Origin of the sequence: Dictyobacter kobayashii (assembly GCF_003967555.1) — a bacterium.
GTDB lineage: Bacteria > Chloroflexota > Ktedonobacteria > Ktedonobacterales > Ktedonobacteraceae > Dictyobacter > Dictyobacter kobayashii.
The window spans coordinates 3,459,512-3,517,182 of the sequence record NZ_BIFS01000001.1 but is presented as its reverse complement, the minus strand read 5'-3'; the positions used below and the strand labels follow the sequence as shown (position 1 = coordinate 3,517,182).

52 protein-coding genes, 1 tRNA gene and 3 pseudogenes (2 of these 56 running past the window's edge) are annotated in these 57,671 nt (G+C 49.8%); 36 read left to right on the top strand and 20 right to left on the bottom strand.

Features of this window, described 5'->3' with window-relative positions; all coding sequences use genetic code 11:
* Nucleotides 1-54, top strand: partial view of a 50S ribosomal protein L11 methyltransferase gene (gene prmA / locus EL645_RS15425; RefSeq protein ID WP_126551348.1) — the final stretch only. The gene continues 867 nt to the left of window position 1, outside the view; only the last 54 of its 921 coding nucleotides appear in the window; the start codon falls outside the window, past its left edge; the stop codon is at nt 52-54.
* A 4-nt stretch (nt 55-58) separates the two neighbouring features.
* On the top strand, nt 59-835 hold the full coding sequence (locus EL645_RS15420) for a 16S rRNA (uracil(1498)-N(3))-methyltransferase (protein ID WP_126551347.1): 777 nt from the start codon (nt 59-61) through the stop codon (nt 833-835).
* Nucleotides 836-898: 63 nt separating this feature from the next.
* Here EL645_RS15420 and EL645_RS15415 read toward each other — a convergent pair whose 3' ends face one another.
* The 6 genes from EL645_RS15415 to EL645_RS15390 form a co-directional block, all read right to left on the bottom strand.
* On the bottom strand, nt 899-1,147 hold the full coding sequence (locus EL645_RS15415) for a hypothetical protein (RefSeq protein WP_126551346.1): 249 nt from the start codon (nt 1,145-1,147) through the stop codon (nt 899-901).
* A 135-nt stretch (nt 1,148-1,282) separates the two neighbouring features.
* Entirely contained in the window at nt 1,283-2,179 is an 897-nt protein-coding gene (locus tag EL645_RS15410) for a GNAT family N-acetyltransferase (protein ID WP_161977383.1), read from the bottom strand.
* A 107-nt stretch (nt 2,180-2,286) separates the two neighbouring features.
* The gene (locus EL645_RS15405; RefSeq protein ID WP_126551344.1) at nt 2,287-4,020 is read right to left on the bottom strand and encodes an acyl-CoA mutase large subunit family protein; all 1,734 of its coding nucleotides are present in this window, start codon (nt 4,018-4,020) and stop codon (nt 2,287-2,289) included.
* A gap of 34 nt (nt 4,021-4,054) precedes the next feature.
* A complete protein-coding gene (locus EL645_RS15400; RefSeq protein WP_126551343.1) occupies nt 4,055-5,239 on the bottom strand; it encodes an acetyl-CoA C-acetyltransferase in 1,185 nt (394 codons plus the stop codon).
* Between the two features lie 126 nt (nt 5,240-5,365).
* Nucleotides 5,366-6,400 carry an anti-sigma factor gene (locus tag EL645_RS15395; RefSeq protein WP_136625218.1) on the bottom strand — a complete coding sequence of 345 codons (1,035 nt, stop codon included), beginning with the start codon at nt 6,398-6,400 and terminating at the stop codon, nt 5,366-5,368.
* 1 nt (nt 6,401) lies between these two features.
* Nucleotides 6,402-7,109, bottom strand: a complete 708-nt coding sequence (locus EL645_RS15390; protein WP_126551341.1) for an RNA polymerase sigma factor — start codon at nt 7,107-7,109, stop codon at nt 6,402-6,404.
* Between the two features lie 280 nt (nt 7,110-7,389).
* On the opposite strand from EL645_RS15390, the gene EL645_RS15385 reads away from it, so the two are divergent.
* Nucleotides 7,390-9,264 (top strand): S53 family peptidase, encoded by a 1,875-nt coding sequence (locus tag EL645_RS15385; RefSeq protein ID WP_126551340.1) that lies wholly within the window; start codon nt 7,390-7,392, stop codon nt 9,262-9,264.
* Nucleotides 9,265-9,383: 119 nt separating this feature from the next.
* Here EL645_RS15385 and EL645_RS15380 read toward each other — a convergent pair whose 3' ends face one another.
* The gene (locus EL645_RS15380) at nt 9,384-10,358 is read right to left on the bottom strand and encodes a general stress protein (protein WP_161977382.1); all 975 of its coding nucleotides are present in this window, start codon (nt 10,356-10,358) and stop codon (nt 9,384-9,386) included.
* A 625-nt stretch (nt 10,359-10,983) separates the two neighbouring features.
* Between EL645_RS15380 and EL645_RS39310 the strand changes: the two genes are divergently transcribed.
* The 14 genes and pseudogenes from EL645_RS39310 to EL645_RS15330 all read left to right on the top strand — a co-directional run bounded on the left by EL645_RS39310 (nt 10,984) and on the right by EL645_RS15330 (nt 21,443).
* A complete protein-coding gene (locus EL645_RS39310; protein WP_161977381.1) occupies nt 10,984-11,157 on the top strand; it encodes a hypothetical protein in 174 nt (57 codons plus the stop codon).
* Entirely contained in the window at nt 11,154-11,549 is a 396-nt protein-coding gene (locus EL645_RS15375; RefSeq protein WP_126551338.1) for a HEPN domain-containing protein, read from the top strand. The genes EL645_RS39310 and EL645_RS15375 overlap by 4 nt, the downstream gene beginning before the upstream one ends.
* Before the next feature lie 83 nt (nt 11,550-11,632).
* Nucleotides 11,633-14,411, top strand: a pseudogene (gene ppdK, locus EL645_RS45455) (pyruvate, phosphate dikinase).
* Nucleotides 14,412-14,700: 289 nt separating this feature from the next.
* Nucleotides 14,701-15,117 (top strand): DUF308 domain-containing protein, encoded by a 417-nt coding sequence (locus EL645_RS15365; protein WP_126551337.1) that lies wholly within the window; start codon nt 14,701-14,703, stop codon nt 15,115-15,117.
* 44 nt (nt 15,118-15,161) lie between these two features.
* Nucleotides 15,162-15,293: a hypothetical protein gene (locus tag EL645_RS45450; protein WP_371865679.1), complete on the top strand. Its 132-nt coding sequence runs from the start codon at nt 15,162-15,164 to the stop codon at nt 15,291-15,293.
* A 246-nt stretch (nt 15,294-15,539) separates the two neighbouring features.
* Nucleotides 15,540-16,727, top strand: a complete 1,188-nt coding sequence (locus EL645_RS15355; protein ID WP_126551335.1) for an MFS transporter — start codon at nt 15,540-15,542, stop codon at nt 16,725-16,727.
* 27 nt (nt 16,728-16,754) lie between these two features.
* Nucleotides 16,755-17,552, top strand: coding sequence for a molybdopterin oxidoreductase family protein (locus EL645_RS44185; RefSeq protein WP_218031858.1), 798 nt, complete (start codon nt 16,755-16,757; stop codon nt 17,550-17,552).
* Nucleotides 17,504-18,697: a molybdopterin oxidoreductase family protein gene (locus tag EL645_RS40975; protein ID WP_218031857.1), complete on the top strand. Its 1,194-nt coding sequence runs from the start codon at nt 17,504-17,506 to the stop codon at nt 18,695-18,697. The genes EL645_RS44185 and EL645_RS40975 overlap by 49 nt, the downstream gene beginning before the upstream one ends.
* Entirely contained in the window at nt 18,591-19,043 is a 453-nt protein-coding gene (locus EL645_RS40970; protein ID WP_218031856.1) for a molybdopterin dinucleotide binding domain-containing protein, read from the top strand. Before EL645_RS40975 ends, EL645_RS40970 begins: the two co-directional genes overlap by 107 nt.
* A gap of 15 nt (nt 19,044-19,058) precedes the next feature.
* A pseudogene (locus tag EL645_RS45445) lies at nt 19,059-19,133 on the top strand (4Fe-4S binding protein); the annotation flags it as partial.
* Nucleotides 19,134-19,163: 30 nt separating this feature from the next.
* Complete coding sequence (locus tag EL645_RS15345; protein WP_218032073.1) at nt 19,164-19,823, top strand: 4Fe-4S dicluster domain-containing protein; 660 nt, start codon at nt 19,164-19,166, stop codon at nt 19,821-19,823.
* 28 nt (nt 19,824-19,851) lie between these two features.
* Nucleotides 19,852-20,394, top strand: a complete 543-nt coding sequence (locus tag EL645_RS15340) for a QcrA and Rieske domain-containing protein (RefSeq protein WP_126551334.1) — start codon at nt 19,852-19,854, stop codon at nt 20,392-20,394.
* A complete protein-coding gene (locus EL645_RS15335) occupies nt 20,391-20,714 on the top strand; it encodes a hypothetical protein (RefSeq protein WP_126551333.1) in 324 nt (107 codons plus the stop codon). The genes EL645_RS15340 and EL645_RS15335 overlap by 4 nt, the downstream gene beginning before the upstream one ends.
* A gap of 141 nt (nt 20,715-20,855) precedes the next feature.
* Nucleotides 20,856-21,443, top strand: a complete 588-nt coding sequence (locus tag EL645_RS15330) for an HPP family protein (RefSeq protein ID WP_126551332.1) — start codon at nt 20,856-20,858, stop codon at nt 21,441-21,443.
* Nucleotides 21,444-21,454: 11 nt separating this feature from the next.
* On the opposite strand, the gene EL645_RS15325 is transcribed toward EL645_RS15330, so the two are convergent.
* Nucleotides 21,455-22,420 carry a DUF4097 family beta strand repeat-containing protein gene (locus EL645_RS15325; protein WP_126551331.1) on the bottom strand — a complete coding sequence of 322 codons (966 nt, stop codon included), beginning with the start codon at nt 22,418-22,420 and terminating at the stop codon, nt 21,455-21,457.
* Nucleotides 22,421-22,658: 238 nt separating this feature from the next.
* Between EL645_RS15325 and EL645_RS15320 the strand changes: the two genes are divergently transcribed.
* Nucleotides 22,659-23,420 (top strand): class I SAM-dependent methyltransferase, encoded by a 762-nt coding sequence (locus tag EL645_RS15320; RefSeq protein WP_126551330.1) that lies wholly within the window; start codon nt 22,659-22,661, stop codon nt 23,418-23,420.
* A 38-nt stretch (nt 23,421-23,458) separates the two neighbouring features.
* The gene (gene nfi / locus EL645_RS15315) at nt 23,459-24,178 is read left to right on the top strand and encodes a deoxyribonuclease V (protein WP_126551329.1); all 720 of its coding nucleotides are present in this window, start codon (nt 23,459-23,461) and stop codon (nt 24,176-24,178) included.
* Between the two features lie 32 nt (nt 24,179-24,210).
* Here the strand turns inward: nfi and EL645_RS15310 are convergent, their stop codons facing one another.
* From EL645_RS15310 to mnmG, 3 genes are all read right to left on the bottom strand, one after another.
* Nucleotides 24,211-25,416 (bottom strand): sensor histidine kinase, encoded by a 1,206-nt coding sequence (locus EL645_RS15310; RefSeq protein ID WP_126551328.1) that lies wholly within the window; start codon nt 25,414-25,416, stop codon nt 24,211-24,213.
* Nucleotides 25,417-25,436: 20 nt separating this feature from the next.
* Complete coding sequence (locus EL645_RS15305) at nt 25,437-26,120, bottom strand: response regulator transcription factor (RefSeq protein WP_161977380.1); 684 nt, start codon at nt 26,118-26,120, stop codon at nt 25,437-25,439.
* Nucleotides 26,121-26,400: 280 nt separating this feature from the next.
* The gene (gene mnmG, locus EL645_RS15300) at nt 26,401-28,422 is read right to left on the bottom strand and encodes a tRNA uridine-5-carboxymethylaminomethyl(34) synthesis enzyme MnmG (protein ID WP_174845320.1); all 2,022 of its coding nucleotides are present in this window, start codon (nt 28,420-28,422) and stop codon (nt 26,401-26,403) included.
* A gap of 348 nt (nt 28,423-28,770) precedes the next feature.
* Between mnmG and EL645_RS15295 the strand changes: the two genes are divergently transcribed.
* From EL645_RS15295 to EL645_RS15265, 6 genes are all read left to right on the top strand, one after another.
* Nucleotides 28,771-28,853: transfer RNA gene (locus EL645_RS15295), tRNA-Leu, on the top strand.
* A 732-nt stretch (nt 28,854-29,585) separates the two neighbouring features.
* A complete protein-coding gene (gene cutA / locus EL645_RS15285; RefSeq protein WP_126551325.1) occupies nt 29,586-30,386 on the top strand; it encodes a divalent-cation tolerance protein CutA in 801 nt (266 codons plus the stop codon).
* A 39-nt stretch (nt 30,387-30,425) separates the two neighbouring features.
* Nucleotides 30,426-30,749, top strand: coding sequence for a hypothetical protein (locus tag EL645_RS15280; RefSeq protein ID WP_126551324.1), 324 nt, complete (start codon nt 30,426-30,428; stop codon nt 30,747-30,749).
* Between the two features lie 12 nt (nt 30,750-30,761).
* Nucleotides 30,762-31,667: a pentapeptide repeat-containing protein gene (locus tag EL645_RS15275; protein WP_126551323.1), complete on the top strand. Its 906-nt coding sequence runs from the start codon at nt 30,762-30,764 to the stop codon at nt 31,665-31,667.
* 96 nt (nt 31,668-31,763) lie between these two features.
* Nucleotides 31,764-31,964, top strand: coding sequence for a type II toxin-antitoxin system HicA family toxin (locus EL645_RS45440; protein WP_126551322.1), 201 nt, complete (start codon nt 31,764-31,766; stop codon nt 31,962-31,964).
* A 1-nt stretch (nt 31,965) separates the two neighbouring features.
* A complete protein-coding gene (locus tag EL645_RS15265; protein WP_218031855.1) occupies nt 31,966-32,181 on the top strand; it encodes a type II toxin-antitoxin system HicB family antitoxin in 216 nt (71 codons plus the stop codon).
* Nucleotides 32,182-32,341: 160 nt separating this feature from the next.
* Here the strand turns inward: EL645_RS15265 and EL645_RS15260 are convergent, their stop codons facing one another.
* Entirely contained in the window at nt 32,342-32,824 is a 483-nt protein-coding gene (locus EL645_RS15260; RefSeq protein WP_126551320.1) for a GNAT family N-acetyltransferase, read from the bottom strand.
* 108 nt (nt 32,825-32,932) lie between these two features.
* On the opposite strand from EL645_RS15260, the gene EL645_RS15255 reads away from it, so the two are divergent.
* The 6 genes from EL645_RS15255 to rlmD all read left to right on the top strand — a co-directional run bounded on the left by EL645_RS15255 (nt 32,933) and on the right by rlmD (nt 38,747).
* Nucleotides 32,933-34,198, top strand: coding sequence for an NHL repeat-containing protein (locus tag EL645_RS15255; protein WP_126551319.1), 1,266 nt, complete (start codon nt 32,933-32,935; stop codon nt 34,196-34,198).
* Nucleotides 34,199-34,801: 603 nt separating this feature from the next.
* Entirely contained in the window at nt 34,802-35,572 is a 771-nt protein-coding gene (locus EL645_RS15250) for an RNA polymerase sigma factor (protein WP_218031854.1), read from the top strand.
* Nucleotides 35,553-36,140 carry an anti-sigma factor family protein gene (locus tag EL645_RS15245; protein ID WP_161977379.1) on the top strand — a complete coding sequence of 196 codons (588 nt, stop codon included), beginning with the start codon at nt 35,553-35,555 and terminating at the stop codon, nt 36,138-36,140. The genes EL645_RS15250 and EL645_RS15245 overlap by 20 nt, the downstream gene beginning before the upstream one ends.
* A gap of 47 nt (nt 36,141-36,187) precedes the next feature.
* A complete protein-coding gene (locus EL645_RS15240) occupies nt 36,188-37,186 on the top strand; it encodes a bactofilin family protein (protein WP_126551317.1) in 999 nt (332 codons plus the stop codon).
* Between the two features lie 119 nt (nt 37,187-37,305).
* Nucleotides 37,306-37,806: a TRAM domain-containing protein gene (locus EL645_RS15235; protein WP_126551316.1), complete on the top strand. Its 501-nt coding sequence runs from the start codon at nt 37,306-37,308 to the stop codon at nt 37,804-37,806.
* A complete protein-coding gene (rlmD, locus tag EL645_RS15230; protein WP_161977378.1) occupies nt 37,773-38,747 on the top strand; it encodes a 23S rRNA (uracil(1939)-C(5))-methyltransferase RlmD in 975 nt (324 codons plus the stop codon). The genes EL645_RS15235 and rlmD overlap by 34 nt, the downstream gene beginning before the upstream one ends.
* 90 nt (nt 38,748-38,837) lie before the next feature.
* Here the strand turns inward: rlmD and EL645_RS15225 are convergent, their stop codons facing one another.
* Nucleotides 38,838-40,388: a PH domain-containing protein gene (locus tag EL645_RS15225; protein WP_126551314.1), complete on the bottom strand. Its 1,551-nt coding sequence runs from the start codon at nt 40,386-40,388 to the stop codon at nt 38,838-38,840.
* Nucleotides 40,389-40,487: 99 nt separating this feature from the next.
* Complete coding sequence (locus EL645_RS15220) at nt 40,488-41,042, bottom strand: hypothetical protein (protein WP_126551313.1); 555 nt, start codon at nt 41,040-41,042, stop codon at nt 40,488-40,490.
* Nucleotides 41,043-41,418: 376 nt separating this feature from the next.
* Between EL645_RS15220 and gyrA the strand changes: the two are divergent.
* Nucleotides 41,419-44,018 (top strand): annotated as a pseudogene (gene gyrA, locus EL645_RS15215) (DNA gyrase subunit A).
* A 73-nt stretch (nt 44,019-44,091) separates the two neighbouring features.
* Here gyrA and EL645_RS15210 read toward each other — a convergent pair.
* The 3 genes from EL645_RS15210 to EL645_RS15200 form a co-directional block, all read right to left on the bottom strand.
* Nucleotides 44,092-45,576, bottom strand: coding sequence for an MptA/MptB family glycosyltransferase (locus EL645_RS15210; RefSeq protein ID WP_503827027.1), 1,485 nt, complete (start codon nt 45,574-45,576; stop codon nt 44,092-44,094).
* A gap of 314 nt (nt 45,577-45,890) precedes the next feature.
* Complete coding sequence (locus EL645_RS15205; RefSeq protein WP_126551311.1) at nt 45,891-46,265, bottom strand: hypothetical protein; 375 nt, start codon at nt 46,263-46,265, stop codon at nt 45,891-45,893.
* A gap of 203 nt (nt 46,266-46,468) precedes the next feature.
* Complete coding sequence (locus tag EL645_RS15200) at nt 46,469-48,157, bottom strand: glycosyltransferase family 39 protein (RefSeq protein ID WP_126551310.1); 1,689 nt, start codon at nt 48,155-48,157, stop codon at nt 46,469-46,471.
* A gap of 828 nt (nt 48,158-48,985) precedes the next feature.
* Between EL645_RS15200 and hisS the strand changes: the two genes are divergently transcribed.
* Nucleotides 48,986-50,023, top strand: coding sequence for a histidine--tRNA ligase (gene hisS / locus EL645_RS15195; protein WP_126551309.1), 1,038 nt, complete (start codon nt 48,986-48,988; stop codon nt 50,021-50,023).
* A complete protein-coding gene (locus tag EL645_RS15190; RefSeq protein WP_126551308.1) occupies nt 50,020-50,286 on the top strand; it encodes a His/Gly/Thr/Pro-type tRNA ligase C-terminal domain-containing protein in 267 nt (88 codons plus the stop codon). The genes hisS and EL645_RS15190 overlap by 4 nt, the downstream gene beginning before the upstream one ends.
* A gap of 105 nt (nt 50,287-50,391) precedes the next feature.
* On the opposite strand, the gene EL645_RS15185 is transcribed toward EL645_RS15190, so the two are convergent.
* Entirely contained in the window at nt 50,392-51,915 is a 1,524-nt protein-coding gene (locus tag EL645_RS15185; protein WP_126551307.1) for a DnaJ-like cysteine-rich domain-containing protein, read from the bottom strand.
* Nucleotides 51,916-52,141: 226 nt separating this feature from the next.
* On the bottom strand, nt 52,142-53,329 hold the full coding sequence (locus EL645_RS15180; protein WP_126551306.1) for a M24 family metallopeptidase: 1,188 nt from the start codon (nt 53,327-53,329) through the stop codon (nt 52,142-52,144).
* Between the two features lie 303 nt (nt 53,330-53,632).
* Between EL645_RS15180 and EL645_RS15175 the strand changes: the two genes are divergently transcribed.
* A complete protein-coding gene (locus EL645_RS15175) occupies nt 53,633-55,027 on the top strand; it encodes an LCP family protein (RefSeq protein ID WP_161977377.1) in 1,395 nt (464 codons plus the stop codon).
* A 74-nt stretch (nt 55,028-55,101) separates the two neighbouring features.
* A complete protein-coding gene (gene pgeF, locus EL645_RS15170; protein ID WP_126551304.1) occupies nt 55,102-56,010 on the top strand; it encodes a peptidoglycan editing factor PgeF in 909 nt (302 codons plus the stop codon).
* Between the two features lie 216 nt (nt 56,011-56,226).
* Here the strand turns inward: pgeF and EL645_RS15165 are convergent, their stop codons facing one another.
* On the bottom strand, nt 56,227-57,671 hold the 3' portion of the coding sequence (locus tag EL645_RS15165) for an acyl-CoA carboxylase subunit beta (RefSeq protein ID WP_126554204.1). It continues 148 nt past the right edge of the window; only the last 1,445 of its 1,593 coding nucleotides appear in the window; its start codon lies beyond the right edge, outside the window; it ends in the stop codon at nt 56,227-56,229.

The following is a 57,671-nucleotide window of genomic DNA, read 5'->3' as shown; positions in this document are numbered from 1 at the left end:
GAAGAGACAAGGATTGATGACTGGCTAGCCATCACCTATCGAAAGCGAGCATAAACCGATGCATCGCTTTTTCGTGGACGAAGCCGACTTACATGCCATTCAGCCAGGGGAGAGCGTGGCCCTGCCTGATAAGCTGGCCCACCAGGTGCGTGATGTGCTGCATATCAATATAGGTGAGCAAATCATTCTCTTCGATAATAGCGGAGAAGAATTCCTATGCAGTATTACCCATAGTAATCGCGCGGGTATCGAAGTCAACATCGAAGAAAGACGCAGCGGAAAAAAAGAGCCAGCAGTGCGGATCATCCTATGCCAGGGACTGCTTAAGTCCGCCCGCTTCGAATTTATCCTCGAAAAAGGAACTGAACTGGGCGTAACCAGCTTTGTACCGACCCTCTGCCGCCGCTCAATGGCAGGTTTAGAAGAGGCTGGTCCTAAAAAATTACAGCGCTGGGAACGTATCATTCAAGAGGCAACCGAACAATGCGGCCGCTCTCGCATCCCCGATCTCCAGGCTATACGCCCTTTGATGCATACCCTCAACGATATCCCGGCAGGTGCCCTGGCCATTATGCCCTGGGAAGAGGAACACGCCCAGAGCCTCTATGAAACCCTGCACAATGCGCGCCAAGACTGGTCGCAGTCACCACACCAGGAACCGATGACCGTCGTGATCTTTATTGGTCCAGAAGGGGGATTAACGGCGGATGAGGTTGACCTGGCCAAACGCCATGGCGTCAGGATTGTTACGCTGGGGAGCCGCATCCTGCGCGCCGAAACCGCGGCCTTGATGACCGTCGCCAATGTGATATATGAGCTCGATGCGCAGGCATAACACAACAATTCTGCAAGACAAGAAGCCAGAGCTGGTCAGAATGGTCAGCCCTGGCTTCTTGTCTTAACGGTTTTCCGGGTCCATACCATAACCATTGAGGACGGCATGAACATAATCTGCCACATAATGACGCTCATCGACGCCATCGATGATCATACACTCGGCCACAGATACAATCTGGGGTGACACTTCATGGAGAAAGTTAATAATCGAGCGTTCATTGCGATGATCTGCATTGGGATCAGTTATAAACGCAAACAATTCATCAGTAAATTCTTCTTCGTCGTTGCGCAGGCGAAAAATGTTAAACATAGTCACAATACCTTTCAAGTGGACTTCTCTATCTAAAACTTTCTGCGCTACATTTCTACAAAGACGATTGATTGCTATCTATCTACCATTAGTGTACGGAAATGAGAAATTATATGTCAAGGTCGAGCATAGAGCTCATAAATCCAATACATAGTAATCATAAGTAGTACGAACTTCAAAGCCACACGCCCGGTAGAGGTGAAGGGCGCGGCTATTCTCAACATCTACATCCAACATGATACTTCTGGCCGCATTCTGACTATGTAAAATGAAAATGGCCTCTTCTAAAATCTGGCGTCCATAGCCTCGGCCCTGATAGTCGGGCCGCACACCAAAAGCATAGATACCCACAACCTCCTGGGCCGTTTCCAGGCGGAAACTACCCACTGGCTCATGGCATCCAACCTCTTCATCGCCAAAGACGGCCAGGTAGTAGGGACGTGTGGGATTTTGCAGACAGTGGAGAACCCGTCGCCTGGTCGCATCCACAGGATCGCCAAAGCTTTCAGATTGCACTTTGATCAGGGCTTCGGCCTCGTGGATATCGGCTTTATGGATCGTCAGGCGCTCATCAAAAGCGGTGCGTTGCGGAATGTGGGTTAGCAGCATCTCATGCTCAGATTCGCTCAGCGTGGCACCCTGAGCACGCAAAAAAGCATGTCCGGCACGCGAGTTGCGCTCACAGACCAGGATGAGCTGCTGCATACCACGGAGCTGGCATTCACTGGCAGCCGCCGCGAGTAATTGACGGAAGATGCCTCGCCGTCGATACTCTGGATGGACCATGCCAACCACTTCATTTTGCTGGGACCCCTGATCATCCAATGTTAAATAGCCAACCAGGGCGCCATCTTCATAATATAAGAAATCCTTCACTACAAAACCTGCGCGCTGCTGGAGCTGTCGCCATTCAATACGCATATGCAAATGCTCATAGCGCTCACACTCATCAGCCAATTGTCGAAGTGATTGTATCTCTACAGCAGACAATGTATGCTTTTTAACCAGACCCTGTAACGGCTCGTATGGCATCCATGACTCCCTTCTACCTATGCTAAAGCAGACAGTGGAAAAACAAGAGAGCGAAGCATCCCTTCTTAGAGATGACTTCGCTCTCATTATGTCACATATGCTGTGTTTTAAAAGATGGCAGGCTCCAGGTATTCACCGAAGGCTGCGCGGAACACATCCATCATCTCACCCAGAGTCGCATAAGCTCTGGCGGCGTCCAACAGGGCCGGCATAGTATTTTTATGCTCATCACAGGCACGGCGCAAGGCAGACAAAGCATGTCTGACCTCAGTTTGATTACGCTCACGGCGGACACGATTCAGCCGTTCGAGGTGCCGTTGCTGACCTTCGTAATCCACATACAAGGTTGGAACCTTCGCATGCTCATCCAACGTATAGGCATTCACCCCCACAATCTTGCGCTGCTGCTGATCGACCTCTTGCTGGTAACGATATGCAGACTCGGCAATCTCATGCTGGAAAAAGCCATTCTGGATACAGGCCAGTACGCCACCCAGTTGCTCAATACGATCCAGATAATTCTGGGCCGCCTGCTCGGTCTGATCGGTCAAAGCCTCTATGGCATAAGAGCCTGCCAGCGGATCAATCGTATTGGTCACGCCACTTTCACTGGCAATGATCTGCTGGGTACGCAGTGCGATCAAGGCCGCCTTTTCGGTCGGCAGCGCCAGGGCCTCATCCAGGGAGTTGGTATGCAATGAGTTCGTGCCACCCAGCACAGCTGCCAGGGCCTGGATGGTAGTACGCACCACATTATTTTCTGGCTGTTGGGCCGAGAGGGAGACACCCGCAGTCTGGGCATGGCAGCGCATCATCCATGAGCGGGGATCTTTGGCGCCATATTTCTCGCGCATCAATCTAGCCCAGAGGCGTCGGCCAGCACGAAACTTGGCAATCTCCTCCAGAAAATCATTATGCACATCAAAGAAAAATGAGAGTCGTGGCGCAAACTCATCAACCGACAGGCCACGCTCGATAGCTGCATCCACATAGGCCAGACCATCGGCAATGGTAAAGGCAAGTTCCTGTACCGCCGTTGCCCCCGCCTCGCGGATATGATAGCCACTGATACTGATAGTATTCCAGCGCGGCATCGAGCGGGCCCCAAACTCAATCGTGTCGATCACCAGTCCTAGAGAAGGCTCGGGTGGAAAGAGATATTCCTTCTGAGCGATATACTCTTTCAGAATATCATTCTGTAACGTACCGCCCAGTTTCGCCATCGGGAAACCGCGTTTTTCGGCATTAACGATATACATAGCCCAGATAGCAGCCGCGGGACTATTGATCGTCATCGAGGTGGTAATCTTGTCGAGGGGTAGATCAGCGAACAAGACTTCCATATCGGCCAGTGAAGACACGGCAACGCCGCATTTACCAAACTCCCCAGACGCCAGTGGATGGTCGGTGTCGTATCCATACAACGTCGCCATATCAAAGGCCGTCGAGAGTCCGGTCTGTCCCTGTTGCAGTAAATACTTGAAGCGAGCATTTGTGTCCTCAGCCGTCCCAAAGCCCGCGAACATACGCATCGTCCAGGGTTTGGCCCGATACATGGTTGGCTGCACACCACGGGTAAAGGGATACTCGCCGGGCATTCCAAGATCGCGCATATAATCCTGTCCGGCCAGGTCTTGCGGCATATATAAGCGCTCAATCGGCACACCCGACGTGGTTTCAAACTGCTTGGCCTCAGGTATACGCTGCACCGATTGCTTGACGGTGGTCCCTTCCCATTGCTGGCGAGCGGTCTCAAGGCGAGCAAGCTCTGCCGCATCAAAGAGGCTTCCCTGCTTCAGGCCGGGCTGTATGGTTAGCTCTGAAAATTCTGGATCAGGCATAGGTATTGTGGTTCTCCTCTATGAGTTCCAAAGACTAAACTTCGACAGACATGGCAACGGCACCACCACCACCCAGGCATAATGTGGCCAGGCCACGACCACCACCACGGCGGCGCAATTCATAAATTAGTGTAGTCAACACACGAGAACCACTGGAACCAATAGGATGACCAAGGGCGATCGCACCACCATTCACATTCACGCGCCCCCAATCCCAATCCAATTCTTTACCATTGGCCAGGGCCTGGGCGGCAAAAGCTTCATTGACTTCAATTAAATCAAAGTCAGACATGCGTAGACCGGTACGCTCAAGCAGGCGATGAACCGCGCGCGGAGGGGCTGCGAAAATGTAGCGAGGGGTAATGGCGGCCGCGGCATAGCCGGTGATGCGCGCCAGTACCTGCAGGCCACGCTCTTGCGCGAAGGCCTGGTCAACCACAACGGTAGCGGAGGCCCCATCGCTCAAACCAGGAGCATTGCCAGCCGTAACCGTTCCACCTTCCTGGAAGGCGGGCATCAATTTTGCCAATGCATCCATCGAAGAATCACCACGGATCGGCTCATCTGTCTCAACCAGGATAGTGCCTTTTTTCTGCTTTATCTCAACCGGCACAATCTCATCTTTAAAACGGCCTGCCGCCGTCGCGGCCGCGGCATGCTGGTGGCTCTGTAAAGAGAACTGATCCTGCTCTTCACGTGTAACACCAAATTTCTCAGCGATAATCTCGGCTTCTTTTCCCATATGAATATTTTCAAAGGCACACCAGAGACCATCGTGCACAACGCTATCAACGAGCTTGCCGTCGCCCATGCGATAACCGGTACGCGCATTGGGCAAGAGATAGGGGGCGTTACTCATACTCTCCATGCCACCGGCCACGAACGCCTGCGCGTCACCAGCTCGGATGGCCTGGGCTGCGAGCATCACCGCTTTTAAACCAGAACCACAAACCTTATTGATAGTAAAAGCAGGTATATCTTCAGGAAGGCCAGCATGCAGAGCGGCCTGGCGCGCTGGAGCCTGTCCAACACCCGCCGAAACTACATTGCCCATGATTACTTCGTCAATAGCTGTTGGATCAATACCAGCACGGCGCACCGCCTCTTTGATGGCGATGGCGCCCAATTGCGGCGCGGTGAGACTGGCAAGGGAGCTGAGGAATTTTCCGGTCGGCGTCCTCGCCGCCCCGACAATTACAGGATTATGATCAGGCATCATTCTTCTCCTCTTTATACTTTCACGTCACTGTGAATGAAAAACTGGGGAAAACCATAAGTGTGAAAAATAATAGTGCATACGCACCGTTCACTTTATATATTGTACCCCCAGAATGAGGAAGATGCATCATGGATGACCGGGTAATTGGCCCATGCGGAAATTTCCGGGCACCTGCATATCCCACATCGAGGCTGAAACCTGGGTGGGCAATAACCATTGCACAGTGTCATACATGGGCGTATGAGCTTCCTCGGATGGTGGCAGAATATTGACCGGCATATAGTGCATGTCTAGCAACAACACATGGCCATCCGGATAACGAATGCGATAGACCTCTTTCCCCTGGAAAGTCCCTTTACCCAGGTAGACCGCGCTACCATCATTCAACTCATTGCGCAATTGATTTAAATCAAAAAATGTCTGGCTATGCACCCACTCCTGGGCATCCCACTGCGCAACATGGTGCATCATATCCATGCCCAGGGCCTTCTGCTGGTCAGCCACAACCACCACATCAATTTTCCCGGGCATGACCGTCTCCACATTGACCATGTTCACACTCATATTGTGATAGGCCATTACCTCATACTGTTGGCCCTGGGCATTGGCCATAGTCTGTTTTGAAAACAATATATAATTGTTCCAGGATAAATTAGCGGGCAGCGCAAAAGCCTGCAAATGTGGAGCAGTCAAGAGCGAGATTGAGAGTCCTACGGCCAGAATGAGTAGAGCGGCGGCGGCCAATATACCAGCCAGGCGCCATGGGGAGCGTTGCTGGCGACTTCTAGGAGCAAAGGGAAGCACGACGTCAGATGGAGCCAGGGTATGTGATCGATTATTCCGACGGGCAGCAATCGCCCTCATAACGGCATCATCAACATGTGGAGCAGGCTCGGTGATCGGCAGTTGCTGCAACATTTGTGTGGTGCGGCTCAAGATGCGCTGCTCTTTTTTACACTCGGCGCATGACTGCACATGATAATACACAAGCTCCTTCTGAGAAACTGTGAGATCATCCCATACAGCTAGATATAGGCGCATGACCGAGCAGACGTCGGGGCCGCTACTATTAACCGCGGGAAGCGGTGGCAGGCTCTGGTAGTGAGCTAGATTTGACATGTCTTTTTGCTGTGCTTTATTGTTATTGTTGGTGTTGCTCATATTATTTATCGCTCCGCTTGCCAACACCATCTTTACTGACACGCTGATACTGTTTTGCGAACATCTTTTTAGCACGAGAAATACGTGTAGCCGCAGCATTGGGCGAGATGCCAACAATCTCAGCAATTTCGTGATAGGGTACTCCCTGGGCGGCACTCAAAATCAATACCACTGCATACTCTTCCGGGATCGCTGCCATGGTCTGACGAATCAACTCACGCTCAGCGACTTCGGGAATTCCTCCGCTATCGGCCAGAAAAGCCACAAAATCTTCCTGAAAGGAGTTCTCGCTATCCCCTTCAATCTGGCGAGAACGCAGGCCAAATGACCACCAGGAAATACGTTTGCGTTTTCTGAGGATATCCACACAGAGATTGGTGGCAATCCGATACAGCCACGCAGAGAGATTGTCGCGCTCGTACAACCCATTCCAGGAGGTAAAGACGCGCACAAATACCTCTTGCGTAATATCATCAGCATCTTCCTGGCTTCCAAGCAAGCGATAAATATACGAGTGGATAGGACGGCGAAATTGCTCGTACAGCTGTACAAGGGCACTTTCGTCGTTTGAAGTACCAGTCGGCGGCTGGTTGGCCGATTTATCCACTGTCATACTGGGATGTACTTTCTCTCGTTCGCCAATATTAGGTAAGCCCATATCTACATTAGGTATGAGTAGTATACCAGTAATGACCAGGAAATTGAACATACCAGCCACTCCGTCTTATAATGATCTGCTCCTGACAGCAGCTAACAACAATCTTTTTTGTTGTTCTTAAATACTCACGTAAATACGACCCTATATTTTCAACTGAGTGAAATGTTTTTTGATTTGCTAGTACCATCATCTAAATTTCTTCTTATCAAAGTATTCTGAACAATATTGTGATACAATATGGGACAAAACAAAAGACAAGAAGTATTATTGATGCAGTATATTACATGCAGAGATAGGTGCACGAGGTCGGGTTGTAAGGGAGGATTTTCGCATGTTCCGCTATTCTCACAGGAGTGAGTTCTATCCATTTGAGACAACACAATCTTATGGGCGCATTATTACTATTATCACCCCACTACTTACATTATTATGCGTTATGAGCATTGTTTCATCCCAATTGCTTCATCTCACGCCAGTACAAGCTGACAATGCTAATCAGTCAGCCACGATACCAGGTACGCTCACTCCATTGCTTAAGAGCAGTCAATTTATCGCACACGCTGAGACCCGGCAACAGATCTGGCTCTCTATCGGATTGCGTCCTTACAATAGCGCTGAGCTCCAGCGGACACTGCAAACGCTGCTGCAGACTGCGCCACGTCAACCACGTGTGCCTCTAAACCCGGCCGCGCTGATGCAACGCTTTAGTCCCGCTGAAACTACCTATACAGAGCTAATACGCAGGCTTCAAAATGCTGGCTTTCACGACATCCATACCTATAAACATCGCCTGCTGCTGGACTTCGGCGGCACGATAGGACAGGCAGAACGCTATTTCCATCTACAAATCAACACGTATAAAGCTCCTGATGGTTCTTTATACTATGCCAATAATAAAGCGCCTCAGCTACCTCGGGAGCTGGCCAGCCAGATTGTGAGTATTAACGGCTTGAATAATGCTGCCACCTGGAGACATACAGCGCTAGAAGAACTGGGACAAGCCAGGCCCACCAACAATCATCCTTGCATAGCAAACACAGAGAGACTAGCACCTGAGGCCGGGCTGGCACCCACATACAGCCTTGCAGATCTCTATCGGGCCCACTATACAGGATCCGCCCAGAGCATCGCCCTTTTTGAGCTAGGTTCATCGGCGATAGGTGACCTGCATACTTACGCAAACTGTAATGGTCAACAAAAAACCATGCTTAAGGAGATCGATACCGCTGCCACAGCATCTACTTATGAACCAGCCACGCAAGCCGCAACAATTGATGCGGAAGCCATACTGGGCAATGTGCCACAACTGGATGAGCTTAATATTTATACCACGCATAATGACGAGAAGAGCTACCTCGATCAATGGGCACAGATTGTACAGGATGCGCCAGCAGTGGTTTCTACCAGCTGGGGACTCTGCGAGCAACTGGCACCAGCTCAACTTATCCAACAGGAAGCGATATTTTTTCAGTTCACAGCCATGCAAGGCCAGAGTATCCTGGCGGCCTCTTCTTTTAACTGCCCCCAGACTGGTCTATCCCCATCCAATCAACAAGTTATGGTAAGTGATCCTGCTTCCCAGCCGTTTGTAACTGCAGTCGGTGCTACGGCGCTTACTTTTGAAACTGCCCCTAACACACCCGACACATTACAGACAGCGGGAAAGGCAGATCCCGCCGTAACAATCCCCACCACATCTGGAGGCGTGAGCCAATGGTGGGCAATGCCAGCCTGGCAACGCATTCAAGGTATCCCCAATCAAACGACGGTCCAGCTAGCACAAAAATGTTCACGTACCCAACATGAAAGCTATTGTCGAGAGGTACCTGATGTCGCGATCAATGCCGATACTCATCACGGCTTCTGGGCCTACTGTAGCCCCGGCATATGCGCTATCGGCCATCCCTGGCTCAACATCAACAGAACGGCCGTGGCCGCTCCTCTCTGGGCCTCATTTGTAGCCCTCAGCAATCAATTAGCGCACCAGCACGGTAGCAATAACCTTGGTTTCCTTAATCCGTTCCTCTATCAACTGGCCAACAATCCAACCAACTATGCCAATAGTTTTTATGACATCATTGCCATTGATAACAACAGGTCCAACTCTCCAGGTGTAGGCTATGATCTGGCTTCGGGGCTGGGAGAATATCGAGCCAAAAATCTGGCACAGCAACTACTGGCCCTGACACAACCAGCAGCTAAATGACATCAGATGTCAAGCCATATCGACGCTCAAGCTTCTCATTCATAAACATAACCCGACCGCCTCTCCGGATACATATATAGGAGAGGCGGTCGGGTTATTAAAGTGACAAGAAATGTCAGTTAGCGGGACTCATAAGTGTCAGGGGTAGTTGTATCCGTGCCTGCATAGTCTGAACGTGCAGGTGCAGGTACCGGACCGTTGAACTCTGGAGTCGTGGTATCTGTGCCATAAGCGGCCGAAGTAGCTGTTCTCGGTTTAACGGCTCCTGCATAAACAGTATCATCATCCTGGTAAGTAGACTGCTCATTCTCCAGGCGGCGCTCCTGCTCACGCAGTTCCTCAGGACTCTTTTTAGTGCTGAATGTATCCACAGAACCATAGGCACTCCCTGCCGTTTCATCCTGACCAACCAAAGGATCAGTTGTTCCAGGAGTAGGAGCAGGAAATGCTGCCGCAGCAGGTAAGCCAGGATTGACGGTACCCGCAGGTCCGTTTACACCAGCCAATCCAGCAGGATACACCACGGGTGGTACAGTATCAGCCGCAGGATTGACAATGTTATTTCCGGCATAACTATTCTCTACAGCCGGAGCATCAGCGCGCACATCGGCATCATAGGCACCAGCCTGCCGCAAGATACGCACAGCTTCATCATAACGTCCAGGTGCATTCACCGTCACAAGCGTACGACCCGTATTTAACTGCTCCTCATAATAGCGGGCCTCATGCTCTGGAACGCCCAGGTGCATCAAAGAACCAACAAAGCCACCGGCCAGAGCTCCCAAAGCCGCGCCACCCAGCGTCACAGCAAGGATACCGCCGGCAATAGCGGGCCCAAATCCAGGGATAAGTAACGAGGTAACGGCGCCAATCACCCCACCGATTACACCACCGCTAACAGCACCGGTCGCCGTCGCTGGAACATTACTGGCATCTTCAGTATCGCCAAATGGTGCGGCGGTATTATGATCCCGGCTAATAAAACCAATCTGCTCATCGGTAAAACCAGCACTATGGAGTTGGGATATGGCCTGTTCTGCTAAGGTTTGCTCGGAAAAAACACCTACCGCAGTTGTGCGTTCTGTCGTTGACATACGATTCTCCTCCTCGAGTGACTGAAAAATCCAACCATTACTCATCAATACTAACGTTATTCAAATTTTTTAAATTTACTACGTATATCTCGATTAAAGTGTCTTATCAATATTTTCTACATTAATACCAGTTCAATGCTATCCGGTTTTTACACGGATTATCCCTACTAATGGATGCACCACTCCTGGAGAGAGCTTGCTTGTATGCAGGGAGGTGCAGGAGGGGCGGCGAGCCCTTTCTGCCGGAGTGCGGTGGCAGGCATGCTGGGGGCATGCCAGTCCCCTCTAAATTCTTTGTCCCACACCCGCTGCAGCGGGTGTGGGACAAACACCACTTGCATATTCATAGGTATGCTATGATATAGTATATCTTCTTGCTTTTTTTAAATATATGCATTTTATTTGATTGATTTCATATTAGAAAACAGCTATAACGAGCTGATAAACAACCCTAAAAGGCGCAAAAATGCAGGGACAAGCGAAAAAAATAGACAATCTACACACTTCAAAAGCATTGACACAACACTACACTTAGGAATACTATGTGCAGGATAGCTGATTAGTGCTATGCAATATGCAACGCATTGGACCCATTTTACAAAGTACGTAAAAGGATCACATTATCATGTCACAGATGCAGGATAGTAACCATGGATTGCCCGGTGAATACGATGAAGATGATATAGAGCAGCAGCTCTTAGATGGTCTTTCATTGAGTTCACCGCCTTCGAACCACTCAGGCACCCATGACACAGTATCCCCGGTAAAATTAGACCACGAAGATCCCCCGTGCACTTGAGTAGTGATACCCAGGGAGCACTAGGGCTCTTTGCAGAGGCAGCTCAGGATATGGCCACGGCTTCAGTCGAGCTCAGTCTTGGACGACATTTTGCCTGTGTGGATTTCTGTAATCAGGCAGCAGAGAAGGCAGCACAAGCTGTGAGCTTGCTTCGCTTCGGTCGTCGAACAACCTACGATCATGATTTGCGTGCCCTTGGATCTCAGGTTGGTGCCCCGAACGACATTTTACCCGAGATGGAGCGGCTGACCCCCTTTCATCCCGAAGCATTTTATGCTGACACTCCTCCTGAAGAAGCCGACGAGGTCATCAATGCGGAACAGGCAGGCAGCTATGTACAAAGCGCTCGCAAGATACTACGTTGGGCACGTTCAATTGTACTCAGCGTATAATTGTTATTTTTTCGGGTAAAGGCTATAAAAAAAGCTTTTATCAATACGTTAAGCCCACAACATTTAAGTTGGAGGAAGTTTTCATGACACAACAGATTACCCATTCCGAATTGGACGAGGCAGTTAAACGCTCTCCTCGTAAATGGGTCTACCTCTTTAGCGAGGGCAATGCTAGCATGCGCGAATTGCTGGGCGGCAAAGGCGCAGGTGTGGCAGAAATGACCAACGCCGGGCTCCCCGTACCTCCAGGATTTACTATAACAACAGAAGCATGTAACGGTTACTACGACAATAATCAGCAATTTCCAGATGGTGTCTGGGAACAGGCAAAGGCAGCCCTGGCCGTTGTCGAAAAACAAACAGGCAAGGGTTTCGGCTCAAAAGAAAATCCACTCCTGGTATCGGTTCGCTCAGGCGCCAAATTCTCGATGCCTGGTATGATGGACACAGTTTTGAACCTCGGTATCAACGACGAGACTGTTCAGGGTCTGGTAGCGTTAACAGGTGACGAGCGCTTTGCTTATGACGCCTACCGCCGCTTCATACAGATGTTTAGCAAAATCGTGCTCGATACCAATCCTCAAGACTTTGAGGCAGTGCTGGAACGCTACAAACACGAAGCTGGCGTCCAGACTGATGCAGAAATTCCTGCTGCTGATCTAAAGAAGCTGGTCGCTGAATTTAAGCAGATCGCAGAGCGCGCTTCGGGTCAACCTTTCCCCACCGATGTGTACCAACAGTTGCACAAAGCTATCGAGGCAGTGTTCTCTTCCTGGAACAACAAACGTGCCATCGATTATCGTAACTTCAACAAGATTCCTCACACCCTTGGTACAGGTGTCAACGTCCAGAGCATGGTATTTGGCAATATGGGCAACAATAGCGGTACCGGTGTTGCTTTCACTCGTAACCCTGCCAATGGCGATAAAAAGCTGTATGGCGAGTATTTACTGAACGCCCAGGGTGAAGACGTGGTCGCTGGTATCCGTACGCCATCACCAATCAGCCGCCTGGAGCAGGATCTGCCTGAGGTTTATCAGCAGTTCCAGGAAATTGCTCAGCGCCTGGAGAAACACTATCGCGATATGCAGGACCTGGAGTTCACCGTTGAAAAGGGCAAGCTGTACATGCTGCAGACCCGCTCCGGTAAACGTAACGCTGGTGCTGCGGTCAAGATCGCGGTCGACATGGTTGAAGAGGGTCTGATTACCCTGAAGAAGCGGTCAAACGCGTTGAGCCTTCGCAGGTTTATCAGCTGCTTCTGCCCCGCTTCGACGAAGCCGAGAAGAAACGTGCCGAGCAAGAAGGTCGCCTGCTGGCCAAAGGTCTGAATGCATCCCCAGGTGCCGCCTACGGTAAAGCCATCTTCGACGCTAATCGCGCTGAGGAGCTTGGTAAAGCTGGTACCCCGGTTGTGCTGGTACGTCCAGAGACGAGTCCGGATGACGTGCATGGAATGCTGGTCGCCAAAGGTATCCTGACCGCTCGTGGTGGTGCCACCAGCCATGCCGCCGTAGTTGCCCGTGGATTGGGCCTCCCCTGCGTCGCCGGTTGTGAAGGGATCCGTGTAAGCGAAGAGCAGCATCTCTTCCGCGTCGTCGGTTCCGACACAGTCATCAAAGAGGGTGATGATATCTCGATCGATGGTGCTACTGGTGAAGTGTATGCCGGTATTATCAAGACCGTAGATGCCGATTTCGACAAAGAGACCGATCTGAAGAAATTGTTGGGCTGGGCGGATGGGTTCCGCAAACTAGGTGTCTGGGCGAACGCTGACTACCCACGTGATGCCAGGCGCGCAATCACCTTTGGTGCTCAGGGTATTGGCCTCTGCCGTACCGAGCACATGTTCATGGAGCAGGAGCGTCTGCCAATCGTACAGAAGATGATCCTGGCCAAGAGCAAAGAGGAGCGCCAGGCTGCCCTCGATCAGCTGCTGCCATTCCAGCAGAGCGACTTCAAGGGTATCTTCTCAGCCATGGTTGATCCCAATACCAACGAGGGCTATCCAGTCGTTATCCGTTTGATCGACCCACCACTGCATGAGTTCCTGCCTTCTTACGAGGAGCTGCTCGTCGAGGTAACCCGCCTGGAGACACAGGGTGGCCATGAGGCAGAACTGGAAGAGAAACGTCAACTGTTAGAAGCAGTTGGCTCTATGCGTGAGATGAACCCCATGCTGGGTCTGCGCGGTTGCCGCCTGGGCCTGCTCTTCCCTGAGATCAACGTTATGCAGACCCGTGCCATTCTGGGTGCGGCCGCCGAGCTGGAAAAAGAAGGCAAGATCCTGCATCCGAAGATCATGATCCCTCTGGTTGGCCATGTCAACGAATTGAAAGAGGTCCGCCGTCAGTTAGAGGCTGTGGCAGCGGAGATCACGACAGATGCCGGTAAGCCGATCGACTACAAATTTGGTACGATGATTGAGCTGCCACGCGCAGCCCTGACCGCCGATCAAATTGCTCCAGTTGCCGACTTCTTCAGCTTCGGTACCAACGATCTGACACAGACCACCTTCGGCTATAGCCGCGACGATGCAGAGGGCAAGTTCTTGCTCAAGTACGTCGAGGGTCTGGAAGAGCCCGGCTTGAAAGACAAAGTAAAAATTCTGCCCTCAATCCGTTCCAGACACTGGATCGCGATGGTGTTGGTCAGTTAGTAGCTATGGCGGTAGAAAAAGGTCGCAAGGCCAATCCAGGTATCGAGTTGGGTATCTGCGGTGAACATGGTGGCGATCCTGATAGCATTGAGTTCTGTAACCAGATTGGACTTGATTATGTCAGCTGCTCACCATTCCGCGTTCCTGTTGCTCGCCTGGCAGCCGCACAGGCCGCCCTGTCCCGCACAGAGAAAGATCGCTAAAAGCGCTTTCTCTCACCGGATATAGCAGCAACAAAGCCCGTAAGTACACTTCAAAAAGCGTACTTACGGGCTTCTTCTGTAAATAATCCCTCTCATCTAACCTGAGATCAAAAAATCCTCCTCCATCTTCCGTCTTTTGGATGATCCTTGCCTGGGATTATATCTACTATGCTCTATTAGGAGAGTCCCGAGAGGCTTTTTCGGCTGTGACTCTTATTTCTTACCGGCATCACCACAGGTAAAGCATGCATTCCAGCTTTAATTGTTTCAACAGTGAGGAGAAATAATTATGGATACACCGCGGTTCGCAAACATGCCGAACACGAACATATCGCAGGGTTATACAGCCTCCCCATGGTGGATGGTGATGATGGAAGGTGTAGCGCTGGTCATCGTAGGCTTGTTACTGTTAGTGTCCCCCTCTACGACTACCCTGGTTCTGGTGCGTATTCTGGGTTGGTTCTGGCTGATTGGAGGTATATTAAGCATTGTCAGCATCTTTATCGATAACACACAATGGGGCTGGAAACTGGCCATTGGTGTGCTTGGTTTATTGGCCGGCCTGGTGGTCATCCAACATCCATTGTGGAGCGCAATCATGATCCCAACCTTGATCGTGATCTGTCTGGCCGTACAAGCTTTGATCGTTGGAGCGATAGAACTGATTCAAGGATTTAGCGGTGGAGGCGTGGGGCCGTTCTGTTAGGTATCATCAATATTCTCCTGGGCATCGTCCTTTTATTATCACCATTGTCAGCCGCGATCGTTCTTCCAACAGTTGTGGGCATTTTCGCATTGATCGGTGGCGTCATTGCCCTCTTTGGCGCGTTCCGCTTGCGTAACGAAGCTCAACTCACAACCACACGACCATCGGTCATCTAGTTTTAACATCCTGGCATTTCCCACTAAACTCCTTATAATTTTGAGAGAGTTTAGTGGGAAATTATTATATATTTCAGTAAAAAAAATACGATAGAGTTAACAATAGGGTAATTATACTTATAAAATTCATGAAGAGAAAATGCTGCGCTGGCAGAAAACATTTAAGAGCTTGCTGATCCATGAGTGTCGTGTTACGATATTTATAGGCGTTTTTGTTGTTGTCTTTTGTTGAGAGGATAAAGAAACGTGGAACATTCTCTTTCTCACGCAAAGGAACAGGAGCCCATAGCGCACGCACAACTGCCTCCAAGAAAACATATTCGACGGCTGCGCGTGCTCTCCATTGGGGCGGGAGCTGTTGCGGCCCTTATACTGGTATTGTTAATCGCCCTGGGATCTCGTGGCTTTCACTGGTTCGACGCCGCGCTGATCGGTTATGCGGTGGCGACGATCTTCGCGACTGCCGCCGTGACTTACAAGTATACATTCTGGCTGGCGCGCCCACCCACGGGCCGCTACTGGCGTAGAAGCTGGCAACTCTTCTTATCCTATGCGAATTTCCGCCACTACACGGTGCTGATACCCGCGGCTATCGGCGATCTCTTCGCGCAAACCTTTATCCGCAGACGTGGCCTCTATCGTTGGATCACACACCAATGCATCTTCTGGGGCGTGCTACTCTCATGCATGATTACCTTTCCGCTAACCTTCGGCTGGCTACGCTTTACACAGACCGCGACCGGCCTCTATCGTATCTGGTTCTTTGGGTTCGGCTTATTTGACTTTCCATCACATTCGCTCTTTGGCTTCGCGGTTATCCATGGGCTGGACTTCACGGCTGCCTTACTGTTTATTGGACTGGTGCTGGCCTTTCACCGGCGCTTCCATGACCTGGCGGTGGTAACGGTACAGCGTTTTCGTTTTGATATGGTACCGCTAGCTTTGTTAATGGCTATTGTCGTCACTGGATTGGCGCTGACCGCCGATAGTACCTGGCTAGGTGGTGCCTACTACTGGTATATTTCACTTACCCACGAGACAGTTGTTGTACTCTGGCTCATCTCATTACCATTCGGTAAGTTTTTCCACCTGATCGAGCGACCTGCGACCGTGGGCATCGAGCTCTACTGGCGTACCGGCGAGAGCACAACCCAACAACGTTGTGCGCGCTGCGGCGAGGAATTCGCACCAGCACGTTTCATCCAGGATCTAAAACGCACTCTGTATGAGGTTGGAGAGAATTATAGTCTGGGTGAGAAGCCGTTACCAGCTGTTGATATTGTTAGCCATGAGCCCGCCGTCAAGAGTACACCCGCAATGGAACAGGAGATCAATAAGCTCTGGTGGCAAGACATGTGCCCTTCATGCAAACGTGTTATGCGAGCCCAGGCCAATCTGGCCGCGCTTGGACGCGATGGCAACCAATTTTTATAACCTCGGCCAGTAAGAAGGGAAACAATTATGAGTGTTGATAAAGGAATCTTTCGCCGTCGGCAGCGCCAGCTTGAAGTGTTTGATTATCACACGGGTGAGCCATCGGTGACGCCCTGGAAATCAGATGAGCAGATTGACCGCTATGTGCCAACCCATTGCTGTTACTGCGGCGTGCAGTGCGGTATGTATCTCAAAGTGGCTCGCGGCAAAGTAGTCGGGGTTGAACCGCGCGAGGATTTTCCGCTCAACCACGGTATGTTGTGTCCAAAGGGGTCAACCGCTTATCAGACAGTCAACCATCCCGATCGCCTGACCTATCCACTTATGCGCCGCCATGGAAAAGGCAGTCCACTGGAGCGCGCCAGCTGGGATGAGGTGTTGGATACAATCGCGACGCGTTTTCGTGCCTTGCAGGCTGAATACGGTAAAGATACAGTGGCAATCTATAGTGGCTCTTCAATGACAAACGAAAAATGTTATTTGATGGGTAAATTTGCCCGTGTAGCTGTAGGAACGCGCCACACCGATTACAATGGGCGACTCTGTATGTCCTCAGCCACCGGGGCCAACGAGCGATCCCTGGGCATCGATCGTGCAGCCAATCCCATCAGCGATATGCTGCATGCCGATTGTATCTTTGTAATCGGGGCCAATGTTGGCGAGTGCTTTCCAATTGTGACCAGCTATCTGTGGCAGGCTCGCGACAAAGGCTGCAAACTCATTGTGGCTGATCCCGCCAGACACCGATCGCACGTACAGCGGATGTTTTTCTTCCTTTGCGCTCTGGCACAGATTCCGCGCTGCTCAATGGTATGCTGCATGTAATTATTAAAGAGGGCTTGATTGACGAGAATTTCATTCGTGAGCGCACAGTGGGCTGGGAAGAAACTAAAGCCCTGGTCGAGCAATATCCACCCGAGCGTGTAGCCAGGGTATGTGGCCTGAAACCAGAAGTTATTGTCGAGGCCGCACGCATGTATGGACGCGCCAGAGCAGCATTGATCTATACCGCACGTGGCTTAGAGCACCAGAGCAAGGGGGTCGATAACGGGGTCACAGCGGCAAATCTGGCCCTGGCAACGGGCAACTTTGGCCGCCCCGGTGCGGGCTACGGTACATTGACAGGACAGGGCAATGGACAGGGTGGGCGCGAAATGGGGCAAAAAGCTTCGCAGCTGCCTGGCTGCCGTGAGGTCGACAATCCAGAGGATCGTGCCTATATCAGCTCTGTCTGGGGTATTGAAGAGGCGGATCTGCCACATTCTGGCTATCCCGCGACCTTGATGATCCCCGCGATGCTGCGCAAAGAGTTACGCGCCTGCTTTATGATCTGTTCCAATCCAATGGTTTCACTGCCCGATCAACATACGGTTGAGCGAGCACTGCGCGGCCTCGATCTCTTCGTCGTGACCGATTTCTTCCTCTCTGAAACGGCGGAACTGGCGGATATTGTACTACCCGGAAGTAGCTGGGCTGAAGATGAAGGGACAACCACCAGCCTCGAAGGACGCGTCATTAAATATAACAAAGCAGTCGAGCCTCCAGGAGAAGCCCGGCGTGACTGGGAGATTGTCTGTGACCTGGCACGTCGCCTGGGCAAGGGCCAGTACTTCGACTTTCATTCCACGCGCGATATCTTTAATGAATTGCGCCTCTGTACACGGGGAGCTAAATCGGACTACTGGGGCATCACCTATGAAAAGATCGATGAACAAAACGGGGTGTTCTGGCCCTGTCCGAGTGCCGAACATCCAGGAACCCACGCCTCTATGAGCAGCGCTTTGGCTTCCGGATGGAAAAGCACGCTTTCATCCCATCACCTATGTACCGCCAGCAGAGGAGCCAGACGAAGAATATCCATTGGTGCTTACTACCGGGCGCGTGATTTATCACTATCTGTCCGGCAATCAAACACGGCGCGTGCCATTCCTCAAGGAACAGGCTCCTTATCCCTGGGTGGAGATGCATGAACAGGCTGCGGCTCGCCTGGGCATAGTAGATGGAGATTGGGTAACAGTACGCACAAGACGTGGTGAACTGACCGCACCAGCACTGGTTGTGCGCTCGATCCGACCAGATACATTGTTTATTCCTTACCACTATGGGCGCACGCAGGCGGCCAACCAGCTTACCAATCCTGTCCTGGAACCAATGATGAAAATACCAGAATACAAAGCTTGCGCGGCCTCGGTGATGCGTGCAACACACAAACCTGAATGGGCCAATCAAGAAGATACGCAGGCATTGTTGGAGGCGGGACGGCGGCGGCATGAGCTACCCGCAGCCCAGGCAAAAGCTAATCCAACGTTACGCTAGAGAAAGGGTGATAGTATGGCTCAGCCGATAAAGAGAATTTTTCTAGATCCTTCACGCTGCATTGGCTGCCGTTCGTGTGTAGCGGCGTGTCGCGAGTGCGATACCCACAAAGGCGAAAGCATGATCTATATTGATTATATAGAGCGACAAAATACGGTAGCCTCTTCACCAACGCTGTGCATGCACAGTGAGAATCCATTAGCCCCTGCGCCAGGTCTGTCCCGCCCAGGCTATTCTGGTCAGTCCGATGGAGTGGTACAGTCAGCGGACGAAACGCGTTGTATCTACTGTGAAAATTGTGGCTATGCCTGCCCTTTCGGCATACCCAAGTTTCATCGAGATGGTCACTATATGCAAAAATGCAACCTTTGCTATGACCGCACAAGCCAGGGCAAAGGCCCTATGTGCGCGACGGTCTGTCCGACACAGGCTATTTTCTATGGGACTTATGAGGAGTGGATGGCAGCTGGTCGCGCCCAACAGGGCGCCAAACCAGTTAATACCTTCTATTTCGGACGGCAGCGCGTACAAACGCGCAACTATGTGATTATGCCTGAACAAGAGGATGAACTGGATCTGATGGCGCTGGTTGAGAAAGCCGAGCTCGGCTTACATGCGAACCTTCCAGCAGCGACGGCCAATCAAGATGCCGATACATGGGTCGATGCGGAGACAGCAGGCATTCCACAACGCGAAATCAAACCTTCGCCGTGGACACCACTGCAACCACTCTCTCCAACTCCTACCCCAACACCTGTTCCAGCACAAAGTGAGAGCTAAATTTTTAGTCGCCAGAAGGAGCGAGTAAATGGTAAAAGAAATGGACCAGCCAGCCAGGACGCCCACTGAATCTGCACTACCACCCAGGACTTCCGAAGAGGAATGGCGCAAAGAGTTTCCTTATCCCTGGAATGAGGACGAAATTGTCACGCGACGCGATACATTGCGCTTTCTCCTCGCCGGCTCTGGCGCCCTATTCCTGGCCACCGGTGCGATTGCCATACTTGGCACGCTACCTAAAAATCCCAATCTAAAGGCGATACCTATCGCTAAAGAAGGTGAACTCGCAGAGCATCAATGGAAGGTTTTTAACTATCCCGACGAGTACACGCAGGGAATCCTCATCAATCTACCGGGTCATGGATTGGTCGCCTATAGCGATGTCTGCACACATCTTTCGTGCGCAGTGCTCTATCAAGGTGATGGTAAACTGCACTGTCCTTGCCATGAAGGCTTCTTCGATGCCGCTACAGGTAATGTGCTGGCAGGCCCTCCAACGCGACCATTGCCATTGATACAACTGGCCAGGCAGGATGGCACTATTTATGCTCTAAAGGAGATAGCGCGATGAGTAAAGATAACATCATCCTACCTCAGCATAAAGCCAATCCAGATGATCCACCAGTAAAGCCACCACCACATGGGCCACATGGACCAATGCCAGGGCCAAACTTTCTCGGTCTGGAAGGGCGCATAGCCATTGTACAGGCTCAGGTGTTTCTACTGGCCATGATTATGATCGCGCAACTCTGGCTCATCACAGATGCATTGTATGAACTCCTATCGGGACGTACTGCAATTCTTGGCTGGCTCGCACTTGCCAGTGGCATCATCTTTGTAGTAGCCCTGCTGGTTACTTTCTGGCCAAAACGACGTATTGAAGGGCTTTAACTATCCTGACCGTATTATCTAGCTTGAAAAATGGAGTAAGCATATGGAGCCAGAAATAGATCAACCTGGGGAGATAAGTAACAGTGTTGGCCGCCCCCTCGCTCTAACCGCATAGACGCGGAACATCCCATAGGCGGCGATATGGCGGAAATTCTGCAGGGTCTGTTTATGCGCTTGCGCCTGCCCTGGTTAGAACAGCATCACGCCCGCATTCCTATACTGGCCTTATTCAGCTTTATCAACGGCTGTATCAGTATTGGCTTGATGTCCATACTGGCACTCATCACAAGCTCGCCCCTTATTTTTCCTTCGCTCGGCCCAACAGCTTTTCTCTTCTTCTACACACCACGCGCTCCCAGCGCCTCGCCGCGCAATACAATTATCGGACATACGATCGGCGTGGTGGCAGGCTATTTCAGTCTCCTCGTTACGGGACTCACCACAGCTGGACCCGCCTTGAGTGTAGGGGTAACCTGGCCGCGCGTCATTGCGGCCGCACTCTCACTGGGTCTGACAGCAGGTCTGATGGTACTCCTTAAGTCACCCCATCCACCAGCGGGCGCGACGACATTGATCATCTCGCTGGGCATCCTAACCAGGCCCTGGCAACTATTACTACTGCTGATCGCCGTTGGCTTGCTCACATTGCAGGCAATCGTCATTAACCGACTGGCGGGTATCCCCTATCCGCTCTGGAACCCGCCGAGGGAAGAGCTTGATCATTCTTGATGTACCAACGGCTAAGGCTTCTTATCGACATTGACAGATCCGCTACCAATATTGACGGTGATTTGGGCCTGAGGCGCCGAGCCAACCTGGTTACCACCAAATTCGTTATGGATAGTGCCCGATCCGGTGCTGGCACGGAGTTGAAAGGCCGCGTTATCGGGCAAAGTCACATCGACATCCCCACTATTGGTAGCCATTTTATAGCTTCCTCGGCCATCCATAGAGCCATCAAAGCGTACTGAGCCGCTATCGGTCTTTAAGGTCGTTTGCCCCTGCAAGGCTCCACTTCTAACTATGACATCACCACTCCGCGTAAGTGCCTGGAGCTGCCCCTGCACATTAGTAATATGGATCGAGCCACTACCCGCATCCATAGACATCTGGCCATTGATATTGCGAGCGGTAATGTCGCCGCTCTCGGTATGCACCGTTACAGGTCCCCGGATATCTTCCACGTCCAGGCTACCACTGGATGTATCTACATTTGCTCCACTGATGCCCTGCACAGCAACCGAGCCGTTATTGATCTCCACCTGAAGCAGTGCATTGGCGGGAGCCGTCACATCATAATCCAGATCTTTAAAGGCTGGATCGGTATCGATAGTAATCTTGTCGTGCCCTTGAGCGTCGGTACCCTGATCATACAGGACGCGCGTATCATTGGCATCTGGTCCCTGGTCAGGACTGCCATGCTTACGGGCCACAATCGTCATGGTGCCAGCGGTTCCGGCATGCACATTGACATCACTGCCATGCCCCTTAATAATCAACAGGGCGTGATCTCCCACCTGAAAACTCTTCTTTTCGGGCCCTGGATTGCTGCTGCCGCCAGTGGTATCATGGGACGCGCCGTTGGCGGCCACAAATGTATTATCATTGGTCGCGTAATCGGTTTTGTAAATGCCGATGACCAGTACCAGTAAGATGATCAGTACGACGCCGATCACGGCTAGCCAGAATAATGTTTTTCGCTGCATACGTTTATATACCTGTATTTTTTGATGAGACAGCAATAAATATTACTTCTAGCACGTGCAACCTTTGATCAACGATGCAAAAGGCTTTTAAATATACAATATTTGATTCTAGCGTCGCTTGCCATTTGTTGTACGCACAGCTATACTAAGAAACCATCGAGATAGCCAGGTGATATGATGAAGAAAATACAGTCAGTGGACCTACTAATTGGTACCACTATGAGATAGAGATAGATAGATGAATTCCGAATACGATCTGATTGCTCCTTTTTATGATAGCGAGCACGCCCACTTTGATGAAGATCTGGATATGTATAATAACTTCGCGGAGCTGTGTGGAGGAAAAATCCTTGAACTGGCCTGCGGTAGTGGACGTGTCATGCTCCCGCTAGCCGAGCAGGGTTATGAAGTGACGGGGGTCGATAATTCCAGCAAGATGCTGGAACTGGCCCGTGAAGCGCTCCAGGATGCCGGGGTGAGCGCGCGCTGCACTTTAGTGGAACAGGATATCAGCACGCTGCAACTCAACCAGAAATTCCGGCTGGCAATTATTGCGCTGGGCTCCTTTGCCCACATCACTACCCGCAAGGAGCAGCAAAAGGTGCTGGCAGCCGTGCGGTCGCATATGAGTACCGGCGGCACATTTATCGTAGATATTAGCAATGCCGATGCGCGCTATATGGAGGAGTTGACCGGCCAGGTTCTACACCAGGGTACCTGGCAACATGAGGATGGCAGCTATTTGACCCATTTTGTCAGTCCTGCCTCCGCCACTAAAAAGCATCAACTAGAGCTCACCCATTTCTATGATCGACATCAGCAGGGTGGCAACATACAACGCACTGTTGTCACAACCCATCTGTACCTGTTTGAACGTAGTGAGATGGAACTGTTACTCGAACAGGCAGGTTTTATCGTAAAAGATGTATACGGTGATCATGAACTGGGTCCCTTCTATCTGGAGAGCCCACGTATGATTTTTGTGGCCGAAGCCAGGTAAAATAATATTCAGAGTCGGTAGAGAGAAGGATATCAAAAATGCCGCGTCCCCCTTTACATGAGTGGAACTTAAAAACCGAAGCTGCGATTGCACTACAGAATGAGCTGGCACAACATATCGTGCTGGAAGATCATCTGGGAGAGGTACACTATGTCGCAGGCGTAGATATGGCAATTAATGAGGAACATGAAGCGGCGCGGGCCGCAGTGGTGCTGCTCAGTTATCCGGATCTGGAAATTGTAGAACGACATATCTATGAAGAACCGATTCGGATGCCCTATGTACCGGGCTTACTCTCTTTCCGGGAAGCCCCAAGCGTTATCGGCGCCTTCGAACAATTGCGCCAACGCCCTGATCTTGTCATGGTGGATGGCCAGGGTATCGCCCATCCACGCCGCCTGGGGATTGCCGCCCACCTGGGACTCTGGCTGGAGATCCCGACCATAGGCTGCGCCAAGTCGTTGTTGACCGGTAAATACAATAAAGAGGAACTGGGAGAAGAGGCGGGATCATGGGTCCCTTTGATACATCGCAAAGAGACGATCGGGGCCGTTGTACGCACGCGCACGCGGGTGAATCCGCTGTTTATTTCACCCGGCCACTTGATCAGCCTGGAGACAAGCATTCGCTATGTATTGGCTTGTGGTAAAGGCTATCGTTTACCGGAACCAACCCGCCAGGCTGACAAGCTTTCAAAAGATAACGACTGGGTTGAACCGCCAGCTGAGCAGGGACAACAGATGAAATTATGGCCATAGCTTGCCCTGCCCTCAACTAGCTATCAACTACCCTAAAGCTGTGCAGGATCATGGAACAAGGGCACAGTAAAGTAGAAGGTTGTGCCTTTGTTCACCACGGTATCAAAACCAATGGTGCCACCATGCTGCTCCACAATAAGCTTTGCAATCGACAATCCCAGTCCATAGCCGCCCAATTTGGACTGCTGGCGATGGTTGGATTGATAAAAACGCTCGAAGACATGATGACTATCTTCAACCGGAATCCCATAACCGGTATCCGAGACAGAGATCATTTCAAAATGTTCATCGTGCTGGCGCGCACTGATCGTGACGATACCGCCTGGTGGGGTAAATTTGATAGCATTGGCCACCAGATTATTCAAGACCTGCTTGATACGTTGCGGATCAACATACAACGCAGGAACACCCGGCGCGATATCCAGGCGCAGAGCCACCTCAGCCTTTAGTGCCTGGGGCTGTAAGCTACGCACCACCTGGCGCACCAGGCCCACAGGATGTACCTCTTGCTGCTTGACCTCAAACTGGCCCAGATCGGAGCGCGTCATAAACAGGATATCCTCAACAATCGAGATCAACTGCTGCACTCCTTCTTGAGTATATCCCAGGTACATACGTTGCTCCTCATTCATCTCACCCATATGACCCTGAAGGAGCAGATCAATAAAGCCATGCACCGAGTTTAAAGGTGTACGTAGCTCGTGTGAAACCATAGAAACAAAGTTTGAACGTACCCGATTGGCAACCTTCAAAGCAGACATATCGCGGGCCGCAAAGACGACATAAGAGGTGTCATCGTCTAAAGTGATGGGATTGACACTGGTGGAGACCTCGTACATATGATCGGGGTCTGTTCCCAGAATAAGTTCTTCATTAGGAATTGAACTTTTTCGTTCCAGCGCCTGCACCAGAGGGCAACTAGAGGTTCCACATAAGACCATGCGGTTGAGATTTTTGCAGGCCAGCACTTTGGTACAATGGCTCCTACTTTCAGCAGGCTCATTAAGCGTTGCAACCGCAGCCGGATTCAGATAGGCAATATGAAAATCTTGCCTGAGGACAATAATAGCATCTGAAGTAGTTTGAATAGCAGCATCGATAACCTGATGCCTCCGCTCTGTCAGCGTACTGATCGATACACAATCATCATTCTTATCTATGTGCAATTCAGATGTAGTCGGTGAGAGGATCTCATCCTGCTCTTCGACATGTGCTTGTTTTTGAACACGCTTCCGCAACCTGACCCCAACCTTTCCCCCTATTTCACAACAAACTTATATCCGATACCTCGCACTGAGACAATATATTGAGGCCGATCAGGATCAACCTCCAGTTTCATACGTAAACGACGTATGTATACATCTACGATGTTACTATTATTTTCATTATCATTCCACACATCGGCCAATAATTGGTCTCTATTTACCACCTGACCCGAGCTAGCCATCAAAACCCTTAACACATGCATCTCAGTAGGGGTTAAAGTAATTGGAGCACGTCCCCCCACCACAACTTTTAGCTCGGCCGGAAATAGCTCTATTAAGCCACCGCGGAGACTCTGATTACCCACCTTCCCATTTTTCTTGATCCGCCTCATGACTGCCTGTACCCGGGCCACCAGCTCCTGGTGATTATAAGGTTTGCAGATATAGTCATCCGCACCAATATTAAACCCGTGCAACTTTGCTTCAATCGTATCCTGGGCGGTCATAAAAATAAGTGGAATTTCGTAACCTTCCGAGCGCAACTTTTCTGAAAACTCAAAGCCACTAATATAGGGCATGGTGACATCGAGTATTAGTAAATCCGGTTCACGCTTTTGGATCATTTGCATGGCCCCACGCGGGTTGTCGGCTGTTTCGACCTCGTAGCCCTCTTTGCTGAGGACGAACTGCACCAGCGTGTTCGCAAACCGATCGTCATCAACGACAAGAATGTACACAGTTTTCCCCTCTTCTTGCTTCCTCAGTTTGCCGCGCACCCCCTGTAGATTATCTATCAATCAATGACTACTAGATGGAAATCAACATTATAGAGAACCTACGGGCATCAGGCTTGTCCCGATGAATAGTACCTGCAAAGGTACCTGTACTGACAGTTTATGTGCATACAAGAACCATTGGCGCATGTAGGGGGGAAACATACACCGCTGGTTCTATTGCGTATTGATACATTATTAATGAGTAATATGTGTGTATGTTACACGCTCAATGCGTGTAGTGTCAAGACGAAGCCTTTAATGCGCGTATTTTTTCCAATTGGATCATCAAGATGGCAACGTCCGCTGGTGTCACACCCTCTACTCTTGAAGCCTGTCCAACGGTACGAGGAAGGGTACGCATGAGCTTCTGACGGGCCTCGGTTCGCAAATGGGGAATTACCTGATAATCGATGGATTCAGGGATGCGCATCTCCTCAAGCCGTCGTGTACGACGAACCAATTGCTCTTGCTTGCGAATGTAGTTTTCGTATTTGACCTGCAGGTCTACCTCTTCAGCCGCTTCCTCCTCCAGGAGTGGTAGCTGGACAGTCCCTTCGATCGCGGTAGGATCTTCGGCCAGGGCAGCACGTTCTTGCTCAACACGTTGCGCCAGTTGTGCTATCTGCTGGTAGCGCACCTCAGGTCGGCGCAACAGTTCACGTGCACTCAACATCTGGCCAAGAGGGGCAATACCAACCTCTTGCGCACAGTTTTCAACCAGGCGCGAAGAAGTAAAGCTCACACCATCCAACCGATCAAGGGCACTTTCAATGGCTGCCCGCTTGTGGACAACCTGGAAATAGCGCTCTTCATCGATCAAGCCCAGGCGAAAAGCATGATCGCTCAGGCGTAGATCCGCACTATCTGGACGCAACAGAAGTCGATGCTCGGCACGCGAGGTATGCAAGCGATAGGGCTCGCTCATTGGCCGTGTCACCAGATCGTCGATCAACACACCGATATAGGCTTCATGGCGTCCCAGCACAAACGCTTCCTCGCCACGAGCAGCCAGGGCAGCATTGATACCAGCCATAATACCCTGAGCCGCCGCCTCCTCATATCCCGAAGTACCATTGATCTGACCGGCCAGGAAGAGTCCTGCTACCGGCTTGGTCTGCATAGTCGGCAACAATTGATCGGGGGACACATAATCATATTCCACCGCGTACCCGACACGCATCATCTCCGCATGCTCCAGACCAGGAATCGAGTGCAACATATCCAGCTGCACATCTTCTGGTAAGCTGGTATTCAGTCCCTGCACATAGATCTCACCGGTACGCCATCCCTCAGGTTCCAGGAAAATCTGGTGCGAAACCTTGTCAGCGAAACGCACGATTTTGTCCTCAATCGAAGGACAATAGCGGGGACCAATGCCCTCAATCACACCTGTATAGAGTGGAGAGCGATGCAAGTTATCGCGGATAACCTGGTGGGTGCGTTCAGTCGTGCGCACCAGGTAGCAAGGCAACTGAGGCCGCCAGCCATGCAGATCCTCATCTGTCACTGGATATATAGGATTGGGGCGTCCACCCGGCAATTGAACATCTTCGTGGGCCGCGCGATCTCGCGAGAAGTAGAGAGGCACACGGCTGCCCGGCTGTAGCTCAGTCTTGCTATAATCAACGGTCCGGGCATCGATACGTGGAGGAGTCCCGGTCTTAAAACGCCGTATCTCCAATCCTAATGCACGCAACGAATCGGAGATCCCCAGAGCTGGACCCTCACCGGCGCGCCCGCCTGGCTGGGTCTTCTCACCTACCACCAATCGACCATTAATAAAGGTACCGGTCGTCAAAACGATCGAAGGAGCCTCATAACGCCAGCCATTATTGGTCACCACGCCGGTCATCACCGGGCGACCATCACTTCCAATGTAGCTAAGCAGTTGTGAAATAGTCGCCTGCTTCAGCTCCAGATTGGGCTGGCTCTCTAACACAAACTTCATCGCCAGGCGGTAAGCCTGTTTATCACACTGAGCACGCAGAGCCTGTACCGCGGGACCTTTACTTGTATTCAGCAGGCGAATCTGTATAAATGTGCGATCGGTATTGCGACCGATCTCACCGCCCAAAGCATCGATCTCTTTGATCAAATGTCCTTTGGCCGGGCCACCCATGGAAGGATTGCAGGGCATCAAAGCCACACTATCCAGATTCATGGTCAGAAGTAGCGTCTTGCGGCCCATGCGTGCACTTGCCAACGCCGCCTCACAGCCGGCGTGACCAGCGCCTACAACAATAACATCGTATCTACCCCGCACCAACTGGTCGGGAAACATATTCTTGCTCTCTGTGCCGTTACTCATAGCGATTTGTACCTGGTTGATTCCTTTATATGAACGATTTTTCACTCCTGCACGATTCGTATTATGCCCTAGATACCTGCCCCCGTCAATATTGGGCACAATAAACTAGTATTTTCTGCTAGAAAACCCAGAAACAAGAAGAAAGGCTTAATTATTCCTTGTGTTATTTGGCAGGTAAAATAGAGTGAAAAGTTATACAGGAAGAGATAAAAAAAACACAAATATCTTCACAAAGGCCAAAATTCGCACCAAAAGTGATTGACGCGCAGGCTGAAGCATGGTACTATCTGTAATACCAAATCCGGGGCGATGGCGGAATGGTAGACGCAGGAGACTTAAAATCTCCCGGCTGAAAGGCTGTGAGGGTTCGAGTCCCTCTCGCCCCACTCTTCTTCTACAAGCACTTCTCAAGCCACTTCACAGCAAACCACTTTCCAGGGCACCAAACCAAAAAACTGGCTTTTTGCGCCATTTTTCCTAAAGTCTCCTGCGCTGAACAAACGACTCTAACGCAGGAGATATTGCGATCTCCTGCGTTAGCAAGCAATAGAAACTCTACAAAACGCTCTACATATATTAGGCCATGAAAGTTCATTGATAAGAAGCGATATCTATATTGCCCTGGCTGATGCATATGCTCAATGCGAAGAGGAACAAGAAGCTCTCAAATGTATCAGATTGGCTCAAGAACATTTTCTCCTCTATCCTGAGCATGATCCCAGCTTCCTTTATGCGGATTGCAGTTTACCAGTCATACATCAATGGGAAGGAAAAATGTACCTGCACCTTGCAGAACACTTCCCCGCTAAAAACTACTACCGGAAAGCGTGGAATGCATTCGATACAGCGGCCAATATCCAGTTACTACACGATAGAGGTATAAGCGAAATAATCATTGACCAGGCTGATGTTGCGCAAGGAATGGGAGAGCTACCTCTATATGTAGATCATCTACGAAGAGGGATAATGTCAGCAGCGACTCTAGGGAGCCAGAGGCGATATAATGAAGCCTACGCAGTTTATCAGAAGGTACCTAAAAAATGGCTATCCGAAAAGCAATTTCTATTGCTAGCTAGGGACATCTTTGGAGGCCAACTTCCAGAAAGCGAGTAAGGGAAATGGTACAGTTTATCGATGTTCGCACAGCAACAGCACAGAAAGAAGATGCTCAAAAGATTGCCAAAGCCCTTGTTGACCAGCGATGCGCCGCGAGCAGCCAGGTATCTGGCCCAATAGAAAGCACATACTGGTGGAAGGGAAAAATGGTAACAGCAGAAGAATGGGTAGTCACGGCGAAAACAAGGTTAGAACTCTACCAGAAAGCAGAAGAATTAATTCGTCAACTCCATCCATATAAGGAACCAGGTATCACCGCTTTCCCAATCGTCGCAGGCAGCCCAAGCTACTTTCAATGGATTTCAGAGGAGACGGCAATGCAGGAAACAGAACCTCCCTTACACAATTCAGCAGATCGCAAAGAGCAAATTATCCGCGAGTTTGATAATGTATATGAGCAGCTGGTAAGAGCTGCTACTGCTGCAGCAAAACGAGGCGTCGAAATTCAAAACGGAGAGTGGGGACCACGTGAGATCCTTGCTCATATCGCCGGGTGGGCCGCCCAGGCCACAACACAACTCCCCCAGGTCATTAAAGGACTACCTCCTATTGCATATGCGAGCAAAGCCCAACATGCTGGGTTAGATGAAGCAGCTAATGACGAATTTATAGCATTGATAGGAAATCAAGCCTTCGAGGATGTATTAAATATAGCTCATAAAACTCACTTAGATTTTGTGTCCATGCTCAGAACCCAGGATAAGAATAATTTTGTTCCAAACCACTACGTTTACGATCGCATGAAGAGAGTCATTGAACACCATCTTCAACATGCCCAGGAATTAGATCAGCTTTGCTATTAGCAACGAGGCAAGAGGTCACAACATAAAGGAGCAGATATAATGGTGAGTTACGAGCTCATGCATGGTGACACGCAGCTTGGTACACTAACACGATATGGTATTGATCAGCCATGGATACTCTGTCATTTCACCGCAAAATTGGCATTCGAAGAATTTCGTCCACTTTTCGAGGCAGAGGATGCAGCAGCGCGCAAGGTGGTAGAGGCGGTAGAGGATGCAGCAACACGCGAGGCGGAAGATGCATATGACAAAATATATGAAGCTATTGAGCACCTCAACTTATATTTAATTGGAAGCGACGGAACAAAGATAGAGTCCATGTTGTTAAGTATTGTTGACGGTGAGGCTTCGTTTCGTTATTGAAAGAAAGATAAAGTGAATAGTAATACCCACGAAGCTGCAGAACAAGGAGATAGGCCTTTATCAAGGGAAGATGTGGAGACGTTACTCCAGCAACTTGAAAGCCCTGAGAAATTGATCCTTATTAATGCAAACTTACAGGAAGCTAACCTCAATAGTTTAAACTTATCAGGTGCCAACTTTAGAGGCGCCAACCTCTACAAGACCAATCTCATTTGTTCCAATCTGAGTGGAGCTGATTTTAGCGGGGCCAATCTGCGCGAGGCTATTTTCATTAGAGCGAACCTTAGCGGAACCAATCTCAGCAATGCTTCTCTCCTAGCAGCCGATTTTATCCAGGCCAACCTAGAGAATGCTGATCTCAGCAATGCTGACCTCGATCTGGCTGACCTCTACAAAGCTAAACTCAGCAACGCCAATCTCAGTGGTGCCAATCTCTGGGGGGTCAATTGCAATGAGGCCTATCTCCATAACGTTAATCTACAAGGGGCTAATCTCCAAGATGCCCAACTCTATAGAGCGTTCCTCTTTCCGGCAAATATCGAGAATGCTGATTTCAGAGACGCAAATCTCAGAGAGTCGCATCTCCCCGGATCAAATCTCAGCACAGTCAACTTTAGTGGTGCAGATCTAAAGGGAGCCTCTTTCTTTCCAGGCATTCTCAGTGGAACGAACCTCAGTAGAGCCGACCTCCGTGGAGCATCCATCTTCCCAGTTGGTCAAGGCGGGAACTATTGGCGTGGAGCCTCTGCTTCTCCAGCTAATCTCAACAGGACCAATCTTAGCGGCGCCAATCTCAGAGAAATCAAACTTCGCGAAGCCGACCTCAGAGAAGCCAATCTCAGCGGTGCTGATCTCAGCGGTGCCGACCTCAGCGGTGCCGACCTAACAGGTACAATAATTAACAATACTGCTGATTAAGTTCTTGAGAATGATATGCCATCAACCCATCAAGGAAAAATAAGAACATCCATCATCCTGTGTTATTATTAATAAAGGCAAACCGAGGAGTGGTACATGCCTGTAAAAATAAGAGAATTAAAAGCAAGGCTTTCTAGATCTGGTTTCTTATGGAGGCCAGGCAAAGGAAGCCATACTGTGTGGACTCATCCTAATCTGCCAGATATTCGAGTTACCCTTTCAGGCAAAGACGGAGACGACGCAGAACGATACCAAATAATACAAGTGAACAATGCGTTGAAAAGATTAGGAGGTTGATGTGTATCCCAATCCAAAGCACTATTCTATGGTTATTCAATGGGATGACGAAGACCAGATCTATGTTGTTTCTGTTCCAGAGTTGCCAGGATGTATGACGCATGGCAAGTCCTACGAGGAGGCAGTACAACAAGGACAAGATGCTATTGAAAGTTGGTTAATGTCAGCTATCGCAGATGGAGCACCGATACCACCACCAAGAATAGTAGCAGCCTAAAAGAAAAAGCATCCGATATACTTAATATTGGGTGCTTTTTCTTTTACTTTAGTACTAAAATATACAAGAAGCGCCTGAATTGACAGTAAGAAAAACTCTTCTGTTAAACAAAATATATCCGCTGAAGTAGCCTGTAGAGCCTATTCTGGCCTTGATAAGGCTATAGATCTTTATAGTAGCGCATTAACGGTAAACCGATATAGCCAGCCTTCTCGTATGATCTTCTCGCAGGCGCATGGCCTGGATCTCCACCCGTTCCTACAACGGCGAGCTTTATCCCACGTTCTTTCATCCTCTCAAACACGAAGGTATTCAACTCGGTCCCAATGCCACGATTTTGATATTCGGGATGGACGGCCAGCAGATCAACTTCCCCTGTTTTGTCTTCATCATTGATTGTGTAGGTGATAAATCCAGCCACGCGCCCATCTACGTTCGCAACATAGACGATGGTCTGCTCGTCACGACAATACTTCTCAACCACTTCTTGCTGCTGCCTTTTCCAATTGGGATACATCAATGCATAGATACGTTCACCCAGTACTTGCTGGAATGAGTCAAACACGGGGGCCCAGGCTAACAGTGATAGCTGAACAATAGGTTCCATATCTTCATCGAACATAAGTCGAATGGATACGCTCATTTTTCTTCTCTTCTTTCTCTAATCTTCCACTAATTGTTTGATACATAGCTGTCAAATGACTTTTGGGTATTCAAGAAAATATGACTTTATCGGGGCGTGTGAATAAGCATGAAGTTGCAAAATATGTGGCAACCTTATGTTCACGTATTTAACTTTTCTATGCTAAGAAGAGGAGAAGTATCAATGTTACTTCCTGGCAAGGCAAATGAGCAGTGTGGCACAGCAAGCTCAAAAAGCTTTTCAACTTCGCATAATGGTCGCCTGGGTATTTTCATGACTATTATAATACTAGTGTGCGCGCTAGGCTTTTTTGCTTTTCAGCAATTAAGCCCATCCCATGCTGCTTACATGCAGCATAAACAGCAGCCTGCTGTGGCAATCACAACTATTAATGGGCTTAAACATATCATGCAAATCGGCAGTACGGCAAATGTACTCGATTTCGCAGGCAAAAAAGCCATGGTCGATCCAAATCCTTACAAGGTCGCGATTACGCCTGTAAATCTGTCTCCAACGTTAAAAGCTGGGGATGTACTTGTCTCGAATATCGGTAATGAGGACAAGGGGACAACAATTATAAAGTTCCCTCCAGATGCTGGCAAAGAACGTGTATTCAATATGCCGGCCGTAAATGGCGTTTCAGGGCCATCCGCTATGGCATTCGACGGTGGCAAGTTGCTGATTGCAAACTCTACTGGCAATAATGTGCTGATGCTTAATGCTAATGGATCTATTTTCCAGACACTGAAAAGCCCATTATTCAATGGACCCTGGGGCATTACAGTCGGGCAAGCCAAAGATAAAGACAACGATAAAATCGCAACCTTCTTTACAAGTAACAAATTTGATGGCAAAATCATGCGCGTCGATATAATGGACCCGAAACATGGTAAACCTGTACGCTTCCAGGTTACACAGATTGGTCAGTTCGCGCTAAGAGGTAAGATTTCAAAGATCGAGCTGTGCTGGCTCCCTGAACTCAAAGTTGGGAGTAAAAAATGGAAAGATGTCCTGCTGGCAATTGATCCTTCAAACAATCGCATTGCCGCCTACCCACATAGTAACAATCTCAAAAGCGTGGTTAAATCTCAAACACTATTCAAAGGCACACCTTTGAATAATCCCGGTGGTATGACCATCAACCCATTAAATGGCGATGCTCTGGTCGTTAACTTGAATGACAATAATCTGGTTGAGATTAATCTCCAGAAAGGTAGCGTAGTTGGCGTAAAACAGATCGATCCCGCCGTTGTTGATGCCCAGGGTAATAATTCAGCCCTCTTTGGTGTTGCAGCAGTTAAAGATCGACAGGGCAATCTCAAGATCTATTTCACCAATGACAATACCAACAGCTTGAATGTGCTAACCAGATAATCCCTCGGTTTCACTTTATTCTCACTGGGAAGATGCCAGATCTGTTGGTCAGATGCATCTTCCCTTTTTGCTATCTGTTTACGATAACACAGCGTTTCAAAAAGTCGGGGACGAAATCGAGATGGTTTTTTGTTATAGTAATTTGATTGCAACGTTTTATTACGTCTATACGATATAGGGAATAGAAATTGTTGTTTACAACGATCCAGATCAAGTAGAAAAAGAGCAGCGAGCAACGCGTTTGTAATCTCAGGGGCTGCAGCCAATCCAGTGTGGGTATTCCCTGTAAGTCAGCTACAGCCCAATGCGGTGGGCCATTTATGACAAAGGCTGTGCTTATAAATGAATAGATATTCATAAAATAGGCACATGGCGGCCATTAGCGGTACGATTTTCTGTGTAATAATGAAATTATTGTCACAAAAACCATCCAAAAAGGCCGTGTAGAAGTACTTTCCCTCTTGCCACCGGGTCCCACTCGTGTTACACTGCAACGAAAGATTACAACTTTTTTAACCGCTGCTCGTACATGAGTACAGAAGACGCAATATATCGTCCTCTTATGATCTGAATCGAGTTATAAGAATAAATGAGCGGTGACAAATGCTAGAATCAACTGTAAACGCTTCAAATATGCTGGGAGGGATCGGGGCTGGCACGATAAAACAACCAGCTCGGAAGACGCGTCGTAGCCAGAATAGCGGGACATTAACAGGTGCAGCGGGTGTACAGGGTATTGCTAATACTAGTGCGACCAGCAACAGAACGAAGACGGGGGCCATTGTGGAGTCGATGAGCGACGCAGCGCTCGTCGAATTAGTACTCGGTGGCGAACAAGACCTCTTCGCAACGCTTGTTGAGCGTTATAAAGATGCTGTGCAAAATCTCGCATATCGTATGCTTGGAAATATTACAGAAGCTGAAGATGTGACCCAGGAAACGTTTGTGCGTGCCTATACACAGCTCGCTACATACAAGTCCGTGCATAAATTCAGCACCTGGTTACTTTCTATTGCGTCGCATCTTGCTATCGACCAGCTGCGAAGGCGACGTTTCCTGGCATTGCCACTCGAAGATGTGCCATTTTTAGAGTGGATTGTCGATGTAGGTGTCAGCCCTGAACAATCAGCGTTACAGGGTGAACAGCAGGACGAGATCCAAACGTATCTGCAACGCCTGCCAGGTAAATACCGGGCGGTCATTGTGTTGCGCTACTGGTATGATTTCTCGTATGAGGAGATCGCCAGCGCCTTAAAATTGACGCCTGCCCTGGTTAAAGCGCGTTTACATCGTGCTCGCGAATTGTTGGCTCGCTATATGCAACAAAAAACTTCCAATGAGGAGGGACCAATCGATGCGCTGCCGCGACGCTAAAGAATGGCTGAGCGCTCAGCGTGATGGCGAAATCGAACCGTCGCACGCCAAAGCTCTCCAGGAGCACCTCACACGATGTGCCTCTTGCCGTGCCTTTGTGCAAGAACAGCGACGCATAGATTCCATGCTTGGTTCACTTAGTACTCGTGTTAACAAACCCGAAACCCCATTGGTACGTCCAGCCAGCATTTCAACCGACCAGATCATGCGAGCAGTCCAGCAACAGAAGCAGATTACCAATCAGCTTGAGGATCTGCGTCAACAGCAGCAGTCACGTATAGCGCAATTGCGCACTGCCGGTGCTGTTAGCGCTGCAGTAGGCCTCCTCACATTGAGCAGCATTCCACTCTTGTTTCTGGTCATGACGATCATCCAAACTGATCTTACACTCAAAACTCTTTCCCTCTTCAATGGTGTCATTGACGAAGGCATTGTGCTGGGTGAATATATCCAAACCGGGCTAACCCTCGTCACTCGCGATAACTTGCTGCTATCCGGGCTTGCGTTCGCGGTGGTCGTCATGATGGGGATGTGGCTTCGCCTGATGCGCTCTCCACAGGAAGCGTAAACAGCGAAGGTCATGGTCAAGCGGTGACCATGATAGGGAGTTCTAGTATGCAAAAGGTCCCTCGAAGACAACGATTCATGTTCTCGCTGCCGGGTCTCGTACTCCTAGCAGCATTCTTGATAAGCGGTGGAGTAGAGGCATTTATAACTGGCGTTCCGACAGCTTCGGCATACGAGACGGGCACTAACCTGCAAGCGCAGGCCGCTCAATCGCAAACCGAGTGCATTGGTGAACAGCGTAAGCCCAGTTTCAGAAGTGCCGTGGTGGTGGGCAAAGGTGAGGTGGTGTGTGGAGATTTGACTTCATTCTGGGGTAACGTCGCCATTCATGGTGAGGTCAAAGGTGATGTGTTAGTCATTGGTGGAAATGTGGTTATCGATGGTGGGGTCGACGGGAACGTGACCCTCTACGGCGGCAACCTCAATTCTTCCCCTGGCGCACACGTTGATGGAGACATTCATGTTTGTGGAGGTCAACGATCCAAAGAAGCCGACTTGCTTCTCCATGGGAGCTACTTTGGCTGCCCCACTGGCGTGGTTGACATGCTGGGAAGTGATGCAGGGATTCAGTTTCGTTTCTGGTATATTGTGACATGGGTATTGTTGGGGATGTTACTTACCACCTTATTGCCAGAACATGTCATGATGGTTCGAACGACGATAAAAAATAAATCGCGACGAAGCCTCGCCCTGGGGCTGCTAAGCGTTCTGCTTGCACCGACTATTTTTACTGTCTTGCTTGCACTTATTATTCCTATCCCGCTGGCGATTCTGGTCGCAGTCGGACTCTTCGCTGCCTGGGCACTAGGAACTGTCGCAATTGGTTGGATTATCGGAGACTGGATCGTGCAACGTATTCTTCCTCATTATGATACACGACTGGTGCAAATTGGGGTTGGCATGGCGGTACTGGCTTTGTTTGGGTCGCTGCCTTACATTGGCTGGTTCGTCAATATTGGAGTCGGGATTCTGGGGGTTGGGGCGGTCTTTTTAAGTCGCTTTGGTACGCGACTCTATGGCCATCCAAAACAACCGCTTTCCTGGTAAAATCAGGCGAAGGCGAACATGAGAGGATGCTCCTACTTATTATGGGCATGATGCCCGGCTATATATCAGTATCCTTCAACATGCGGGACTCCATTGTTGGGGCTATGTAGTAGTAAGAATTGAAAGATACAAAAACGCTGGAAAGATGGGACGGACATCAACGACAATCTCTGTCGTCAGGTGCCGCCGAGGTGAACATGAGCATTGATGTTGAACTTACAGACCTTGCCTACGGAGGAGATGCCGTAGGCCGCTATGAGGGACGCGTACTATTTGTCCCTGGTGGTATTCCAGGGGAGCGGGTGCGTGTTGAGATTGTCGAGGAGAGGCGCGGTCATGCACGCGCAGAGCTCCTGGAGATCCTTCGCCCTGCTCCTGAGCGGGTCGAGCCAGCTTACCCACAGCTTACTGATAGCGGATGCCAATGGCAACATATCGCGTATCCTGCTCAATTGACCTGGAAGGCTCATATTGTGCGGCAGCTACTGGTTCGCATTGGCAAGCAGCCAGACGCACTCGTTCATCCAACAATTGGCATGCCTGCTACCATCCCCCCTGGCATTATCGCAATTATGCTGTATTTACGGTGGGTACTGCGGGCGAAATTGGTTTTAAACTGACCGAGAGTCATGATGTACAGGATTTAGAGGAATGTGGCCTCTTGCACCCTGCATTGGACCAGGTCTATCAACTGGTACGCAGAAAACTGATCGATTATTTTGGTGACACTCTCGGTCAGATGCTACAAAGCGTAACGATCCGCGGCGCCATTGGGGCTGTCAGTAATGCCGCCACAGGCATTGCACCCAATGCGGTCAAAGCGGTTCCGACCTTGCTGATTCTGAATGCGCGTCCAGGCTCGATGATGGAAAATCCCCATCAGCTAGCTCAAGAGTTAATGACAATTGCACCAGGTATCGTGGGCGTCATTATTGAGCGCGTCGGTGGGCGCTATGGACGCGTCTTTGTGGGGCAAGAATTCTTAACGGATGTTGTACTGGGACGACGTTTCCGCATTTCTGCTGATTCATTCTTCCAGGTAAATCCGATCCAGACATCGGTCCTGGTTGAACGGGCGATGGCGGCGCTTGAACCACAACGTCACGAGATAGTGCTGGACGGCTATAGCGGTGTTGGACTCTTCTCCACCTTCCTGGCCTCACAGTGCGCCCGCGTCATCGCGGTTGAATCCCAACCCAGTGCCGTGATGGATGCCCGGGCTGGTTGCGCTTTGAATAATCAGAATAATATTACAGCGCTTGAAGGCACACTGGAACGTATACTCAACCAGTTACATTATCGGCGCGAGCGTATAGATATTGCCCTGGTTGATCCGCCACGCGCTGGCTGTCATCCAAAGGCTCTACAGGCCCTGCAAACCATGGCTCCTCGTGCTATCTGCTACGTCTCGTGTGATCCCAGCACGCTGGCTCGTGATATAGCCACCCTGTGCTCCGGTGGACGCTACCGCCTGGTCTCAGCCCAGCCAGTAGATATGTTTCCCCAAACCTATCACATTGAGAGTGTCGCGCTACTGGTGCGCGTAGGTAAATGGCAATAGACCATTTCAGCATCTAAAGAGCAAGCAAACAGACAGAACAACGCCGCTTTATGTACAAGCGGCGTTGTTCTGTCTGTTTATCTTCCCAATCTACATTGAATCAACCAGCGTAGGTCGCTTACTCAAGACGATCTCGACCTGGCTCCCTTTCTCCATAACGGTACCAGGAGGAGGGTTCTGCTGAATTACCAGGCCCGGTGGAATGTCAGGGCTATCCACCGCTTCACCACGCACAACGATATTCAGGCCATATTCTTTCGCACAGCCCATGGCATCAAAGAGGTCCAGATTCTTTAAATTGGGCGCCCCAACGCGCCGATCGGTCTCCTCCAATTTGGAGACCACGGTGCCAAACCAGGTGTATAAACTTTTCTTCTCCTCATTCTCACGTCGCGCTGCGTCTGCTTTGTCTTTATGCGACTTGATACCCAGCACCTCATCTTGCAATGTAAAGGGATGATCAACGTAGGAGAGAATCACATCTGGATTACTTCCGGGTGTTTCTATATAGACATGTCCCACATCAAAGAAGCGGGCAAGCACACCAGGCACCTGAACTCGAATATCTCGAATACTCTTATATTCTACTTCCAGGCTAGTTTCAAAGAACAGGCCGTAATGGCGCTCGATATCGATAATGCGTCGGTTGGTGAGGATATAAACGTCATCAACGAAGTTGGTATAAATTAGAAAGATAGTGATCAGCAGCCCTAAGAGGACCAGTCCCATAAAAGCCCACCAATATTGCCAGATGGTGTAGGGTATCAGGCCAGTACCGGGCGCAAACAGGGTAATGGGGGCCAATAGCAGCAGCAGCAGAGCTGGCACGGCAATGTTGCGCCAGAGTAGATACTGGGAACGCTGAATATACATGACGGTATATTCGCCTGAGACATAGCGCACATCACAGGGCAAGCGCAAAATGCCACCAAAAGTACGGCGTGGTCCCAGGAAGCGTCCATTCTCTCCTCGAATCGGGGGAAGATCCTCGTCAGCATTTGGCAAGCGGGGAATGTCTTTTCCTTTGGCAAGCGATTTGAGGACCGCCGCCAGCTGGGGATCTTTTGGAAGCGGGGGAGCTGCGGGCTTTGGCTTTTTCGCTTTAATTTCGGTCGATATACCCTGGATGGCATCACGTACGGTTTTGGGTCGAGGCACCTCACGAAGATACAGATCACCACCAGCCAGATAGACATGGACTGTACCAAAGTTAAGCAAATGACCTGGCACCGTGTCGATACCAATTCCTACCTGTTCAACTTTTTCAATCGGGGTCTGTTGCCGCGTGGGCTCTAATAAGCCGCGTGTATTGATAATGCGCCGATCGGTAATGATATAGGTTTCATACCACCAGGCGATCAGGCGTTTGTAGACAAACCAGGCACCGGTGGCAAGGGCGGCCAGAACAGCTACGACCTCCATAATGATCCAGAGAGAGGTCAGGACAGGATATGCGACAGCCGCAAAGGAAACTGCAATGATGGAAGCAACAGAAAGCAATACTGGCCACGCGGGCACAACTAAAAACCACCAGTGCCTGCGCACTACCATCAACACATTCTCACCTGGTTGCTGACCAGGGAATTGCCAGGATCGGTCGGCTCCACGTCTCAACTGCGATACGCTAAAGCGGCGACGCACTGAACGCCAGGGATTTCCCGGAGTTGCGTGGTTGTTTTATTGGGTTTCTCAGCCATTCAGTTACCTCAACGGTCAACACAGTGTAGGCACACTATTCCTCTATTTTCTGGCAGCTTTTCTGCGCGAAGCGATAACCGCCACGACAATAGCGATAATCGCGATAAAGAAAATAATCGCGACATAATTCAAAGGGTCAGGCGATTGGATATCAACAGACACCGTTGAACGGCCACCAATCGTTTTAAAGTAATTACTTAGATATCCCAGCACAAAGGCCCCGGAGATGACCGCGGGCACAATACCTATAAAACGTTCCTGGGGGCTGTATGGTCGAGGGAAAGCCTTATTTCCTATGTAATAGCCCAGCGCCACCATCGCCGCAAAAATTATCAAGGACCAGAAAGGTCCACCCAGGAAATTAGTTACGGATGTAGGTTGTGGTTGACTGGCACCAGCCGCATAGCCAACCACGGCAGGCAAACGACCAATGAAAGATCCAACGGCATTGCTGGTATCTTGATGGACAAGGAATGCTGCCAACAAAATAAAAACTAACGAAACAAGCTCACGCCGCCAACCGCGTTGGAAACCAACGACAATAAAGATCAGGATAGCGACAAAAAAGCACTGTTGTTCTGTGAAAGGTAATAACATATACTCAGAATCTCCCAAGGGTCACCAGTATCGCAGGCGCTACACAACCGGAGAAAGCAACAGCACATAAAATTCCCCGTAAATTCCGTTCCTGCATTTAATCATACCACAGGTTATTTGCAAAACATAGAGTCTTTCAAGGCAAAATCATATGTTTACACACCACACTATTCATAGTAATACCCCGCCTAAAAAATCTACCTACCAGCTAAGAGAAAGCTGCTAAAAACCAAAAAAATTCGTAAAAATGAGCCCAATGTGATATAATAAAGCAGGTAGGATCAAACTTTCTAAGACCCCTCCAAGCAGCTTATATCAATGCTTCAACCCGATATCGCCTTCAGGCTATGTCTTACTTTTTGGTGAGGATGTTTTTATGGAACCCGGCAATGTAAAGCCAGTCAATATCGTTACAGAAATGACAGGAGCCTATCTCGACTACTCAATGAGTGTCATTGTGAGCCGCGCGCTCCCAGACGTTCGAGACGGCCTGAAACCTGTTCATCGTCGTGTGCTCTATGCTATGGACCAGATGGGTCTGCAATCAACAAGGCAATTCCGTAAGTGTGCAGGTACCGTTGGCGAGGTGTTGAAGAGTTACCACCCCATGGCGATGCGGCCGTGTATGCTTCTCTTGTACGTATGGCTCAACCGTGGGCGATGCGCTATCCTCTTGTTCTTGGTCAGGGCAACTTTGGCTCACAAGATGATGATCCAGCCGCCGCTATGCGTTATACCGAGGCCAAAATGGCCGCCATCGCGGATGAGTTACTGAGCGATATTGAAAAAGATACCGTTGATTTTGCTCCCAACTACGATAATCAGACCACCGAACCAGTTGTTATGCCAGCTCGTCTGCCCAATCTGCTCCTCAATGGCTCAACGGGTATTGCCGTTGGTATGGCAACCAATATTCCACCGCACAATCTAACCGAGGTCTGCGATGGCATCACGTACCTGATCGATAATCCTGAGGCTACCACCGAAGAACTGGCACGCATTATTCGCGGCCCGGACTTCCCCACCGGCGGCATTATCCAGGGTCGCGAAGGTATCCGCAATACCTATGCCAATGGCCGTGGTCGCGTGGTGATTCGCGCCCGTACACACGCCGAAGAGACCGAGCGTGGTCGTGTCAGTATTATTGTGACAGAGCTGCCTTACCAGGTTATCAAATCTGATCTGGTAAAGAAGATCGCCGAGCTGGCCCGCGACAAGAAGATTGATGGCATCGCCGAAGTACGCGATGAATCAGATCGCCAGGGCATGCGCATGGTCATCGATCTAAAACGCGACGCCAACATGGATAGCGTGCTCAATGCGCTGTTCAAATATACCGCCATGCAGACGGCTTTCAATACCAATATGCTGGCACTGGTGGATCAACAGCCACAGACACTGACGCTTAAGAAGTTCCTGTACCACTATATCAAACATCGCGAAATTGTGCTGACGCGCCGCACCCGCTTTGAGCTGGCCAAGGCCGAGGCACGCAAACATATCCTTGAGGGCTTAAAGATCGCCCTGGATAATCTGGATGCCGTGATCAGCATCATTCGCTCGTCAAAGTCTGCTTATGAGGATGGCCTGGTCCAACTGCGTGAACAGTTTGGCCTGTCAGAAGAACAGGGCAGGGCTATTCTGGATATGCGTCTGGCCCGCCTGGCTTCCATGGAACGTCAGAAGATCGAGGACGAGCTCAAAGATGTCTTACAGCACATTGAGTACTACCATATGCTGTTGAGCGACATCAATGAGATTCGCAAACTGATCAAAAACGATCTAAAAGATCTGAAAGACAAGTATGGCGATCCACGCCGCACAGAGATTGAGGCAGCCGAGGTCGGAGACTTTAAATACGAGGATCTGATCCCCAATGAGGAAGTGGTTGTCACTCTAACCGACAAAGGTTATATTAAGCGCTTGCCCTCCAACACATATCGTGCACAGCGTCGTGGTGGTCGCGGCGTAACCGGTATGGCGACCCGTGAAGACGATACGGTGCGCCATTTATTGGTCACCCATACCCATGACAGCTTGCTCTTCTTTACCGATCGGGGCCGTGTCTTCCAATTAAAGGTGTACGAGTTGCCCGATGTCAGCCGTACCGCCAAGGGTGAACACCTGATCAATATGATCGCCATCGAGCAGCGTGAACGCGTCACCGCCATCGTCTCGGTACCGAAGGACGTCAGCCGGGATGTACTGATCGTGGCGACCAAAAAGGGTGAAGTCAAAAAGACTTCTATGAGCGAGTTTGAAGTCGTACGTCGCCAGGGCTTGATCGCTATGAACCTGGAAGATGACGATGAACTGATTGGGGCAAAAATGGCGCGCGTTGGAGACGATGTGTTGATCATTACAGCCAAAGGTCAGGCGATTCGCTTCTGCGTCGATGACCTGCGCCTGGCTTCGCGTACCAGCGGCGGCGTCAGAGGTATCCGTTTGGATCAGGGTGATACCGTAGTCTCGTTAAATCTGGTGAAAGAGGATAGTGAGCTGCTGATTGTTACCGAGTATGGCTATGGCAAGCGCACACCGCTAGAGGAATATCCACGCCACAATCGCGGCGGTAGCGGCGTCATCACCTCAAGGGTCTCTGATAAAACCGGACCCGTGGCCACTGCCCGTGTAGTGACAGATCAAGATAGCGATCTCATGATCATCTCCGCCAGCGGCGTTGTCATTCGTACCGATGTCAACGCAATTAAAGTCAGTGGACGTGCTACCCAGGGCGTTATCCTAATGCAGGTTGGCAAGAACGACTCCATTGTCGCGGTAGCCACTACCAATGGCAAAAAATCCTCCGATCAGGAAGATGAGCTCATTGTTGATGGAGAAGGTGAAGCCGTACTCCTCAACGAGGGTGAGGAGCAGGTAGCGGTGATGGCTTCTGTAGATGGTTCTGAACTGGAGGATCAAGACGAAGAGTCAACCTCCACCGATGAGGACTCAGTACAGGACGATCAAGAATAAGTATTATCCACCTGCGCATAAAAATTCCCCACTAGCAAATGCTAGTGGGGAATTTTTATGCACGCATGCACTACTACTCAGACACTGTGCCCGCAGCTACTGACTGTGATGAAGCAATCTGTGTCTGAGCCGCATTTTTAGCTGGCGGCCAGAAACACCAGACAATAATAAAGACTGCAGTGGGTATGCCCAGCATACTGAGATTTAACCAGATGTTCCAGGTCAGTGCCGGTGGCTTTAAAAGCAGTAACATCCAACCAACCATTGTTGTGTAGTAAGAGATGAAGGCCGTCGCTGAAAAAGCCAGGCTAAACGCTAGCAAGGCGCGACTGAAACGGCCCATCCGCGTTGCTGAGAAGCAAAATGGAACCAGGGCCACCATCCAAACCAGATACCAGGAGAAAAACCAGGGCGTTGAGAGCAAAAAGCCCCCAAACGAGGCCAGGGTAACGATCGCAATTGTCCGTGTGTTGGGCGCGCGCCATAGATAAACACAGCCAATGACAATCGGAAGCACCATAGCCAGAATATTGATGATATTCCACAGTGGGCGGCTCTTGAATATGTTTAAGGCCGCAGGTAAGGCATGGCCATTATTATAATTCTTGAAGACGGACAGGATTGAATTGGTTGAATCAGAGGCCGATGGCAAGGTAGTAAAACCACGCACGATATCCTGGAAACTATGGCCAATCCAGAAAGGACCGTAACAGGCCAGTGTAAGCACTACAAAGACAGCCGTCGCAATAACAGCTGACCTCATGGCTCGCTGCCAGACTAGCTTACCATTTTTACTATCAGCTTGTATGGTCGCGATGCCAACAGCCAGTACAAAAACAGGCAACACTGGCGCGGCGCTAAATTTGACCAGCACAGCAGCAGTAAAAGCTACAATCGGTGGCAGGTAGCCACGCCATTGTAAAAAGGTTCCCTTCTGCTGAGCGCGGGCACAAAAATAGAAGCCCAATAAGAGAAACGTAACCATAAAGATGTCATTATGCGCGTTAAATACAGTCTCCATTAGCACTAATGGATTCCAGGCATAGAGGAATGCTCCGAGCAGCACCAGGCGCGGAGAGCGTTTCATGGTCCGCAGGGTAGCGATGATCAAGGCAATATTAATTAAATGGCACAACAGGGCAAAACAGCGAAAAACTATTACCAGACCCAGTTGCGACGAACCGCCAATTAAAGCCAGGAGAGTTCCGACAACCGTCCAGATGGGTCCATAAATAGAAACCACCTTACGCCACTCAGGCTGCAGCCACTGATATACAACATCATGTGGAAACGCGGTCGGCGGAACAAAATAGGGATTGGCATGGTAGAGCGCTAGCAGACGCCCATAGCTTGAGTATGAATAGACATCTGTAGTCATGATAGCGGGTGTGAGCATATAGATAATACTCACAATCAACACACCTGACCAGATCAACCAGAAAAGAGAGGTCTGTGAGCCAGACTTTGCACGCCGATATATAAGCCATGCACAGACACCGTAGGCTGCAAACATCATTCCCAGCAAAAGCAGCATTTCAATAAAGCCGGTTTTATGCATGGTTAAACGCGAATGCACACCACTGGTAAGATCAACAGGAATCCAACGACCGAGCCATGTAATTTTATTGCTTATCCATACACTTGTCTTGAAACCTGATATGTTGTGCAACACGGAATCAAAGAATAAGATGCTTAAAACAAATACGGCAGCTGAGACCAGTATAGGCCATAATGCAGGATTCTTCTGTTGATCAGATGCATTGTCATTTGATAGAGATGAATCTACATTTTTTATAATATTTTCTAACAAGGACTACCGTCTCCTACAAAGACTAATCAGCCAACTCAAAATTATCCTAAAGCGATCCTTACCTAGTTCATAGTGAGCGACTTTGCTCCTCTGCGGATACGTTTCCCTTGACGAACTTGTTGAGCAGACATACGATCTTTTTGGGCTTCTAGCTTGACCAGCGGAAAAGGACGATGAAATTGTTGGTCAAAGGCTTCGGCCCGCTCATCGGTGAGCTCGGCACGACGCTCATAAGAACGAGCCAGGATATCGCGCTTCAATTCTTCTGGTGCATCCGCCAGCAATAAATGGGCTAACGTAAAATCGGGTTTTCCTTGATCCGCATATGCATCCGCGCATGCCAGTCCGTCAACACCTTGCTCCAATTGTTGCCTGGCACGATCAAGAAAAACAGCATTTAATATATTACTATACAATTCATTAAATGAACTGGACATGATTGGGCTCCATAAACACTTACTCACCAGATAACCACATACTTATTGGTATCCAATAAGCGATCATAATAACATATCTCTAATACTACCATACATTCAATGGAACGACAGAAAACAAGTACTCCTGCCTATGCCGGAAGGATACTTCAATTAACATCCTACAAAACGTATAAACGGTGAAGGATTAGAACATTGAGGAAAAGTCAATGGCTACTATATAATCGAACCGTCACGGTATGTGTGGTAATCTGGTCGACAAAATGATACTGCTGATCCAGCCAGTTTTGTGTGTCTTTTACCTTCTGCGCATCACTATCATTAGCAATGCGGCCCGTAATCAGGAAGAAGCGTGCGTGATGTTGCACGAATGCGCTTAAGGCTGCTGGCTGTAATGCCAGGGCTGGATCATTTTGCGGCTGATCGGTACTAAATTTCTCCCATGAAAAAGCGCCAGGCGAATCGCTCGAGAATTGCGTGCCATTGGGATAAGCATGTAAGTAATATTCAACCGCGATCTGGCAACCCTGGGTCGTTGTATTATCATAACAAACCAGTCCATCATCAGGGCGGGCACGAGCCTGTAACCAATGAACCGCGCTATTCCAATCTTCTATCTGAGCATTTTGATAGTAATGCGGAACAACCAGCAATGCCGAGCCGATGAGCGCGCAGATTAGCAGCGCCTGCAATATACGCCAGCGCCAGACGACTACACCCAGCACGGCCAGCAGGCAGAATGGGGGCACCACCACAACCAGATAACGAGTAGAAAAGAGGCGTAGCGAACCCTGCGAAATAACATAACTGATCACAATCGGCAGGATAAACCAGCACAGCAAGATCCAGGCGAACGGCCAGAGGCGCTGCAGTTGCTCAGCCTCCTGTAGCATGCTCAGGCGCTGGACCAGCCGGTTCTGATAGCGTATATTGCGCCTGAGTAAGCCTGCAGCGCAGACGACACCCAGCCCGAGCAAAATACACAGGCCAACCACTAGCAGATAGCGTGTATTACTGCCACTAATAATAGCAAAGAGCGATAAAAGCTCATGCAGGTGAGGTACAAACAGCCAGCCGGTTTTAGAGCCATGTAAACTGACCAGGAACATTGGAATGCTCAAGACACCCATGAGCACCAGGCTACCAATCCATAGCACCGCCTGCTGGCGAATACGGGCACGCCAGCTACCAGAAACGCAGAAGAGACCTACCAGGGCAATACATTGTGCCAGAATCACAAAGGCACTGAAGAGATGAGTGTAGACAGCCAGCACGTTTGCGATCAGGTAAATAATCCACCAGCGTTTCTGCTGTGACTTCTGCTCAATAGCAGTTATCAGAGCCAGCCAGGAGATACAGAGCAGCAACAGTTGTAAAGCGTAGGCGCGCGTTTGTTGGGCATAAATCAATTGTAGATAGTTTGAGGCAAACAGGACAGATCCTACGGCGGCGGCGACCGTGCCCAGGTAACGGCGGGCAAAGAAAAAAAGGATACCAGTACTCAGTGCGGCACAGATGGCGGATGGCAAACGGACCAGCCACTCAACAGGAGCCAGGCCCAACCAGCTGGCAGCACGCAGCCAGAAGTGGAGTAATAGGTAATATAACTCCATATTTGGCTCGGTTCCAAAAATTGTGCGCCAGAGCAAAGGCAAAGGTTGCCGGGCAAGCTCAACTGAGAAGGCTTCATCAAACCAGATACTGGGGCGTCCGAGATAGAGGATATTCAGGGTGAAGCTGAACAGCACCAATAGTATGCATAATAACCAGAGATGGGACGCGGTTAGCGTCCATTTCTGTATGGTTAGCCTGCCGGAGCTGTGCCTGGTGTTGCTGGTTGGTTCTGCAACGCTCTCTTCTTTATCCGTCCTCATATCACGACTTTCCCGCGCCATTTTAAACAATCCTTATAACTATTACAGAGATTATATGCTATTTATTAAACATGCTATCGATGCTATCGATGTGTGCGTGCGCTACGCGCCCGATCTGTTTTTTTATGTGGTTGCAAAGGTGCTGCGCACCTTTGCAACCACACAGAGATATAGGCTTACCTTTTTTCCTCTCTGGGTGCGTACTTTTGCAATCACAGAGATATAGACTTGCTCTTTTTCTCTCGGAATGCGTACCTTTGCAACCACAGAGATATAGGCTACCTTTTTTCCTCTCTGGGTGCGTACCTTTGCAACTATAGAGATATAGGCTACCTTTTTTCCTCTCTGGGTGCGCACCTTTGCAACCACAGAGATATAGACTTGCTCTTTTTCTCTCGGGATGCGCGTACCTTTGCAACCACAGAGATATAGACTTGCTCTTTTTCTCTCGGGATGCGCGTACCTTTGCAACCACAGAGATATAGACTTGCTCTTTTTCTCTCGGGGTGCTCAAAACAGTTGTTTCTGGGGTGCAAAAAATGGGCCAGGGGCCCATTTTTTGCACCCCAGAAACAACTGTTCGGGCGCGTAGCGCACGCATACAAATGAGCCAGGGTTCCTGATGGCCATAGGCATCAGACACACTGCCAGATAAACAATAGGCTCGATACATAAAAACGGACCAGACCCTATACAGTCACCACACAGCCTCCTGAATAAGGCATATATGCTAATTACAAGGAGCATAAAAAAAGCCCTGTACTGATAGAAGAAGGAACTACTAGTCAGGGAACTAATCTGCTATAATAGCGAGAGCTCGTATGTGCGTGGAGGAGAAAGACTTACATTATGCCAGAACAGTATAGAGCCTTACAGGGCTTTAAAGACATTTTACCCGAGGAGCAGCCTTACTGGCGCTTCATTGAAAATACAGCTTCAGAGATAGCCAGTCTCTATGGTTATCAGCGTATCGAGACACCGCTATTAGAAGAGACATCTGTCTTTCGCCGCACCTCGGGCGAGGGTACCGATATCGTTGAACATGAGATGTATAGCTTCGACGACCGGGCCGATAAAGAGGGGCGCAGGCAAAATATTTCGCTCCGCCCCGAAGGGACCGCCAGCGTGGTACGCGCATATCTGGAACATGGCATGTTTAAGATGGCCCAACCAGTCAAACTCTATTACATGAGTATGCCGATGTTTCGCCGTGAGCGTCCACAGGCAGGACGGCTGCGCGAACATCACCAGTTTGGCTGTGAGGCACTTGGCGAGAGCGATCCCGCCATCGATGCCGAATTGATCGGAATGCTCTATCAGATCTATACCAACCTGGGTCTGAAAAATATTCGCGTCAATGTCAACAGTATCGGGGATCACAACTGTCGCCCACAATATATAGAAAAGCTCAAGGCCTATTACGAGCCGTTGTTAGCCGAGTGCTGCAATGATTGTCAGACCCGCTTTAGCAAGAATCCATTGCGCTTGCTCGACTGCAAAAATCCACAGGATCAAGCAAAAATTGCGGCCGCCCCCAGGATTACCGATAATCTCTGTGAGCCCTGTCAGGAACACTTCGATACGGTCAAACGCTACCTGGCGTTTTATGATGTGCCATTCGAGATTGATACCTTAATTGTGCGTGGCCTGGACTACTATACCCGTACCGTGTTTGAATTCACATCAGAGATCGATAAGGTAGCCTTAAACGGCGGTGGTCGTTATGATGGGATGGCCGAGATCTTCGGCGGCCCACACACGCCTGGCATTGGCTTTGGAGTAGGTATTGAACGTGTCATACTGGAACTCAAACGCCAGGGCATTGTGCCGCCCCAGAGGCGAAACCGCGCGCCTTTGTGGCCTACTTTGGGAAGAGCCAGGAAATGAAGGATGCCGCAGCCAAAATCACAGCAGAACTACGCCAGGCGGGTCTTAAGGCCTCTACCAGCTATGGTGAGCGCAGCAATAAGGCTCAGATGAAGCAGGCCAATGCCTCAGGGGCTGCTTACTCCATCATCATTGGTGAGGATGAGCTGGCTAACGGCACGGTCTCCGTCAAAAACATGCAGCCCGGACCAGAACAGACCGACAACAAGCAGGTGCAGGTAAAACGCGAAGAGTTGATCGCCTATCTGACCGAGCAACATTAGCAATACTAGGTGCCTGACATAATCAAGCGCTATGTGAAACAAAAAACTGGGCGCCAGGACGGAAAAAATGCCGTCCTGGCGCCCAGTTTTTTTATGTAGCTTTAGTTAGTGGGTTGTCGGTGGGCGTGGCTCGGTCTCATCTTCATCCTCCTCAGTAACAGTAAAGGGAGGGACTTCAATGGGTACTCGATAACCACCACTATAGGTGTTCGCAGTAGTATCCGACTGTTGATTATTATCCAGCTGTACAGGTGCGCGCAGATCACTTGTAATCGCCTTCACTAAACGCTCAACACGATCCCAGCGAGCCGGGAAACGATCGGAATAGAATTTTTCATTGCCCTCAGTATCATAGATGTATAAAACATAATCTTGATCGGAAAAGCGATAGCGCAAAGTGGTATAGGGAATCCGTACCAGCTCAACCACCTGCAAGGTAGGGCGTGGGAAAGACTGCGGGTCCAGGCCAGGCTTGTCAACAACTTTCCGCTCAGAATCCACCAACTCTACAGTTGCACGCCAGACGTCATAGGGCACCATATCGGGAGCCGCATCCAGGTGCAGAGCTTCATTGATTTCAGAGCTATAGACGAGGTCGCCTTGCGCCCTTTCCAATTGCAGAGCCGGAATCACACTCTCACCGATAAAACGTGCCTGTGAGCGAAGATCAAAGCGGCGTGTGATCTCACGATGTCGCACGACCTTGCCTGTGCCGCCACAATTGGCGCAGAGAGACATCTTAGCACCCTGGCAGGTGTTACAGACACGCTTGCCATTACCACAGCTACAATTGACCTCTCCATTCACACAATCTGGACAGGGAACAGTGGGGCCCTTGCCAGCGGGATCGGTATCCACCGGATTGGGAATCGGTACACCTTGCTGACGAATAGATTCAAAAACGTCGGAAAATTTGTTGCCAACTGAACTGGCCATATTCTCAGCCTGCTTCTTAAAGAATGGCTTCTTCTCGCCCGGCGTCCAGTCGGAAATGTAGCCGCGACCCCGGCAGGTGGTGCAACGTTTCTTGGTGCGCCCCTTACACTCAGGACAAACGATCCAGCCGCGTCCATTACAACCCGAACAGAGCACATGCCCGGTACTGTTACAAGATGTGCAGGATACAACCTCATCCATACCCTCCAGGCGCGTACGCGTGGTAGGTGCTTTTAAGCCCGTAACCTCAGCGAGTTCATAGTCCCAGACTGGAAGGAGTGGACGTGGACGATTCACCGAACGACCAGTATATGGCTCACTGACGATCTCCAGCGCCCGCGTCTCCCAACGTGTCTCCAGCGAAATCTCCCAGATCTCATCAAAGCTGGTAGAGATAATGTCCATGTAAGTTCCAAGCTCACGGGCCACACGCCAGTTCTCATTGCTCCATCCATTCACCAGTTGACGGAGACGCTGCTCTTCGACACTGGAGGCCTGAGGTGGAGTAGGAGGAGGAGACTGTACCTGCTGCCAGTAATCACCTGCTTTATCTATGACACGCTTAAAGCGCACCTGGGCCTCGCTGGCTCCCTGGACAACCACACGCTTTATCTCTCTCAACTGTTTATCTATGTCTTCCTGACTTGGTCCACCAGTTGTATTATTTGGATCTTGATCCCATTGATCACCCATGTGAAATTTGCCTCCCCTGTACTCAAGAGAATATCTTACAATGAAGAAGACGTCCTGCGTCATTTCAGGACAATCATCAATGATTATTTCACTATTATGTACGTGAGACGGATATGAGGGTTGTAAGAGAGAGCGATTTTAAGCTGGCAAGGCCATCCTACTCAAGAGAGTATTGAAGGACCTCGCCAGACTTTTCAGCAACTGACCTGCTGAGCTTTTGGTGCTATTAGAGGAGTGGCACAATTTCGTTTTGAATGGGGACCCCGGTAACTTCAGCATCGTGCTCTAGAATCAACAGATCTACTTCACTGCGAATGCCGAATTCAGGCAGATAGATGCCTGGCTCAATTGAATTGCAGGTATAGGGAAGTAAGGTGCGCTCATCTTGCGTCTCAAAGTTATCAATATTGGCACCATTTCCATGCAAGACTGATCCAATACTATGTCCGGTACGATGCACAAAATAATCACCATAGCCAGCCTTAACGATAACATTGCGCGTTACATCATCTACCTCACGGCCCTCAACCGAGCCCCCAGCGGCCAGGCGGGCACGGACAAAGGCGATACCGCTATCGCGGGCACTACGTACCACCTCAAAAACCTCACGCTGGCGAGCAGGAATCTCATCACGTGTACCGGCAAAGGCCACCCAGGTATAGTCACCGAAGACGGCATCGGGACGCGGCAATCTGGCCCAAAAATCGAACAGCACTAGATCGCCACGCCGAATGGGGCTATGTTGCAGGGCGGTTGGCTCATAATGAGGATTACCACTATTGGCATTAACCGCCACAATCGGCATCTCATCCTCTGGCAATTCCAGACCGGCCTGCTGGATCAAAGCAACAAAGCGTTGCTGGACCTCAAATTCATTGAGTGCTCGCCCTTCACGGAGATCTGCCCCAAGCTGCGCAAACAGGATATCCTTGGCAGCAATTAGTAAGCGTCCAGCTTCACGATGGCTATAAATCTGCTCCTCACTGAGTTGAGCGATGAAACGCTGGGCCAGATTGGCGGAGGTCACTACCTCAACATCAAATGAGCGCACCAGCTCGATCGTGCCAGCATCCACCCGAGAAACATAAGGGATAGCATTGAGGGGCGAATATTCCATCGCAATAGTGGCATGCGCAGGCAAGATATCCCGTAAACGTGCATGCATTTCTTGCCAGGTTCTAAAAAGAACACGCTCGCCAGGCAGAGAACTCAAAATATGGGGCTCTACCGCACTGATAAGGGCAATGGGATCTCCTTGAGCAGGGACAAAATAAAACCAGCGCCGGGTATACATCGCATCCACCGGGATTTGTAATACCTGGTAAGCAATAGGATTTGACTTGCGAAAATCATAGAAAAGCCAGCCATCCAACTTTGCTTCTTGTAAAACCTGTTGGATCTTTTTAATATTCATCAGACAACCTCTCTACAAAGTATATTTCGATTCATCCGCACTATCACTATATCACCTCCCCCAAAAATACCTGGAGTATTCTATTTAGATCAGTGAGACGATTTTTAATAGTGATGCATTTGTATTAACGCAAGGTAAAATATATTAACCCTGACTAACCACCAGTAATATACCCTATATTAGCTCACAGCGTTGTCAGCTCCTTCATGCATGTATTATTGGTATACATCATTTATACTATATCAGATATGCTAATTCTCTATCCCGATTGGCATGAGTATAATGAAAAGAGATAGAAAAAGGATGACAACACCTGCGCCTGAAGAGAATGATCAGACAAAGCCTGATGTGCCTGAAACGCCCCCGTTATCAGCGCAACTACCAGCCTCTGAAAAAAAAGAGCAGGAAGCCCGGCTGGTTGGAGACACGTCGTCGTTAACAAATAAGCTTTCAGAGGCATCGACAGTCATTTTACCAGCGGTCTCCACTACTACTGCTGTCATCGAAACGGCTGATATTACACAACAATCAACCCAAACCATCGGCACACTCCCAGGCCCGGAACAAACCACTCATGTAGTCCAACCAGGCCCCCCAAAAACGCTGCCTAAAGTGCTAAAGGTACTGCTACTGGTGCTATGCATATTACTCGTGCTAGGAGGAGGCACCGCTAGTGCTGGCTATTATTACTACAGAACAAGGATTCAGAAACCACTAACGCAAATAATTCGCCCGGTGGCCCGTTCAAAACAAGAGCCGACCCCTTTACCAACCACGACAACATCGACTTCCAGCAACCTGATAACAGGCAAATCCTGGAATATTTTACTACTTGGCAGCGACAATGATCAAAAATATGTCTTCCCCAACGTCTTGACCCAGGTCATGATGGTGGTGCATGTCGACACCGTCCACAATACAGTTACGATGGTCTCAATTCCCCGTGATTCCTGGGTCTCGGTATCAGATGGAATGGGGATGCACAAAATTGATCAGGCCTTCTCATTAGGTGTGCAAGAGACGGGAAAGTTTGAAGATGGGGTACGTGTGGCGCGGCAAACGGTCGAACAGGACTACGGTATCCATATCGATCGCTATGCCTGGGTCGGGCTGGATGGTTTTGCCAAAGTTATTGATACATTACACGGCATCGATATCAACGTCGAGCATCCAGTCGTTGATGATAGCTATCCTAACGATATTGGTGCTGGCAGTGATCCTAATGATCACAATGCCTACAAACGCCTCAACCTGGCACCGGGACCCCAACATCTCAACGGGCAGGAAGCCCTGGAGTATGTACGTTCACGCCACTCAGACCTGGTGGGCGATATTGGACGCACCGAGCGTCAGCAGCAAGTGCTGGAGGCCCTCAAACTGAAACTAAACGTTACAACACTGCTCCAAAATTTTTCATCGCTACTAAACGATCTTTCCGGAAGTGTCTATACCGATTTTAATGAAGACGAGATGCTGGCCTTTGCCAATTATGGCCGTACCCTCCTCAATAAACCGATCGAGCATGTAACCTTAGGTACTGGCCAGGGAGCAGAGGATTATGGTGACCTGGCAACCATTTACGATCCTTCAGTCGGGTCCGATCAGGATGTGGTTATTCCACATTGTGACACCATCCAGCCAACTATTAATCGCATCTTCGATCTGGGAAATGCCCAGGGTTGTCGTGTCAACGGCTAGTACAAGAAAAGGGAAAGCATAAGGCTGTGATACAATAGACACAGCAAAGCAAGCAGTAGAAAAAAGGAGCTACTTTGATCGAACAACAGTATGAGAATGTCCACTACTTGCAGTTTAGTCACTATAGCGCTTTTCCTGAATTGATTCATGGTGTGTTCACGCGCAACGGTGGTGTGAGTGAAGCGCCATACAACAGCTTAAATACATCCGCTCCCCCACGTGGAGGCGGAGATACCTTTCCAAATGTGATTCACAATCGGCAACTGGCCTTACAAGCCCTGCAACTCACAGGAGCGCCCAGTGCGACTCTGTGGCAAGTGCATGGGGCGGACGTGCTGACCATGGATCTAGCCAATGAGTGGCGTACCGACTGGGCCAATATGTCCTATTATGAGCATGCCTGGACCCCAGCCGCCATCAGGCAGGGAGATGCCCTGATCGCGCAGGAGCGAGGGGTGGCCCTGGCCCTCTCATTCGCCGATTGCGTGCCGATTACTTTTTATGATCCAGTCCAGCATGTAATGGGGATCGCCCATGGGGGATGGCGCGGAACGGCACGCGGCATTGTCATAGCAACGGTAGAAGCCATGCAAAAGCAATTTGGCTGTCAGCCAGCAGATATTTACGCCGGCATCGCACCCGCTATTGGCCCTTGCTGCTACGAGGTTTCAAAAGAAGTACAGGATCTCTTTTTAGGGCAACAAGAGTTTACAGACATGCCCACCAATCCGGCCTATCGAGAAAGCATTCAGGCATCAGCTCGCTTCTCAACCGTCCAACTCCCCACTGGACCCAGCCTGCGCCTTGATCTGCACGAAACGAACAGGCAACAACTGTTGCTGGCTGGTTTGAGCGCTGAACATATTGAGGTCATGCCTATCTGCACCAGTTGCCATACAGAACAATTTTTCTCTCATCGCAAAGAAAAAGGCAAGACAGGGAGATTTGTGGTGATCATGGCACTGAAAGCTGACGCTGAGTAGTGTAAGGCACTCTAACAGATCTCACACGCCTCAAAAATGGCATAAAAAAGATGCTAGTAAGGTGGTCACATACCTGACTAGCACCATTGATGGGCATTATGGGTACGAGTGGTCCCATATACATCATACCTGACAGGCAAAATACAGCGATCAATCTATTTTGCGCTTAAACAGCATGAAGCTCTCCTGACGCCAGCCAGGAGAGCTTCATTGATCCTATAGTGGAAGATTTCCATGCTTCTTAGGAGGATTAGTATCGCGTTTATTTTTCAACATCTCTAAAGCGCTGATCAATTTAACACGCGTATAGCGTGGCTCAATAATCTCATCAATATAACCGCGGCTGGCAGAGATATAAGGATTAGCGAACTTGGCATTATATTCTGCAATCAACTCTTTACGGCGTGCTTCAGGATCGTCCGCCCGCTCAATTTCGTCTTTGAACAGGATATTAACCGCTCCCTCGGCGCCCATAACGGCAATCTCAGCCGTTGGCCAGGCATAATTGATATCACCACGAATATGTTTGCTACTCATCACATCATAGGCGCCACCATAGGCCTTGCGGGTAATGACGGTGATTTTGGGGACAGTCGCTTCGCAATAAGCATAGAGCAATTTGGCACCATGCCGAATAATACCATTATGCTCCTGTCCAACGCCCGGCAAAAAGCCAGGGACATCTTCCAGGGTAATAATAGGCACATTAAAACAATCGCAAAAACGCACAAAACGAGCGGCCTTATCCGAGGCATTAATATCCAGCACACCAGCCAGCACACGCGGCTGCTGAGCCACAATTCCAACCGAACGGCCATTCAAGCGTGCAAAACCAACAATGATATTTTGAGCGAATAGCTCCTGCACCTCAAAGAAATCTCCATCATCGACGATATGATGAATAACCTCTTTCATATCATAGGGCTTTCCCGGATTATCAGGGATAATCTGGTTAAGCTCATCAATAACCCGGTTAGCAGTATCCTGAGGCGTCACAAAAGGCGGATCATCGACATTGTTGGAAGGAAGATAGCTTAAAAGGCGGCGAATCATCCCCAGACATTCAGGCTCGCCAGGACTGGCAAAGTGGGCCACGCCACTCATGCTATTGTGCACGCGTGCTCCACCCAGGTCTTCAAATGAGACATCCTCATGGGTGACCGCCTTCAAGACATTGGGGCCCGTCACAAACATATAGCTGGTCTCTTCGACCATAAAAATAAAATCAGTGATAGCAGGCGAGTAGACAGCACCGCCCGCGCAAGGTCCCATAATCGCGGAAATCTGCGGCACCACGCCAGAGGCCAATGTATTACGCAAGAAAATATCGGCATAAGCCCCCAGGCTTACCACACCTTCTTGAATACGTGCACCACCAGAATCGTTTAAACCAATCACAGGTGCTCCATTGCGCGTCGCCAGATCCATAACTTTACAGATCTTTTCAGCATGGGCCTCAGATAGAGAGCCACCAAAGACCGTAAAATCCTGGGAAAACACATAGACGAGGCGGCCATCGATCTTGCCATAGCCTGTAACTACGCCATCGCCAGGAATTTTCTGGTCATCCAGCCCGAAATCGCTGGCGCGATGGGTCACAAACATATCCAACTCATTAAAGCTCTCAGGATCTAATAAGAGATCCAGACGCTCACGAGCGG

Excerpts from the sequence above, each read along its gene's own strand:
- EL645_RS15250 (WP_218031854.1), top strand. The coding sequence starts at position 34,802 with ATGCTAGAATCAACTGTAAACGCTTCAAATATGCTGGGAGGGATCGGG.
- EL645_RS15260 (WP_126551320.1), bottom strand. The coding sequence starts at position 32,824 with ATGAGCGTATCCATTCGACTTATGTTCGATGAAGATATGGAACCTATT.
- EL645_RS15175 (WP_161977377.1), top strand. The coding sequence starts at position 53,633 with ATGACAACACCTGCGCCTGAAGAGAATGATCAGACAAAGCCTGATGTG.
- hisS (WP_126551309.1), top strand. The coding sequence starts at position 48,986 with ATGCCAGAACAGTATAGAGCCTTACAGGGCTTTAAAGACATTTTACCC.
- cutA (WP_126551325.1), top strand. The coding sequence starts at position 29,586 with ATGGTACAGTTTATCGATGTTCGCACAGCAACAGCACAGAAAGAAGAT.
- nfi (WP_126551329.1), top strand. The coding sequence starts at position 23,459 with ATGCCGCGTCCCCCTTTACATGAGTGGAACTTAAAAACCGAAGCTGCG.
- EL645_RS15335 (WP_126551333.1), top strand. The coding sequence starts at position 20,391 with ATGAGTAAAGATAACATCATCCTACCTCAGCATAAAGCCAATCCAGAT.
- EL645_RS15340 (WP_126551334.1), top strand. The coding sequence starts at position 19,852 with ATGGTAAAAGAAATGGACCAGCCAGCCAGGACGCCCACTGAATCTGCA.
- EL645_RS15200 (WP_126551310.1), bottom strand. The coding sequence starts at position 48,157 with ATGGCGCGGGAAAGTCGTGATATGAGGACGGATAAAGAAGAGAGCGTT.
- EL645_RS15320 (WP_126551330.1), top strand. The coding sequence starts at position 22,659 with ATGAATTCCGAATACGATCTGATTGCTCCTTTTTATGATAGCGAGCAC.
- EL645_RS15220 (WP_126551313.1), bottom strand. The coding sequence starts at position 41,042 with ATGTTATTACCTTTCACAGAACAACAGTGCTTTTTTGTCGCTATCCTG.
- EL645_RS15240 (WP_126551317.1), top strand. The coding sequence starts at position 36,188 with ATGCAAAAGGTCCCTCGAAGACAACGATTCATGTTCTCGCTGCCGGGT.
- EL645_RS15420 (WP_126551347.1), top strand. The coding sequence starts at position 59 with ATGCATCGCTTTTTCGTGGACGAAGCCGACTTACATGCCATTCAGCCA.
- EL645_RS15405 (WP_126551344.1), bottom strand. The coding sequence starts at position 4,020 with ATGCCTGATCCAGAATTTTCAGAGCTAACCATACAGCCCGGCCTGAAG.
- EL645_RS15185 (WP_126551307.1), bottom strand. The coding sequence starts at position 51,915 with ATGGGTGATCAATGGGATCAAGATCCAAATAATACAACTGGTGGACCA.
- EL645_RS15325 (WP_126551331.1), bottom strand. The coding sequence starts at position 22,420 with ATGCAGCGAAAAACATTATTCTGGCTAGCCGTGATCGGCGTCGTACTG.
- EL645_RS15385 (WP_126551340.1), top strand. The coding sequence starts at position 7,390 with ATGTTCCGCTATTCTCACAGGAGTGAGTTCTATCCATTTGAGACAACA.
- EL645_RS15190 (WP_126551308.1), top strand. The coding sequence starts at position 50,020 with ATGAAGGATGCCGCAGCCAAAATCACAGCAGAACTACGCCAGGCGGGT.
- EL645_RS15210 (WP_503827027.1), bottom strand. The coding sequence starts at position 45,576 with ATGCATAAAACCGGCTTTATTGAAATGCTGCTTTTGCTGGGAATGATG.
- EL645_RS44185 (WP_218031858.1), top strand. The coding sequence starts at position 16,755 with ATGAGTGTTGATAAAGGAATCTTTCGCCGTCGGCAGCGCCAGCTTGAA.
- EL645_RS15390 (WP_126551341.1), bottom strand. The coding sequence starts at position 7,109 with ATGTTCAATTTCCTGGTCATTACTGGTATACTACTCATACCTAATGTA.
- EL645_RS15400 (WP_126551343.1), bottom strand. The coding sequence starts at position 5,239 with ATGATGCCTGATCATAATCCTGTAATTGTCGGGGCGGCGAGGACGCCG.
- EL645_RS15180 (WP_126551306.1), bottom strand. The coding sequence starts at position 53,329 with ATGAATATTAAAAAGATCCAACAGGTTTTACAAGAAGCAAAGTTGGAT.
- EL645_RS15410 (WP_161977383.1), bottom strand. The coding sequence starts at position 2,179 with ATGCCATACGAGCCGTTACAGGGTCTGGTTAAAAAGCATACATTGTCT.
- EL645_RS39310 (WP_161977381.1), top strand. The coding sequence starts at position 10,984 with ATGTCACAGATGCAGGATAGTAACCATGGATTGCCCGGTGAATACGAT.
- EL645_RS15395 (WP_136625218.1), bottom strand. The coding sequence starts at position 6,400 with ATGAGCAACACCAACAATAACAATAAAGCACAGCAAAAAGACATGTCA.
- EL645_RS15380 (WP_161977382.1), bottom strand. The coding sequence starts at position 10,358 with ATGTCAACGACAGAACGCACAACTGCGGTAGGTGTTTTTTCCGAGCAA.
- EL645_RS45440 (WP_126551322.1), top strand. The coding sequence starts at position 31,764 with ATGCCTGTAAAAATAAGAGAATTAAAAGCAAGGCTTTCTAGATCTGGT.
- EL645_RS15330 (WP_126551332.1), top strand. The coding sequence starts at position 20,856 with ATGGCGGAAATTCTGCAGGGTCTGTTTATGCGCTTGCGCCTGCCCTGG.
- EL645_RS15365 (WP_126551337.1), top strand. The coding sequence starts at position 14,701 with ATGGATACACCGCGGTTCGCAAACATGCCGAACACGAACATATCGCAG.
- EL645_RS15245 (WP_161977379.1), top strand. The coding sequence starts at position 35,553 with ATGCGCTGCCGCGACGCTAAAGAATGGCTGAGCGCTCAGCGTGATGGC.
- EL645_RS15415 (WP_126551346.1), bottom strand. The coding sequence starts at position 1,147 with ATGTTTAACATTTTTCGCCTGCGCAACGACGAAGAAGAATTTACTGAT.
- EL645_RS15205 (WP_126551311.1), bottom strand. The coding sequence starts at position 46,265 with ATGTCCAGTTCATTTAATGAATTGTATAGTAATATATTAAATGCTGTT.
- EL645_RS15345 (WP_218032073.1), top strand. The coding sequence starts at position 19,164 with ATGATCTATATTGATTATATAGAGCGACAAAATACGGTAGCCTCTTCA.
- EL645_RS15255 (WP_126551319.1), top strand. The coding sequence starts at position 32,933 with ATGAAGTTGCAAAATATGTGGCAACCTTATGTTCACGTATTTAACTTT.
- EL645_RS15280 (WP_126551324.1), top strand. The coding sequence starts at position 30,426 with ATGGTGAGTTACGAGCTCATGCATGGTGACACGCAGCTTGGTACACTA.